This window comes from Rhodococcus sp. NPDC059969, assembly GCF_042738325.1.
Taxonomy (GTDB): domain Bacteria; phylum Actinomycetota; class Actinomycetes; order Mycobacteriales; family Mycobacteriaceae; genus Rhodococcus_F.
In genome coordinates this window covers 1-56860 of the sequence record NZ_JBHWUF010000017.1, presented here as the reverse complement: position 1 = coordinate 56860, position 56860 = coordinate 1, and the positions used below count along the sequence as shown (strand labels likewise).

General features: G+C 62.7%; 60 protein-coding genes. 26 read left to right on the top strand and 34 right to left on the bottom strand.

Features of this window, described 5'->3' with window-relative positions; translation table 11 throughout:
* Positions 1-20 precede the first annotated feature (20 nt).
* From ACFWAD_RS28970 to ACFWAD_RS28935, 8 genes are all read right to left on the bottom strand, one after another.
* Positions 21-320, bottom strand: coding sequence for a hypothetical protein (locus ACFWAD_RS28970; RefSeq protein ID WP_378550148.1), 300 nt, complete (start codon positions 318-320; stop codon positions 21-23).
* Positions 321-385: 65 nt separating this feature from the next.
* Positions 386-1303, bottom strand: a complete 918-nt coding sequence (locus ACFWAD_RS28965; RefSeq protein ID WP_083197736.1) for a ParA family protein — start codon at positions 1301-1303, stop codon at positions 386-388.
* A gap of 690 nt (positions 1304-1993) precedes the next feature.
* On the bottom strand, positions 1994-2578 hold the full coding sequence (locus ACFWAD_RS28960) for a hypothetical protein (protein ID WP_378550118.1): 585 nt from the start codon (positions 2576-2578) through the stop codon (positions 1994-1996).
* Complete coding sequence (locus ACFWAD_RS28955) at positions 2575-3729, bottom strand: replication protein (RefSeq protein WP_378550115.1); 1155 nt, start codon at positions 3727-3729, stop codon at positions 2575-2577. Before ACFWAD_RS28955 ends, ACFWAD_RS28960 begins: the two co-directional genes overlap by 4 nt.
* Positions 3730-4105: 376 nt before the next feature.
* Positions 4106-4306, bottom strand: a complete 201-nt coding sequence (locus ACFWAD_RS28950; RefSeq protein WP_128638045.1) for a hypothetical protein — start codon at positions 4304-4306, stop codon at positions 4106-4108.
* Positions 4307-4427: 121 nt separating this feature from the next.
* Positions 4428-5402, bottom strand: coding sequence for an asparagine synthase-related protein (locus tag ACFWAD_RS28945; RefSeq protein ID WP_378550111.1), 975 nt, complete (start codon positions 5400-5402; stop codon positions 4428-4430).
* Between the two features lie 57 nt (positions 5403-5459).
* A complete protein-coding gene (locus ACFWAD_RS28940) occupies positions 5460-9350 on the bottom strand; it encodes a WD40 repeat domain-containing protein (RefSeq protein ID WP_378550108.1) in 3891 nt (1296 codons plus the stop codon).
* Between the two features lie 233 nt (positions 9351-9583).
* Positions 9584-10036, bottom strand: a complete 453-nt coding sequence (locus ACFWAD_RS28935; RefSeq protein ID WP_230793453.1) for a helix-turn-helix transcriptional regulator — start codon at positions 10034-10036, stop codon at positions 9584-9586.
* 463 nt (positions 10037-10499) lie between these two features.
* Here ACFWAD_RS28935 and ACFWAD_RS28930 point away from each other — a divergent pair, with 463 nt between their 5' ends.
* The 16 genes from ACFWAD_RS28930 (at position 10500) to ACFWAD_RS28855 (ending at position 29560) form a co-directional block, all read left to right on the top strand.
* Positions 10500-11690 carry an insoluble domain protein gene (locus ACFWAD_RS28930; protein ID WP_378550104.1) on the top strand — a complete coding sequence of 397 codons (1191 nt, stop codon included), beginning with the start codon at positions 10500-10502 and terminating at the stop codon, positions 11688-11690.
* Positions 11691-11875: 185 nt separating this feature from the next.
* On the top strand, positions 11876-12415 hold the full coding sequence (locus tag ACFWAD_RS28925) for a hypothetical protein (RefSeq protein WP_141137680.1): 540 nt from the start codon (positions 11876-11878) through the stop codon (positions 12413-12415).
* Positions 12415-14502 carry a cutinase family protein gene (locus ACFWAD_RS28920; protein ID WP_378550100.1) on the top strand — a complete coding sequence of 696 codons (2088 nt, stop codon included), beginning with the start codon at positions 12415-12417 and terminating at the stop codon, positions 14500-14502. Before ACFWAD_RS28925 ends, ACFWAD_RS28920 begins: the two co-directional genes overlap by 1 nt.
* Positions 14503-14656: 154 nt before the next feature.
* Positions 14657-16300 carry a peptidoglycan DD-metalloendopeptidase family protein gene (locus ACFWAD_RS28915; RefSeq protein ID WP_378550097.1) on the top strand — a complete coding sequence of 548 codons (1644 nt, stop codon included), beginning with the start codon at positions 14657-14659 and terminating at the stop codon, positions 16298-16300.
* Positions 16301-16380: 80 nt separating this feature from the next.
* Positions 16381-17028 (top strand): hypothetical protein, encoded by a 648-nt coding sequence (locus ACFWAD_RS28910; protein WP_124568388.1) that lies wholly within the window; start codon positions 16381-16383, stop codon positions 17026-17028.
* Entirely contained in the window at positions 17025-17636 is a 612-nt protein-coding gene (locus tag ACFWAD_RS28905; protein WP_378550093.1) for a hypothetical protein, read from the top strand. Before ACFWAD_RS28910 ends, ACFWAD_RS28905 begins: the two co-directional genes overlap by 4 nt.
* A gap of 50 nt (positions 17637-17686) precedes the next feature.
* Positions 17687-19051 (top strand): MinD/ParA family protein, encoded by a 1365-nt coding sequence (locus ACFWAD_RS28900; RefSeq protein WP_378550090.1) that lies wholly within the window; start codon positions 17687-17689, stop codon positions 19049-19051.
* Between the two features lie 62 nt (positions 19052-19113).
* The gene (locus ACFWAD_RS28895; RefSeq protein ID WP_238054173.1) at positions 19114-19482 is read left to right on the top strand and encodes a hypothetical protein; all 369 of its coding nucleotides are present in this window, start codon (positions 19114-19116) and stop codon (positions 19480-19482) included.
* A gap of 61 nt (positions 19483-19543) precedes the next feature.
* On the top strand, positions 19544-20272 hold the full coding sequence (locus ACFWAD_RS28890) for a hypothetical protein (protein WP_378550086.1): 729 nt from the start codon (positions 19544-19546) through the stop codon (positions 20270-20272).
* Between the two features lie 16 nt (positions 20273-20288).
* Positions 20289-22574 carry a hypothetical protein gene (locus tag ACFWAD_RS28885; protein ID WP_378550083.1) on the top strand — a complete coding sequence of 762 codons (2286 nt, stop codon included), beginning with the start codon at positions 20289-20291 and terminating at the stop codon, positions 22572-22574.
* The gene (locus tag ACFWAD_RS28880; RefSeq protein WP_317419564.1) at positions 22574-24148 is read left to right on the top strand and encodes a hypothetical protein; all 1575 of its coding nucleotides are present in this window, start codon (positions 22574-22576) and stop codon (positions 24146-24148) included. The genes ACFWAD_RS28885 and ACFWAD_RS28880 overlap by 1 nt, the downstream gene beginning before the upstream one ends.
* A gap of 17 nt (positions 24149-24165) precedes the next feature.
* Entirely contained in the window at positions 24166-25674 is a 1509-nt protein-coding gene (locus ACFWAD_RS28875; protein ID WP_378550080.1) for an ATP/GTP-binding protein, read from the top strand.
* Positions 25671-26816, top strand: a complete 1146-nt coding sequence (locus ACFWAD_RS28870; protein WP_378550077.1) for a hypothetical protein — start codon at positions 25671-25673, stop codon at positions 26814-26816. Before ACFWAD_RS28875 ends, ACFWAD_RS28870 begins: the two co-directional genes overlap by 4 nt.
* 28 nt (positions 26817-26844) lie before the next feature.
* Positions 26845-28605, top strand: coding sequence for a type IV secretory system conjugative DNA transfer family protein (locus ACFWAD_RS28865; protein ID WP_378550074.1), 1761 nt, complete (start codon positions 26845-26847; stop codon positions 28603-28605).
* Positions 28606-28646: 41 nt separating this feature from the next.
* A complete protein-coding gene (locus ACFWAD_RS28860) occupies positions 28647-28970 on the top strand; it encodes a hypothetical protein (RefSeq protein ID WP_378550071.1) in 324 nt (107 codons plus the stop codon).
* Positions 28967-29560, top strand: coding sequence for a hypothetical protein (locus ACFWAD_RS28855; protein WP_378550068.1), 594 nt, complete (start codon positions 28967-28969; stop codon positions 29558-29560). The genes ACFWAD_RS28860 and ACFWAD_RS28855 overlap by 4 nt, the downstream gene beginning before the upstream one ends.
* 544 nt (positions 29561-30104) lie before the next feature.
* On the opposite strand, the gene ACFWAD_RS28850 is transcribed toward ACFWAD_RS28855, so the two are convergent.
* From ACFWAD_RS28850 to mobF, 3 genes are all read right to left on the bottom strand, one after another.
* On the bottom strand, positions 30105-30776 hold the full coding sequence (locus tag ACFWAD_RS28850; protein WP_378550065.1) for an RES family NAD+ phosphorylase: 672 nt from the start codon (positions 30774-30776) through the stop codon (positions 30105-30107).
* 7 nt (positions 30777-30783) lie between these two features.
* The gene (locus ACFWAD_RS28845; protein ID WP_378550062.1) at positions 30784-31392 is read right to left on the bottom strand and encodes a hypothetical protein; all 609 of its coding nucleotides are present in this window, start codon (positions 31390-31392) and stop codon (positions 30784-30786) included.
* A 1205-nt stretch (positions 31393-32597) separates the two neighbouring features.
* The gene (gene mobF / locus ACFWAD_RS28840) at positions 32598-37163 is read right to left on the bottom strand and encodes a MobF family relaxase (protein WP_378550059.1); all 4566 of its coding nucleotides are present in this window, start codon (positions 37161-37163) and stop codon (positions 32598-32600) included.
* Positions 37164-37439: 276 nt separating this feature from the next.
* On the opposite strand from mobF, the gene ACFWAD_RS28835 reads away from it, so the two are divergent.
* From ACFWAD_RS28835 to ACFWAD_RS28825, 3 genes are all read left to right on the top strand, one after another.
* Positions 37440-37886: a hypothetical protein gene (locus ACFWAD_RS28835; protein WP_378550056.1), complete on the top strand. Its 447-nt coding sequence runs from the start codon at positions 37440-37442 to the stop codon at positions 37884-37886.
* Positions 37887-38082: 196 nt separating this feature from the next.
* Positions 38083-38592: a hypothetical protein gene (locus tag ACFWAD_RS28830; RefSeq protein ID WP_064074521.1), complete on the top strand. Its 510-nt coding sequence runs from the start codon at positions 38083-38085 to the stop codon at positions 38590-38592.
* A 20-nt stretch (positions 38593-38612) separates the two neighbouring features.
* Entirely contained in the window at positions 38613-38810 is a 198-nt protein-coding gene (locus ACFWAD_RS28825) for a hypothetical protein (protein ID WP_113684355.1), read from the top strand.
* A gap of 145 nt (positions 38811-38955) precedes the next feature.
* Here the strand turns inward: ACFWAD_RS28825 and ACFWAD_RS28820 are convergent, their stop codons facing one another.
* The 4 genes from ACFWAD_RS28820 to ACFWAD_RS28805 form a co-directional block, all read right to left on the bottom strand.
* Positions 38956-39927, bottom strand: a complete 972-nt coding sequence (locus ACFWAD_RS28820; RefSeq protein WP_378550051.1) for a DUF4192 domain-containing protein — start codon at positions 39925-39927, stop codon at positions 38956-38958.
* A 317-nt stretch (positions 39928-40244) separates the two neighbouring features.
* The gene (locus tag ACFWAD_RS28815; protein WP_378550048.1) at positions 40245-40559 is read right to left on the bottom strand and encodes a hypothetical protein; all 315 of its coding nucleotides are present in this window, start codon (positions 40557-40559) and stop codon (positions 40245-40247) included.
* Complete coding sequence (locus tag ACFWAD_RS28810) at positions 40556-40894, bottom strand: hypothetical protein (RefSeq protein ID WP_378550045.1); 339 nt, start codon at positions 40892-40894, stop codon at positions 40556-40558. Before ACFWAD_RS28810 ends, ACFWAD_RS28815 begins: the two co-directional genes overlap by 4 nt.
* Positions 40895-40981: 87 nt before the next feature.
* On the bottom strand, positions 40982-41878 hold the full coding sequence (locus ACFWAD_RS28805; RefSeq protein ID WP_378550042.1) for an ArdC-like ssDNA-binding domain-containing protein: 897 nt from the start codon (positions 41876-41878) through the stop codon (positions 40982-40984).
* A gap of 779 nt (positions 41879-42657) precedes the next feature.
* On the opposite strand from ACFWAD_RS28805, the gene ACFWAD_RS28800 reads away from it, so the two are divergent.
* The 4 genes from ACFWAD_RS28800 to ACFWAD_RS28785 all read left to right on the top strand — a co-directional run bounded on the left by ACFWAD_RS28800 (position 42658) and on the right by ACFWAD_RS28785 (position 45189).
* A complete protein-coding gene (locus tag ACFWAD_RS28800; RefSeq protein WP_378550039.1) occupies positions 42658-43047 on the top strand; it encodes a hypothetical protein in 390 nt (129 codons plus the stop codon).
* Positions 43048-43716, top strand: coding sequence for a hypothetical protein (locus tag ACFWAD_RS28795; RefSeq protein WP_378550036.1), 669 nt, complete (start codon positions 43048-43050; stop codon positions 43714-43716). It abuts the gene before it with no gap.
* 204 nt (positions 43717-43920) lie between these two features.
* Positions 43921-44565 carry a hypothetical protein gene (locus ACFWAD_RS28790; protein ID WP_378550033.1) on the top strand — a complete coding sequence of 215 codons (645 nt, stop codon included), beginning with the start codon at positions 43921-43923 and terminating at the stop codon, positions 44563-44565.
* A 138-nt stretch (positions 44566-44703) separates the two neighbouring features.
* Complete coding sequence (locus ACFWAD_RS28785; protein WP_378550030.1) at positions 44704-45189, top strand: DUF6301 family protein; 486 nt, start codon at positions 44704-44706, stop codon at positions 45187-45189.
* A 138-nt stretch (positions 45190-45327) separates the two neighbouring features.
* Here ACFWAD_RS28785 and ACFWAD_RS28780 read toward each other — a convergent pair whose 3' ends face one another.
* Genes ACFWAD_RS28780 through ACFWAD_RS28770 form a run of 3 tightly spaced genes read right to left on the bottom strand, consistent with a single transcriptional unit; the run spans position 45328 to position 47014 of the window.
* Positions 45328-45891 carry a recombinase family protein gene (locus ACFWAD_RS28780; RefSeq protein WP_378550027.1) on the bottom strand — a complete coding sequence of 188 codons (564 nt, stop codon included), beginning with the start codon at positions 45889-45891 and terminating at the stop codon, positions 45328-45330.
* Positions 45888-46796: a Fic/DOC family protein gene (locus ACFWAD_RS28775; RefSeq protein WP_378550024.1), complete on the bottom strand. Its 909-nt coding sequence runs from the start codon at positions 46794-46796 to the stop codon at positions 45888-45890. The genes ACFWAD_RS28780 and ACFWAD_RS28775 overlap by 4 nt, the downstream gene beginning before the upstream one ends.
* Entirely contained in the window at positions 46793-47014 is a 222-nt protein-coding gene (locus tag ACFWAD_RS28770; RefSeq protein WP_378550021.1) for a hypothetical protein, read from the bottom strand. Before ACFWAD_RS28770 ends, ACFWAD_RS28775 begins: the two co-directional genes overlap by 4 nt.
* A gap of 391 nt (positions 47015-47405) precedes the next feature.
* Here ACFWAD_RS28770 and ACFWAD_RS28765 point away from each other — a divergent pair, with 391 nt between their 5' ends.
* Entirely contained in the window at positions 47406-48209 is an 804-nt protein-coding gene (locus tag ACFWAD_RS28765; RefSeq protein WP_378550018.1) for a hypothetical protein, read from the top strand.
* A 102-nt stretch (positions 48210-48311) separates the two neighbouring features.
* On the opposite strand, the gene ACFWAD_RS28760 is transcribed toward ACFWAD_RS28765, so the two are convergent.
* The 13 genes from ACFWAD_RS28760 to ACFWAD_RS28700 all read right to left on the bottom strand — a co-directional run bounded on the left by ACFWAD_RS28760 (position 48312) and on the right by ACFWAD_RS28700 (position 53885).
* On the bottom strand, positions 48312-48659 hold the full coding sequence (locus tag ACFWAD_RS28760) for a hypothetical protein (RefSeq protein WP_378550015.1): 348 nt from the start codon (positions 48657-48659) through the stop codon (positions 48312-48314).
* A gap of 69 nt (positions 48660-48728) precedes the next feature.
* Positions 48729-48947, bottom strand: coding sequence for a hypothetical protein (locus tag ACFWAD_RS28755; RefSeq protein ID WP_378550012.1), 219 nt, complete (start codon positions 48945-48947; stop codon positions 48729-48731).
* 69 nt (positions 48948-49016) lie between these two features.
* Complete coding sequence (locus ACFWAD_RS28750) at positions 49017-49184, bottom strand: hypothetical protein (protein ID WP_378550009.1); 168 nt, start codon at positions 49182-49184, stop codon at positions 49017-49019.
* Positions 49181-49399: a hypothetical protein gene (locus ACFWAD_RS28745; protein ID WP_317419508.1), complete on the bottom strand. Its 219-nt coding sequence runs from the start codon at positions 49397-49399 to the stop codon at positions 49181-49183. The genes ACFWAD_RS28750 and ACFWAD_RS28745 overlap by 4 nt, the downstream gene beginning before the upstream one ends.
* Entirely contained in the window at positions 49396-49590 is a 195-nt protein-coding gene (locus tag ACFWAD_RS28740; RefSeq protein ID WP_378550006.1) for a hypothetical protein, read from the bottom strand. Before ACFWAD_RS28740 ends, ACFWAD_RS28745 begins: the two co-directional genes overlap by 4 nt.
* Complete coding sequence (locus ACFWAD_RS28735) at positions 49587-50162, bottom strand: DnaB-like helicase N-terminal domain-containing protein (protein ID WP_378550003.1); 576 nt, start codon at positions 50160-50162, stop codon at positions 49587-49589. Before ACFWAD_RS28735 ends, ACFWAD_RS28740 begins: the two co-directional genes overlap by 4 nt.
* A gap of 6 nt (positions 50163-50168) precedes the next feature.
* A complete protein-coding gene (locus ACFWAD_RS28730; RefSeq protein ID WP_378550000.1) occupies positions 50169-50489 on the bottom strand; it encodes a hypothetical protein in 321 nt (106 codons plus the stop codon).
* 32 nt (positions 50490-50521) lie between these two features.
* Positions 50522-50752 (bottom strand): glutaredoxin-like protein NrdH, encoded by a 231-nt coding sequence (gene nrdH / locus ACFWAD_RS28725; RefSeq protein ID WP_317419515.1) that lies wholly within the window; start codon positions 50750-50752, stop codon positions 50522-50524.
* Positions 50753-51321: 569 nt separating this feature from the next.
* Positions 51322-52881 (bottom strand): ParB/RepB/Spo0J family partition protein, encoded by a 1560-nt coding sequence (locus ACFWAD_RS28720; protein ID WP_378549996.1) that lies wholly within the window; start codon positions 52879-52881, stop codon positions 51322-51324.
* A gap of 85 nt (positions 52882-52966) precedes the next feature.
* Complete coding sequence (locus ACFWAD_RS28715; protein ID WP_021334482.1) at positions 52967-53221, bottom strand: hypothetical protein; 255 nt, start codon at positions 53219-53221, stop codon at positions 52967-52969.
* 33 nt (positions 53222-53254) lie between these two features.
* Positions 53255-53461: a hypothetical protein gene (locus ACFWAD_RS28710; protein WP_042925381.1), complete on the bottom strand. Its 207-nt coding sequence runs from the start codon at positions 53459-53461 to the stop codon at positions 53255-53257.
* Positions 53462-53493: 32 nt separating this feature from the next.
* Positions 53494-53703: a hypothetical protein gene (locus tag ACFWAD_RS28705; RefSeq protein ID WP_378549992.1), complete on the bottom strand. Its 210-nt coding sequence runs from the start codon at positions 53701-53703 to the stop codon at positions 53494-53496.
* A 41-nt stretch (positions 53704-53744) separates the two neighbouring features.
* The gene (locus tag ACFWAD_RS28700; RefSeq protein ID WP_378549989.1) at positions 53745-53885 is read right to left on the bottom strand and encodes a hypothetical protein; all 141 of its coding nucleotides are present in this window, start codon (positions 53883-53885) and stop codon (positions 53745-53747) included.
* Positions 53886-54489: 604 nt separating this feature from the next.
* On the opposite strand from ACFWAD_RS28700, the gene ACFWAD_RS28695 reads away from it, so the two are divergent.
* Entirely contained in the window at positions 54490-54864 is a 375-nt protein-coding gene (locus tag ACFWAD_RS28695) for a hypothetical protein (RefSeq protein WP_378549986.1), read from the top strand.
* 61 nt (positions 54865-54925) lie between these two features.
* Here the strand turns inward: ACFWAD_RS28695 and ACFWAD_RS28690 are convergent, their stop codons facing one another.
* Entirely contained in the window at positions 54926-55264 is a 339-nt protein-coding gene (locus ACFWAD_RS28690) for a hypothetical protein (RefSeq protein ID WP_378549983.1), read from the bottom strand.
* Positions 55261-56064, bottom strand: a complete 804-nt coding sequence (locus ACFWAD_RS28685) for a hypothetical protein (protein ID WP_378549980.1) — start codon at positions 56062-56064, stop codon at positions 55261-55263. Before ACFWAD_RS28685 ends, ACFWAD_RS28690 begins: the two co-directional genes overlap by 4 nt.
* Here ACFWAD_RS28685 and ACFWAD_RS28680 point away from each other — a divergent pair.
* Positions 56031-56237, top strand: a complete 207-nt coding sequence (locus tag ACFWAD_RS28680) for a hypothetical protein (protein ID WP_378550145.1) — start codon at positions 56031-56033, stop codon at positions 56235-56237. The two genes, ACFWAD_RS28685 and ACFWAD_RS28680, sit on opposite strands and share 34 nt — an antisense overlap.
* On the opposite strand, the gene ACFWAD_RS28675 is transcribed toward ACFWAD_RS28680, so the two are convergent.
* On the bottom strand, positions 56162-56860 hold a 699-nt coding region (locus ACFWAD_RS28675; RefSeq protein ID WP_378549977.1), incomplete at its 5' end, for an SOS response-associated peptidase. The genes ACFWAD_RS28680 and ACFWAD_RS28675 overlap by 76 nt on opposite strands.

The window sequence follows — 56860 nt, the reverse complement described above, 5'->3', positions numbered from 1 at the left end:
GGGCTCCTTCGTTGTGTATGTCAGTCGTCTGAGATGGGGCGTCCACTGGGAAGTGCGCCGGTCTCTGCTTCGTATTGGTTGCCACTGTTGTGCACTGTCTCCCGGCGTTCCGCCTCTGCCGCCAGCGCTTTCTCCACGAATTGCGACCAGGATTTGTCGTCCTCGAGGTGGCTTGTGTTTCGGTAAGCACCTCGGGCGCGACTGAATACCTCTTGGTCGACGTAAACCGTAATACGTTTGGGCTTAGGCTTTTCCACAACTGCCGGCGTGGGCTGTGGAAGCGGGGGAACTTGCGCGGGAGTGCGGTTGGATCTCTGCATTCGAGACAGGTCACCAGTCACGTTCCGCGGAGGTAGCGCCGTGAGCTTTCGGTCGGGCCGGTCATTCATACCCGTGCTTCCTCTCTTTCCGCTGTTGCAACGCGGGTGACAACTTCTTGCGCCACTGCAAAGAGGTCGTCTGCAACGGATTTGGACGATTTCGGCGCGAGAGCCTGAGGCTCGGCGTTGCCTTTGATGACGTCGTACCATTTCGGACCGCTCCGGACGACTGCATCGAGTTCGGCTGCGAGCATGCCCCGCTCTCGTGTTGCCTGGGCGGTCGCCTCGGAGTGACGAACGGTGGCCGTGAAAACGACGTCGTCGTTGCCGAACGCCTCTGCAATCGCAGACCTTGCTTGTTTGAGCACGGTCTTCGCTGATGTACCCACGGCTACGAGAACGACGCCCAGTAGATCCAGGTCGGGGTTGATAGCAGCGACGGCGTCGATTCGGTGCGCCACGGCTGCCATTCCTTTTCGGCTGGATGCATCGGATTTGACGGGCACGAATGCCCATTTTGCGGCTGCCAACGCTGCTGTCTGCAAGGTTTCGTCGCCGGGCGGGCAATCGATGAGGACCATGTCGTAGGTGGCCGCCATTGGAGCAAGGACCCTTGCAAGGGCGAGCTTTGCTCCATCTGGATCTTTGGACGCCATAGCGGTTAGAGCGGCTGTCGCTTGTTCGAGGTGCACTCCCCCGGGAAGGACGTCGAGATTTGCACGGACATTTTCGATGGGTTTTGCGTCGCCGCCGAATGCGATTGCGCTGGCAAGCGATCTCCCCTGATCATCACCGGTTTCACTGGTGTACCCGAGGTCTTCGGCAAGGTTTCCCTGAGGGTCGAGGTCGACGAGCAGGACCTTCTGACCGGAGGCTGCCAATTCTCCGCCGACGTTGGCTGTCAGGGTCGTCTTCAAGACGCCGCCCTTGCCGTTGATGACGGCGATCACCCTTTTACGTGTTTCGCGAAAGTCGGTCTGCATTGCTCTCCTTCGACAGCATTGGCGCGTTTGACGGTATTGACAGCATTCCACGCGATAGCCAGTAATGCAAGCAATAGCAGTAATACCAGCATTATTGCGAACCGTTGGAAATCTCTCATATACGGCCGCGGTGGGACGGACCTAATGACAGCATTGCTGGCATTACTGGCATTGCTGGCACGTTTGCAAAATGTCACGAAAACCTCACTGAAGTGCATGTTGCTAATAGCAGCATTAACAGCATTAGAGCCGAGAGGGTCCTCGCCGCCGGCAAAACCCACCCAGGCGGGCCATCGAAAGCGGGGAATACTGTCATTCCTGCCATTACGGGCCTCACGGGGCTCAACCCTCACTCAAATACGATTTGCTGCTATTGACAGTAATGCTGGCATTTTGCGCTAGGGGTGGCGCAACTTCCGTTTCAGGCCGCCGTCATCGCGCAAAATTGCAGGTTGCGCGGCCGAGCCGTGGCGCCGCACGGTGGGTGCATGTCCCGCTCTACCCTCAAAGTGGATAGGGGAGTGGAGGGCTGTTGCGGTTGCTCGCCGGGCTTGGGTCCTCAACTTCGGATCGCGTTTGCCAGTTTTGCATGCGCCACCAGCCGCGCCAGCCAGGCTTTGCGTCCTTCCGCAGAGCCATCTCATTGCTCCGGACGTACGGCGCCAGATGCAAAATGACCAATCCTTCGGCTCACGTTTCCTTCGCCCGGAGCCGGATGTTGTTTCGTGCTGGGCCAAAGACTGTCACTCCGTGTTCGACCTCGGCCGGCGTCGAGCTGTGGTGAACGAGAGAAACTCGGTCTGTTGCGTGCACTGCGGCTTGGTCGTGGGAGTGGACGGTGGCGTTGTCGTAGGCATAGGTGGTGGTGTCTTCTCCGACGTCGCCGAATGAGTCGTCGACGAGGTTGCTTGTGGCGCGGTTGGTGGCGCGGACGCGTGTGGTGTCGAAGGCGTCGGTATGGGCGTTCCCGTAGGCGAAGAGAGTTGTGTGCCCGAAGATTTGGGATCGTGCGGCGTCGGTGGCCACGATCTGGGCACTGCGCTTCGTTTCGGGTGTCAGGCGGGTGATGATGACCCGTGAGACGCCGACGATGCGGATCGTGATGCCGTCGGGCAGCTCGGCGTCGGTGAGTTCTAGGGGTTCGTCGTTGCGGTGGTCGATGACGACCGTCTTTGCGCCGGTGCGCAATCGTTCGTGGATCTGGGGGACGGTCTGGCAGGGGGAGAGCGGCCGGCGTCTGACGGGCGGCTTTGCGGACAGTCGTTTTCCGTTCATCGCTTTCCTCGATCGGACAGATGGGTGATCCACACGGGCGAGGTTTCATTCTCGCGCGCGGATGCCTGGGTCTTTCGGATGCGGGCGCTGTCGGCTGCTCGGCGGGCGACGAAACGTGCCGCTTGGCGGCCGGGGGAGTCCTCGGACGCGGCTGATGCGTACCGTCCGCGTTCAGCTTCGAACGCTGCTGCCTGCCGTTCGCGTTCGGCTTTTGCCTGGTCGGTGGCGATCTGAGCGAGAACGTGTGGCGCGAAGGCGAGATCCTGTTGCTTCATGAGCCACCGGATGAACGCGATGGGGTGCTTCGGGTTTGGTGCCATCCGTGTGGCCTTGCTCCAGGCGTCGATCGTGTCGTTGAGATCCGCGGCCGTCCAACCGTGTGCAGCTGGGTCGGTCAGCGCGGGTGCCCACCCTCGGGGGGTGTGCCGCCGCGCCCAGACTGGAGTTCGTGAGTTGCTGAGCCATCTGGATGCGAGCAACAGGCCTTTCCTGGTCGCTTCGGCCTTCTCGACCCCAGCCTTGGACTCCTTGCGCCGCGAAGCGGCTCGTTTATCCACAGATCGTTTTGTATTAAGAACCTCTCTACGAGAGGTAAAGCTTGTTAAGTGACCCCTGCGGTGGTGGGGTGCCATTTGTATGGATCCGGCGACCACGATGCGGGTTTTATCCACAGGCTTGCTCGGGTGCAATGCCCAAACGGAGGCCCAACCGCGGGCTTTGTCGTTGAACCTCCATGAGGCATATCGCTCATCCTTGGTGCGGAGTCGGCCGCGAAGCACTTCCGTGGCCACACGCAGCAGCTTGAGGGCTTGTCGTGCTCGCTGGACTGTGCGCTCCCCGCCCTTGATGCGTTCGGCGATGGTCTCTACCGCCAGGCGTGAGTTGCGGCCGGTCTCGAAATCGGCGGCTTCGGCCATGACGGTGGCAACTGCTAGCAAGGACTTAAGGCTGATGCCGCCGCCAGACGACCGGACTAGTGCCGGTCGAATCCGTGTGTATTCCGCGGTGAACGCGCAACGAACGACGATCTCGACCCAATGTTGGGCGCCTTGCCATCGAGCGATGCCGCCGTATGCGCCGTCTTCGAGTTCGAGTGCGACCTTGCAATAACGCCGGCAAGCGGCTTCCTTGCCGAGCGTTTTGAGCAGCATCGGCGTCAGGGCATGGCATTGGTGCCCGTACAGGTGCCCCTGCATTCTGCGGGGTGTGCGAGCTGTTCCGTAGCGGCGCCGCATAGGGCTGCTACCGCAATACGGGCGCTGTATGGGTGCGGGCGTGTGCTCCATCGCTGAGACACGCGAGTCAATTATTGAAACTTCATCAGAGCGCGATGTACCCTGAGACCTGTCCAGCAAGACAGTCCCTTCGGGGAAAGCAGCAAGACCCTAAGAACCGAGCGTCAACTCGTTTCTTACGACATCCGAATCCCCCGGCCCGTCAACCGGGGGATATCGTCGTTTTAAGGGCGATCAACTGCGCATATGAGGCCGAAGCGGGGTTTCCGCGGCTTCGGCGTTGTGGTCATCATTAGGCGGTCATCGTCAGCCTCTCTGTGTGGACCGCGGCCGGGTCGAATCGGGTTACCGCAGCACTGAGGATGTCGGCGACGAGTTCGCTCTCAGTCAGTCCCCGAGCTTCGCGCATCAGGGTGAGGCGGTCTTTGACATCCACGGGCACTCGCGTCTCGACACGACGCCGCTCGCCTTTACTCGGACGACCTCTCGCCATGACAAGCCCCTTCCAGTTCGTCCGCGCGGTGGCGCGGGCATTGTGTTGCCTGCAAATACTCCCGCAGAAATGTCGAGATACGCAGCCGACACGCCGGTTCAATTCGTTCGCTCTATAGGGGTCAGTGTAAATCGGCTAGAAAAAGCCTGACCGCGACGGACTCCATCGGTTCCGTGAGCGGATTGCTGTAGGTCGTTGCTCCTGGAAGCTGCGCGGCGCGGGCACGCGCTGCATCGGCGAGCGCATCGAACAGGCCACTGGACCGTTGAATAGGGGATTTACGTGTCCAGGCCAGGTGCTGCGCAGTTTCCGGAAGCAGGCGCTCACAAGCCAGCCGGACTGCGAGTTTGTCGTGCGCTACGCCAGTGACGTGGCCGAAGAGAGCGGGTGGCGCTAGTTGTTCAGCGAGTTGCCAGAACCGTTCTGTCTGGAATACGTGGATGAGTGCTTGGGCGTCGTCGCCGAGCAGTCGTTCGTAGAAATCCGGGACCAAGCGATCGCGAACGAAATTCGTTCCCGTTTCGGTGCGAACCACTTCATCTAAAGCCTGGTTCGCTGCGGCGGATTCGATCGGATGCTCGATCACCCGTCCTCCTGCAAAAATTGCATCTGCGCCGCTGCCGGTGAGAACAGCTGCCGGCGCCGGGGATGCTGCGCTGAATCGGCGGATCAATTCAGAGGCGGCGAGGATCGGGATCGCTGCTGCGACCTCCCACAGTTCGTTGACCCCCAGGGCGGCGACTGCCGATTTAGCGAGGCTGACGACGTCTGATGAGCTCAGGACAACAACTTCATGCCGCAGTCCGAGTGCTTCGGCAGCGGCTATCGCTGGTGCTCGATCGACGGTTTCCCCGTCGACGACGATCGTGATCGCTCGCGGTGTGGTGCCGAGGGCGACTGCGGTCGCGGCGACGAGGATCGAATCAACGCCACCGGAAAGCAACACGATCGGATCGGCGGGGTAGCTGTCGAGCACCACGCGTATTCGATCGAGGGTTTCGGCGGCTATTGCCTTCGCCGCGATGTCGGAGTCTGTGGTGGTGCGGAGGCTGGAACCATCGACGTCGAGTGCGTGATCGTCTGCGACGAACTGCATTGGCTTTGCGGTCTGGAGTGCAGTCGGTGAGCGCACAGTGCCCTTTCCAAGGATGAGTTAGCAGGTGGTTCGGTAGGGGAGTTCAGGGAATAGTTGGTCCCACGTCGCGTCGGTAAGAACATTGTTCGTGTTCTTGCACACTCGGGTTTCTGCCGCGCGCTGGGTGAGATTCCATAGCCGGACAGCGCCGCCCTCTCCACCTGCCGCGAGGTGATTGGAAGTGGGGCTGAATGCGATGTACCAGCGGGTGGCTCCGATGGATGCGATGGAACCGCCGAGTTTGATGGGAGCTGCGATGTTTGTGGTGTCCCAGAGCTGGACGGTTCCCTCGTCACTGCCCGAAGCCAGAGTCCGCCCATCGGTTGCGAAAGCGACGGACCGGATCGTGCTTGATTGGCCGATCAGTGGCTCGCCGATCCCTTGCGCCTCGCTTGGTTTCGCTACGTCCCAGAACCGAATCGTCTGATCGTCACCAGCGCTGGCCAGGGTTTTCCCGTCCGGCGAGAAGACAACGGATTCGGCCTGCTTCGTGTGCCCGGTCAGCGGTTGAAGCATTTTGGGACGGCTCGGATCTGAGCTGTCGAGGAGCGTGATGTCGTTGGTACCCGACGCCGCAATCGCGAGTGTGCGGCCGTCCGGTGAGAAGGCCGCGTTGGTGAGCAGGTCGCCGGGGACCGGCAGCGGCTGCCCCAATGGGACGGGCGCAAAGACGTCGGTGATGTCCCAGAACTGGAGCGAGTTGTCGCTGCTACCGGTGACCAGGGTTCGACCGTCTGGAGTGATCGACATCAGATACGCGTATCTGGTCTCGAGTTCGAGGCGGCCGAGAGGGCGGATTGTGTCGGGGCCTGAGGCATCCCAGAGCTGTACTGCCCGATCGTTTCCACCCGTTGTCAGCACGGTTCGGCCATCCGGTGACATTTGCAGGTTGTCGATTTGGCCGTTGGGCACTACGACTCGTCCACGTGCGATCGGGTGATCGGGATCAGAGGTGTCCCACACCTGAAGGGTGCCGTCGACAGAGCCCGTGGCCATGTGAGATCCGTCCGAGCTGAATCTGGGCGTCATGACACGGTCGGTGTGGGCGTCGATGACGGATGTAGGACGGTTCCACATCCTGAGGACGCCGTCCTGACTTCCTGTTGCCATAGTCGCGCCGTCGGGAGCGAAGGCAACTGTGATCATGCCCCCGTTACTGCCGGCGAGAGGCTGTCCTAGGGAGCGCGGGCGGGAAGGGTCTCGGAGGTTCCACAGGCGGGCGGTGCCGTCCCAGCTTGCGGTTGCGAGCGTTTGACTGTCCGGCCCGAATGCGATGGACCACAGCGCACCGGTGTGACCGGTGAGAGGCGGCCCTTCCAAGGTCGGCCGCGAGGGGTTTCCGATGTTCCAGACTCGAGCAGTGCGATCGTCGCTGCCGGCGGCGAGAAGTTGGCCGTTTGGACTGAATGCCACCGAGTGCGCCGCTCGGGCAAACCCTGTGAGCGGGGCTGTTGCGATTACGGGGTTGGACGGGTCGCTGACGTTCCACAGCCACACCGTTTTGTCGTCACTGCCGACGGCGAGTAGTTTCCCGTCCGGACTGAACGCGCTTGTTCTGACGGGGCCTGCTGGTCCAGCAAGCGGGGCAGTGAGGAGAAACGCTGCTTCCGGGTTGCTTACGTCCCACAGCCCTGTGGTTCCGTCGTCGTTCGGTGCCGCGAGGGTGCGTCCGTCTGGGCTGAACGACACCACGTACACGGTGCCGCCGGCGGATTGCAGAGGGCTTCCGATTACCTCGGGCGAGAGCGGATCGCGTACGTCCCAAAGTCGCACTGTGCCGTCGCCGCTCGCAGTGGCTAGCATCGCGCCGTCAGGGGACCACGCGGCCGCAGTGACGAAGCTCGTGTGCCCTTCCAGCGGCGATCCGATCGGTGTCGGGGCTTGCGGATCGCTGACATCCCACAGACGCGTTGTGTGGTCTCCACTCGCTGTCGCGAGAACCTTGCCGTCAGGCCTGTATGCGGCGGTGTAGATCGCATTTTCATGCCCCACCGCCGGTGTTGCCATTGGTGCATCCTGTGTGGCCAGGACTCGGGACGTTGTCGCTGTCTCGGCAGGTTGCATGTTGCGGGCTGCGAGAACTAGCTGCGCCGACAGCGAAGGGTTGGATTGCTGCAGCCGGTCAGCGGTGGACAGCACTTCTCGGAATTGAGCACTCGAGGCGAGGACATCGGACCGCGCACTCGCTCGGAAGGCAAAGACGGAGACGACCATCAAGACAGCAATGAAAGCTGCAATCGCCGTCACCGCGCCCCGCTGTTGCAGCTTCCGTCGTTCTTGCTTCCTTATTGCATCGCGCCGGAAGCTGTATGCCATCGGTGTCAGCGGGTGGTCGTCGAGTTGTGCGATGACATCGTGCAACCTGTCACCGGCCCACAGGTCGGCTGACTGCCTTCCTCGGCGGTCCCATTCGGCCGCGTCACGTTCGAACGTCTGCCGAAGCATGTTGCTCGCTCGGTTGGCGCTGATCATGTTGTGCAGCCGGATCCAGGAGTCGATGACAACTTCATGGGCAAAGGCCACGAGGCCTGCGTCGTCGACGGTCAGTAGTCGAGCGGTGGTGAGCGCTTCGATGACCCGGCCGTTCCGGGCATCCGCGCCGCCCACACGTAGCAGCTCGGTGCGGGGGACAGCTCTTCTGGTGTCGCGGGCACCGTCTCCGATCTGGACCAATCGCAGCAGCAAGGCCGGTGCCACTGCGCGATCGTCGTCGTCGAGAACTTTCCAGGCGTTTTCGGCAGCGCGATTGACGGAACCTTCGATTCCTCCGGCTGCCTCATACGCTCGAAGGGTGAGGTTTCCGGCTTGGTCCCGATGCATCCACATGCTTTCGAGCACGTGCGACATCAGGGGGAGAACGCTCTGGTTGTGTCCTACCCGTGTGGCATCGAGGTCGCGGATGATTCGTTCGGAGAGCCCTGGTTCGAGCTCAGCGTTCGCGGCGGCCGCCGGCAGTTTGATCGCTTCTGCCAGTTCCTCGGAGCTCATAGGCGCAAGCACGATCTGCCTGTGCTGTAGGGCGTCGGCCAGGGGAGCGTGTTGCAAGCATTCGGGTACGAAGTCCGCACGTACGCCGATCACGACTCGTATGGTGCTCGATGGGCTGACCACGCGAGAGAGACGGTCAAGCCGATCTATGAACTCGTCCCGGGTCGCGTCGTGAGCACCGGCGGTGAGTACCTGTTCGAACTGGTCGACGATGAGTAGCAGTGCATCGTTCTCGGTATCCGCGAGGTAGTCATCGAGGACCGTCCGGTAGTCGTCGCTCGACTCGGCTTCTCGTATGCCCGGGAAAATGCGGGTAAGCGCACCGAAGGGGTCCGGGCCGGGGTCTACGGTCTCGATGCTCCACGGTTCTGTGGATCCCCATGTCAATCCGTGGGTGGCTGCTCGTCCGGCGATGCCGGCGTGAAGGAGCGAAGATTTACCCGTTCCGGAGGCGGCATAGAGGACGAACATCCCGGAGGTAGTGGCGCCTTGTAGGGCGGAAACCGCTTCTTCGATGCTGCGCTCGCGGCCGAAGAATCGGTCACGATCTGTGACTGTGTACGAGGCGAGACCCAGATATGGGCAAGCACTTGGCGCCGCGGACGAGGGGTCGGCCGCTTGCCGGTTACCCGTCTGCGCTTCCGCCCACCATTCCCGCCACACCGCCATGTCGTACAAACCATGTTCGGAAGGCTGTATCGCTTTCGCTCTTGCTGCCGATATAAGTACCCAGAGGACAGGCTCCAGCGATTCAAACTTTTCAGGAACGCGCGCTCCGCGCTTCCAATCGCTGATGCGCTGATAGCTCGGCCCCTCCGGGTTACGTTCTCTTGCCCTCGCTGCCACTGCCTTGAGAGTCGGATTCTCCGCGGCTGCCCAGAGTGCAGTCATTTTCCCGGCGAGCCGGTTCCGATCCGTCACTTGAAACCTCGCACCACTGATATTCCTGCCGTTCCCCTATTCCGCACCGGTCAAAGTTCCGCGTGCGGAATATTTGTCCGAAGTGCCCGGACCTGCAAACTTAGCCTGACCGAAGGTGCGGAACCGAACCGTGGTGCTGAAAATCGGGAAAAGTTCGCCGCATGACGGTAGAAGACGCGCCTATTGCAGCGCGCGATTCGAGGGGTGCATCGAGAATGCGATCCGCGCACTCTTCACACAGGGGTGTGCGGAGGTCTGCTTCTCGCACGATTGAATGCGGAACGAATATCGCTCAAGGAGTAGTCGAGTTCAGCGGCGAGCATCTCCGCGACGTCCTCACTGAGGTTGATTTCACCGCGTTCGAGGGCACCCATCATCGTCTGGGAAAGACCGATCCGTTCGGCAAGTTGAGACTGTGTGATCAGCCGCAGGGTCCGAAGGTCGCCAAGGAAGGTCTCGCCTTTAGGCACGGAGACCAAAGCAGAAATGTCGATATCGAGCACACTTGGTTCGACCAATTTGACGAGTGTCTCGATTTTGGGCGTACCTCGGCCCGCTTCCCACGCTTTCACTGCGCCGGGAGTCAATCCAAGAATGCGCGCAAGTTCGGCCTGAGTGAATCCTCGCTCCAACCGTCGATCACGGAGCACGTTGGGTTGAAAGCCGCGAACGGATCTCCTGCCCACTCATCCCCCGTCCGCTCGTGTTCGGTGCGATTCACCTAGGCGTGAAGATTAGCCATCGTGGGATTACCCCTACTGTCTAGCCGTTTTAAACTGACTGTTATAGACTGACCCTCATAGGTTGATCTTGTGTCCGGCTCAGGCCGTCACCTGGGCCGGACACATCCAACGAATCGGGGGAGCCGTGAGAACGAAAGATTGGAGTGAACTCCAAGTCCGAGGCCGTGCGGGTTCGCTGTGTCCCGGCCGGAGCCTGGGCTACACATGCATTCCGGCGCGCATTCCCGGCACCCGAATCTGCCCCGTTGGCCATTCACTTGTTCCTCACCATCAGTCCTCGCTGCCTTCGGCGCAGGACCCCTCCCCGCTTTCCGATACCAGCGCATCGGAAACCGTGGCCGCGTAAGCGCCACCTCAGTCCGCATCAATTCCCCGTATTTACAACCCAATTGGAAGGTTCCACACGATGAAGCATCACAAGTCCGGGCGCGGTAAGCATCGCGCAGTCAAGTCGTCCGCGGTTGCAGCGGGGACGTTCTCACTTCTGGTCGCTGCCACGTTCGCAAACGGCGGTCTCGCGGTCGCAGCACCGCAGCCCGGTATCACCGGTCCCGCACCGGTACAGCCCGGCGTGACCTCACCGGCGCCGTCGACGCCGTCTGTTCCCGCACCGGCGCCGTCTGTTCCTGAGGCGCCGGTAGAGGCATGGGTTCCGGTTCCGCCGCAGTACTCGCAGCCAACGAAGCCGATCCCGAACTGGGATTACGACTCGAATCAGTACGTGGCCCCGGCGACTCCGACGTACACACCGCCGATCGACTACTCGCAGATCCGTTTGCCTGCTGACCCGATCACGACGCCGACCGAGGTGTTCATCGCGCCGCGTAACACGGTGATGGTCGGAAACCTGCATTTCACTCAGCCGAACTGGATGAGTGACAACACCACCGCGCGCACGAACGCCACCACGAACGCGGCGTTGGCCGCGGTCACCGACTTCTGGATCAGCCACAACATCCCGGCCGATCAGGCGCAGCAGCTCGCAGCAGCGCAGCTCGCCGGAACCGCTGGTGGCGCAATCGCCGCGGCCGTAAGTGCAGGTGCCACCGCGGCGACCTTGGGCGCCCTGGTGGGCGGCACGATCGGCGGCACCTCCGGTGTCGTGTTGGCTGCACCTGCTCTGACCCCGTGGGGCGTGATCCCCGCGGGCGTGGTGGCCACGGCGGCAGGCGCCGCCATCGGCGCTGGTCTGGCGGGTGTTCCGGTTGCAGTGGGTGCCGGAATCGTCGGAGGCATCGCAGGTTTCGCTCTTGCCACGGCCTACGGCGACGGCACGAACGGTGTGCCCACCACGATCGACGTTCCGGATATCGACCAGCCTGCCATCACCACCGAAACGCAGGACACGCTCACCTCGTGGGAGCAGTCCGGCCCTGTCGGGACCGCTGCCGCAACGTTTGTTCGTGACACGGCCGCGAATGCTCCTGTCGTCGACGCGCAGATCCGTAGCGCCGTCTCGTCCATTCCCGGTGGCGACGGTGTTGTCGCTGCATTCGACCAGGCAGTAAGCGATTTCCAGGCCGCGACAGAGGTTCCCGGTCTTCCGCTGGGCATGATCGCCGACGCTATCGGCGCCGGTATCCCCGCTGCTGCGTAGCACTCGCCGGCCGGGGCGGGTGTGTGCTCGCCCCGGCCCACTGTCACGGCTTGCCTTGTCGACGAAGGAGTTTGGAAAAGATGTTTGGGCCGAAAGGATCTGACGCCAGGTCCGCAGTGCGTAGTGCGACAGGTGGGACCGGTAGTGCGCCGCCGCGCGGGTCTCGTCTTCCGAAGCGTCCTCGTGTGCCTCGTGCCCGAACGCCTCGACGGCAGGTCGCAGCGGTGACGGCACTGGCGATCGCGGTGCTGGTGTTGTTGGTCGGGGTCGTTGTGGGCGCTGCGTCGGTCATCGGCAGGGTTACCGACGACGAGCCGTCGAACATCAGCGAGATCGTCAATTCTGTTGCGACACCGTCGACTACGCCTTCTCCGGAACCTGCCGGATGCCCTGTCACAGCCGGTGACCAGAGCAGCGGCGAGGGCGTGATCGCAGCGTTCGAGCATGCGTACTACTCGTTGCGCTCCGCTGATGCGGTGATCGCTGTCATGGCTCCTGGGGCCGTGAGCTATTCGCCGGCCGAAGTGCAGGCAGGGATCGACTCGATTCCCGCAGGAACGACGTACTGCATGACGGTGACCGGCGTGAGCGCTGGGACGTACGCACTGGAGCTGACCGAAACCAGGCCTTCCGGCAAGGGCGCTTCGCTCTTTCAGCGCATCACGACTGCCGAGATCGACGGTCGGCATTTCATCACGTCCATCACTGATGCAGAGGGAATCTGATGAACATCTCTTCCACCGCCCGCTTCGCGTCGGCGTTCGCCATCATTTCGACGCTGGTCGCGGGCCTCGCGGCGCCGCCGCTCCTGGCCAACGCCGCACCGTCCACTGCATCGGGCTGCACCAGATACATCGGTGTCTTCGCTCCCGGAACGACCGAGACCCGCGCCGACGCCGATCCGTCGAAGCCTGCCGGAATGTTGGGCCAGGTGGGGGAGAAGCTCGAAGCGATGTACGGGCCTAACACCTTCCGTGCCATCTATCCGTCGTACCCGGCCGAAGCGTTTTTGCAGTCCGGCATGACCTACTCGGCTTCGAAGACCGCCGGTGATCAGGCAATGGCGACCGCGATGGAGCAGTGCCCGAACTCGAAGTTCGTGATCGGCGGCTATTCACAGGGCGCGCAGGTCGCCAACGATGTCGCCGTCAACATCGGGGCAGGCAGCGGTCCCGTTCCCGCTGCGTCCGTTCTCGCTGCGGTCATGCTCGCCAATCCGAAGCTCGGCACCGCCGGTTCGCAGGTCGTCGGCCCCAAGCTCGACGGACAGGGCATCGCCGGTCCGGCCGCGGAAGGCTACGGCGCTCTGTCGGGTCGGGTCTTCGACATCTGCCACCCGGAAGACAAGTACTGCAACACCAACACCGGCAAGGATTCGTTCTTGGCGTCGTTGGGACGAGTGCTTGCCAACCCGCCCGGAACAGTCGCGCCGACCACCGCGACTGCTGTCTCGGCAACAACGAGTCCGTCTGTCGCCGGTCAGACCGCGATCACCCCGACCGACACGGTCGCGAAGCCGACGTCGACTCCGGCGGCCGCCGGAACTGCGAATACCTCGGCAGGTGCCGGAACCGCGAACGCGTCGGAGTTCTTGGGCGCGGTGACCTCGAACTACGGTTACGCGGATCTCGCGGCCGCTCCGGGGGCAGCGTCCGCGTTGGCGACCTCGGTGGACAAGCTGCAAAGCGCGGGCGCTCCCACCTCGACGTCGGCGGCGGTCGATGTCGCCGCAGTTCGTCAGCAAGCGCAACTGCTGGCCGGAACCTTCAAGCCGGTCCAACAGACACAGGCGTGGATGGCGGCGAACCCGGCCGCTCGCGACGGATTGCGCAACGCCCCGGCTGATTCTCCTGAGGCCGCCACGAACTCGGTCTTGGGCGCGCTCGACAAGGTCGACGTTCCGCAGGTTCTGGGTGCCGCTGACCAGGTGGTGACGTTGGCGAACAGCATCCTCTCGGGTGGTGGCACCGGTACCGGCGGCACCTACGCGGGCCTGACCGGTCCCGCACAGAGCTTGTCGAACGGTGTGGCACCGCTGGCGGATACACCGACCGATCAACTCACCACCGCCACGTCGATCCTCTCCGCGATCCAACCGGTGACGATCATCAACCAGATCCTCGGCGTCGTCTCGGGTGTGACCTCGGTGGACTACGACGCCGTCGCGGCCAACCTGCAAGTACTTCCCGGCCATCTGTTGGCCGGCAACGTCAAAGAAGCGCACCGGGTCGCGGGAGAGCTGAACAACCAACTCTCGCCTTTGGTGAAGATGGCAGCCGGGGTCGATCTGAAATCGGTGTCACGGATCTTGGCACTGATCCCCGATCCGTCCGGCACAGCCGCCTCGGCGGCGCTGGTGGCGAACCTGCTGGGCAACGTCGACATCATCCGCCTCGCCCGCGACGTCGGGCAGCTCCAGGAAGTCGCGTGGCAAGTCGCCGAAACCGGGAACGTCCTGGCCCTCGGTCAGCTCCTCCCGATCGGTGTTGACCTGGCGAACGTCGCGCTCGGTGTCCTGACACCGGGGCAGAAGATGACCGCCGATCAGCTCCACGAACCGGCCGATTCGATGACCACGTTGATGGGTGCGCAGGCGCAGAACTCCGACTTCGTCGGTCTCGGTAACTCGGTTCTGGCGACGGTGACCTCCCAGGATGCGCAAGCACTGACCTCGGTCGTCGACGCCGGATTCACCGCCGCGAGTTTCCTCGGTTCCCGCGTTCACGAGTCCTACGGGCAGTGGTTGATCGACGGAAAGCGAACCGCTCTGGACGCGATGGTCGACATCTACCGACAAGCGATCGGCGGCTAGCGCCTGACGGTGGATGAGCCGAAAACGCTCTTGGGCGAGAGCTTTTGACGTTCACCTGCCACTACTCGCACTCGCTCGCGGCCTCGCGGCCGCGATAGGTCCCCACACGTTGCCCAGGCGGGCACGAACGCGACACAACGACAAGGACATGACGATGGGTGATTCACCCAGCTCGAACAAGACCGGCCTCAAGGCCACTGGCGGCGTTATCGCCGCAGTGGTCCTGATGCTCGGTTTCGTCATGTTCGGTACCGACAACAACCCCAAAGCAAGCGTCGACTGCCTCCCCACCTCGTCTACGACCGGTTCGGTGGCACCGTCCCCGGGGACCAAGACGCAGCCGCTCAAGGCCGGTACCTATCAACTGACGTCGGGTTTCGGTCCTCGCGGTGGTTCCATGCACCGCGGGACCGACTTCGCCGGCCCGCTCGGTACTCCGATCTATGCCGCTACCTCCGGTGTCGTCGCAGAGGCCGGCCCCGCATCGGGGTTCGGGAACTGGGTCATCATCGACACCGACGTCGACGGGAAGCGGATTTCCACCGTCTACGGCCACATGTCGGCCGGGGCGATCAAGGTCAAGTCCGGTGATCAGGTCACCGCCGGTCAGGAGATCGCCGCTGTCGGAAATGAAGGCGAATCTTCTGGCCCGCATCTGCATTTCGAGGTGTGGGAGGGTGGCCGACTTCCCGACGGCGCCGGGACGCCGACCGATCCCGCACCGTGGCTCGCCGGTGCTGCCGAGCCGTCCGGACCCGCTCCCGCTCCTGCGCCCGGTACGGGTGTTCCGTCTCCCGCGATCGTCAACGCTGCCGCGATCACTCCACTTCCGGCGGGCGCCGGGTGCGGTGGGCCGAGCCTCGGCGGCGGGGGACTCAAGCCGGGCAGTGTGCCTGCGGAGTTCGAACCGTGGATCCTCAAAGCCGCCGGTACCTGCCCCGAGATCACCGCTCCGCTGCTGGCCGGGCAGTTCAAGCAGGAAAGCGGCTTCAACGTCAACGCCCACAACGACAGCTCCGGCGCGGACGGCCCGGCACAGTTCCTTCCCTCAACTGCTGCACAGGAAGGCGTGGACGGGGACGGGGACGGAAAGCTCGACATGCGCTCACCGGCCGACGCTGCGATGTCGATGGCGTCCTACGACTGCAAGATGCTCGAGCTGACGAAAAAGGCGATGGCTGACGGCCGCCTGCACGGTGAGCTGATTCCACTGACGTTGTCCATGTACAACTGCGGCCCCGGAAACACCTTGTCGCAGGGCCAGGTCTGCCAGAACGAGGAAACACGCGGCTACGTCAGCAACATTCAGAAGTTCGCGATCGAGGAATTCACCGATACGTCCGCCCCGGCGGGTCCGATTCCGGGTGGCCCGTCCACCGGCTCCGCCGTCGTCGATGCCGCACTGCGGTGGCTCGGCACCCCGTATGCCTGGGGCGGCGGCGACGAGAACGGACCCACCAAGGGGATCAGCGACGGGGGAGTGGCAGACAGTTTCGGCGACTTCAACAAGGTCGGGTTCGACTGCTCCGGATTGGTGAAATACGCAGTGGCGCAAGCCACCGGCGGCCGAACGGTCCTCGCCCACTCAGATCAGATGCAGATAGGCGACTCTCGCGGAACCTCGATCACCAACCCCGCCGACCTGCGCCCTGGCGACATCATCCAACCCCACAGCGGCCACATCTTCATCTGGATGGGCGGCGGCAAGGTCGTCGAAGCTCCGCAGTCGGGCGATGTCGTCAAGGTCTCCGACTGGACCCCACCGTCCTCGGGATTGGCAGCGAAACGATTTGCCTGACAAGACAACCCAGACCAGAACATCGCAAGCCGATGACCACCCCGGAATGAAGTTTCACCCGAAGAAAGGTAGATCCGACAATGACGGCATCCGCAGCCACCGAATGGGAACAAGCCGCCGCCGCAGTGCGCGCCGCCGCTGACGAGTTGCGCACCAGCGACTCCTCTGCGATGCGGGCGTGGGCCAAGAGCAACAACCTGCTCTCGCGCAGCATGTGGCCGAAGGTCAAGCGCGAGTTGGTCAAGCAACTCGATCTCGACTACGACGTACTCCGCGACGCGGAAGCGACCAAGCGCAAGAACGAGATCGCCGAGGCCGCCGCCACCGCACCGTTGGTGGAACTGTTCGCCGCCGGTGACGAGCGGGGCAGCTTCGCTGTACTCGGACCGGTCGACGACGCTGCCTGGTACGGGACATTTCACAAGAACGACACGGTCTTCAAGGAAGGCAACCAGCGCTCGGCAGACGACTCCGCAGCCGGTAAGGCGATATTCCTCGCCGGCAAAGCACGTGAGGACGCGAACGTTCCCGCAGTGCGGTTGCTCCTGCACATCTCCAATCCGGAGATCGACGGCAACTCCCTCGCCGGCATGGCAGCCAAGCACGGTGTCGCTCTCGACCTCGACATCACCGACAACAACCGGGCCGTGGACTGGTGCGAAGAGCCTGGTTACCAGGCGTGGCAGGCGATTCGGTTGTCGGATCTGTTCATCGAGGACGAGTCGTGAAACGCCACCTCGCCGCTGTCGCCGCTGCATCTGCCGTCGCTATTGCCCTGGCTGGGTGCTCGTCGGGCACGGAAGGCACCGCAACCGGCCCGTCCACCACGACCGGGGCACGGGCGCAGCAGTGGTCCCCGAACGAGACGTCCGCCCTCGAGCCCACACGGCCCGCGGCCACCGTTCCGGAACACGCTCCCGAACAGGTCGCCATCGTGGACCGCAGCGATCCGGCTGCCGTCGCTGACGCCGTCGTCACCACTTGGTTCACCTGGAATACCGCTGACGATCGCGGACCCAATGACGCGGCCGCCCGCACCGGCGACCTGCTCACCGAACGCTTCCTCGGCGACGTCACCGGAACCACCCCGACCGGAAGCCCTGGCGGTCAGTGGCTCGAATGGGCTGCGAAGGACGCGCAGGTCTGGCCGACGGTCAGCTCTGTACCGAACCAGGGCGCCGTGGACACCGCGACTGCGGTGCACCGGATGTATCAGGTCGAACAGACCGCGATCGCCGCTGACGGCTCCATCGCCGGCGTCGACACCGTCATCGTCGCCGTTCTGGTCGTCAGCCGCGGCGGCCTGTGGGCCGTCGACGACCTCAAAAAGCTATGACCAGCGAGAAGAACGTCCCCGGAACCACCCCCTCCCCGAAAGGAACTCCCGTGAGCACTCCTGACCCCTACGAAACCCAGAGCAACTACGACGCCGAGATCCCGGTGAATCTGCGCAGCCAACGTCTGCGCCGCCAGCCTGCCCCCGCTCCGGAACCGATCGAGTCCACCGAAGCTGATCCTGTGCTCGACGAGACCGACACCGAAGCGTTCGACGAAGTCGACGCCGGTTACGCCGATCCGTACGCGGTGGGACAGGACGCGCTCGCCGCGAACGAAGAACCAGCCCCTCTCGCCGAGGTCGGATATGCCGGGCGAAGGTTCGAGCGCGAGGGAAACGACATCGACAACAGCCCCGCGACCTGGGGATGGCGTGGCCGCGTGAATGCTGCTGCGGGAATGAAGATGGCGCCGAAGCCGGATTCGGCGGAAGTACGGTTCCGGCAATCGGTCACCCGCATTCAGCAGACGTTGCCCGGTTGCATGGTCGTCTCGGTGATCAGCCTCAAAGGTGATGCCGGGAAGACCTCGACGACCATTGCCCTGGCGAACACCTTCGGCCGGCATCGCGGTCACGGAGTCGTCGCGTGGGATGCCAACGAATCCACCGGTTCCCTCGGAGACCGCGCCGCCCGCACCACCGATCCGGAGCTCGGTCCGTGGGACGTCCTCGAGAACGCCCACGCGCTCGCGTCTTCTGATGCCGTCTCGGGGGAGCTGGGTCGCTACCTGCGCTTGCAGCCCACACACGATGAGGTCCTGGCGGCCGACATCTCCACCACGCGAGATCGAGGGATCGGCTGGGACGAATGCGCCGCCATCATGGCGGTGCTGCGACGGCATCGGAATCTGATCTTCGTCGACACCGGCAACAACCCCGTCGCCCCGAACTGGCTGTGGGCGGTGCAGCACTCGAACCTGCTGGTCGTACCGCTGCCGCTCCGCCGGGACATGGCGAAGATGGCGTTGCAGATGCTCGAAGGAATAGCCGATCGAGGGTACGGACATCTGGTCCGCTCGGCGATCATCCTCACCGTCGTCACGCCCGGATCGGACCCGAGCCTGGAAGCGGACATCGAGGAAGAGTTCGGCCGACTCGGCGTCACGAACATCATCCGAGTGCCGTACGAGCCGTCATTCGCGACAGGGGAGCGCATCGTCTACGACCGACTCCTGCCGTCGACGACCGAGGCATACACCAACGTTGCCGCCGAGATCGCTGATTCCCTCGCCGCGAGTGTGTACGGCCGCGCAGCCGAATACGCCGACGCATACGCCCCCGAACAGATCCGTCGACCACCAGAAGCGCCGCGCCGTGCTCCTGCGCCCCGCGCCGCGGCGTACCGCGAACTCGACCCTGAGCGATACCGCGAACCAACACCCGAACCCTCCCCACCGAAAGGACGTTTGCGATGAAAACCGTTACTCCACAGGCTGGCTCAGCAACACCGGCTACCACTTCCTCGAAGGCGCCGCTAGTGCGGCGGGCATCCGCAGTGGCGATCACTCTTGCCGCAACCGCGGTCGTGCTCCTGCTCTCCGCCGGCGCCGCAAGCGCACAAATCCAGAACCCCATCGACGGAGTCAAGCCGGATCTCAGTGTCTTCGGGCCTGCATTCAACAACGTGTGGGTTCGCGTCATCGGCGGAATCTGGGCCGTTGCGCTCGGTGCGAGCGTGGTCAAGCTCATCATGGCGATCTACAAGATGCGCTCGATGAAGGCCGCCGGAATGCCGGCAGAAATGGCCGACGCCGGTCAGGACTTCAAAGTCGCCGGTATCGCATTCGGATGCCTGGCATCGGTCGGCATCATCACCGGCGCGATTCTCTTCCTGGTCGGCGGCTAGCCGACGCAACCCCCCGTACTCCTTTGCTTTCCAACGCTTTTGACGAGAAAGAGATCTGATCATGGCGAAAGATTTTTCACAGGTGGGATCGGGCAGCGGCCCGTCCTACGCGACCGGATCCCCGAGCAGCGGCCCGGCATCCGGACTCCCATTGTGGGTGAAACTGGCGATCGGGTTCAGTGTGCTCGTGCTGATCGTCGGCATCATTGCGGTCTTCACCTCGGGTGGTGATGACGACTCCGATTCCGGCGCCGATGCGATCCGCGCCGCGCACGGACCGACCACCACGATCGACGGCGTTCCGGCCGGATACACCCGCGATCAGGCCGGGGCGCAGACCGCGGCAGTGAACTTCAGCCAGGCGAACGGGCAGACATACCAGGGCCGGATCGACGCTGCGAAACTCCGGGAAGTCGCTGTTTCGTCGAAGGCTACCGACGCTCTGAACACCGTCATCGACGTCTCGAGCGGCCGCACCGACTTGGGGAAGACCGTCAACAACGTGCCGCTGATCGTCACCGTCACCGACTTCACCCAGGATTCGGCCACCGTCTCCGTGTGGGGCATGGGAGTCAGCCAGAGTCCGGTCAGTGAGGGGAGCGACAAGGTCGGCATCCTGACCGTCTACGGAACCGACACGATCACCGTGGTCTGGGAAGACGGGGACTGGAAGGTCCAGGACTGGAAGTTCGTCACCGGTCCTTCCCTCGAAGATGCGCAGTTCCCCGCTACTGATTCGCCGCTCTCGAAGCCCGGCGCGAACGGCTTCTACACGTTCTACGTCAACTAGAAAGGGGGCCTGACTGATGTGGCGCAAACTAATTCTGACCGCGGTCGTGGCATTGTTCGCGATGCTCGGACTGGCGTTGCCGGCGGCAGCGCAGCCGACGGCTGTCCCCAACACCGACCCGGCTCCCGGCGTGCAGAATGCCACTCAGTCGGGCAAGGAACTCCCCAAAGGATTTCCGGATGATCTGAAGAAATTCGTTGCCGGCACAGACGAATTCAAATCCGCCTCGTGGTTCACCGGAGTCTGCAAGGACAAAGGCGGCGACATGGGCCAGTACTCGACACAGGTCATGCACAACGAAAACCGGTTGATGTACTGGACGGCAAAGGAATCCGAGCGGATCGCCGCGTGGGCACCGCAGGTGATGATGTCGAAGAACCCGGCTCTGATCGACGCCCTGGTCGCCGCCGGCGGCGCCGGTACACAGATGTCCGGTGTCGACATGGGAGTGGAGGCCAACCAGAAGGCCGCCCTGAGCATTACCGACGAGTCGATCCTCAAGGGTGTCTACCCGAACACCTACCCCCTCAACGAGGCTGCGGACATGTACCCGCCGTCTCCGACGTGTGCGGACGATCTGGCCCGGTGGACAACGAAAACGACGACCACCTGGGGTTTCGAGTGGAGTCCGACACCGGATGCGGCCTCGCTCGCGGTGATGAAGAAGCAGCCGAACGCCGACAAGGTTCCCGATGCTGCGTGGTCTGCGCCGTGCGGCGGCGGGGACGTCCCGAGTGTTCTGTGTATGCACGCGATGTTCGTCAACTGCGAGCGCGCAACGGTTCGCGAAGACGTTGCCGCCTGCACGGAATGGAACACCAGGGTCGGAAAACTGTTCGGCGGCACCATGAACTGGATCGACCAGAACACCAGTTTCAGTGACCGCCTGGGCGAGACCCTCGGCGGGATGATGAAGGCGACGCCGGCCTATATGGGCGGCAAAATCTTCGTCGACAGTTTCACCTTCGCGTGGGACACCGTCGCCGGGCCGATCGGTGACCTCGTCTCGTTCGTCAAGGACCCGTCCGACGTGATCGACTCTTGGGCGAACAAACTCAAAAGCAGCGCCATCAGCACAACCAACTCGGTGCTGACCGGCCTGGCCGGTGTCGGTGAGTTCGACCCAGCCCGAGCCGAATTCATCGCCGTGTACGCGGTCTCGACCGGTATCGGTTTGTTGGTGTTGGTGCTGATGACGATCCTGGCGATCTACAAATCCTCCGACGGAGGTATGACCGGTGAGGAGCTGGCCAAGTCACTGTTCGGGTACATGCCGGCCGGAATCATGCTGATGATGTTCGCGCCCGCCATCGCGCAACTGCTGATCTCCCTGATGCACGAGATGTCGCTGGCACTGGTCGACTGGATCGGGACGAGCACCGATGAGGTCATCGGCAACATCTCCTCGGTCCTGGGGTCACTGACCGACTCCACCCTCGTCGGCGGCTCGATCGCGGCGATCGTCGGATTCGGGTTGATGTTCCTCGGCGCGATGGCGATGTTCTTCGGATTCTTGATGCACGCAGCGGCATTGCCGATCCTGGCAGTCGTGTGCGGTATCGCCTTCGGCATGTGGGTTCATCCCACCTGGCGCAAGAAGGCCCTGCGGCCGGTGATGATGTTCATCGGAGTAGTGCTCTCGAAACCGCTGATGTTCGTGATTCTGGCTGTGGTGTTCGCGGTCATCAACATTGCTGCGAAGGGATCGATCGCCGACGACGGCAAGCTCGAATCCCTCGGCCAGCTCTCGTTGATCGCGGTCTGCTTCGTGATCCTCGGTCTGGCTCCGTTCTCCATGCTCAAGTACTCGCCGATCCTGCCGACCTCGGCCGATTCGGCGGACTTCGGCGGCGGCGGATCTCAAACCGGACAGACCATCGGGTCGGGCGCGCAGATGTTCCAGCAACGCGCAGGCGGCGGAGCCGGAGGGGCGGGCTCGCACAACGCCGAAGCTGCTGGATCTCCCGGCCGTCAGGTCGAAGGCGGTCCGGTCCGCGGCGCCGCCGGAAACCACGGGGGATCTTCACCCGCACACGAGAGTTCGGCGTCGAGCACTCACGCTGCCGCATCCGGTGGCCACGGAAATCACCAAGGGGGAGGGGCAGCGACCGCGGCGAAGTCGGCAGGCAAGTCCGGGGGAGCGGAGTCGAAGTTGATGGCCGCAGCGGGTAGCACCGTCGGATTGGCGGCCGGAGCTGCGGTCGTGGCAGCACCGATTGCCCTCGCTGCTGCCGGTGCAGCGATGAACAAGGCCGGATCGGCTGCGCAGAGTGCGCCCGAACATGCGGATGGAGAAAACTGATGAGTGAGCAACGTACAGCGATCCTGGGACGCCAAATCGCACGTCGCGGGCTGTTGCCATTCCCCGAACCGGTGGTCGCCGCGTGGGCCGGTGCGGTGATCGTCGCGGTGTTCTTGTTGTTCGTCGTCGGACAGAACATCTGGGTACTCGGGTTCGACGTCCTGCTTCTTCTCGGGGCACTGGTCTCCACGACAGACATCAACCACCGTGAGTCGTACGCAAGCCGCAAAGCGAAAGCGATCCGCAACAAGCAGCGACGCAAACGCGGTGAGCACGTCTGGGTCTCGCCGACCGACCCGAACTACGGTGACCCGGCAGTAGACCCGGGATGGTCGAACCCGCCGCCGCTGTACCGGACGGCACCTGTGGATCTGATCGGTACCGGTCTCGACGATCTGTTCGTGTTGGAAACCCGCACCCCTGGCGACAACGACCAGTACACGGTGCTGATCGCGATGCAGGGTCTCGCCGAAGGATTGCGCGGCGACCAGGCGTGGGCGGTGACCTCGGCCGCGTTCGGGCGCACTCTGGCCGGGTTCGCGAAACGCTCCTCGTTCGTGCGCGGAATTGAACTGATGAATCGTTCGGTGCCGGCGGACATGACCCCGCACGAGACCTGGATGGAAGCCAAGATCGCCGCCGGGGATCCGGCCATGCAGATCCTTCCGGCGATCCGCTCGTACGGGCAGCTCATCGACCGGGTGGAGCCGTACTCGGAAGGGCACTACTCGTACGCCGTGTTGATCTTCCCGAAGTCGAAGGCCCTACTGATGGAAGGTGCCCGGCTCGCCCGCCGTAAGGGTGCTGAGACCATCGCCGGTGTCGCGCAGGTCATCCGCGACGAAACCGAACGCGCCGTGGCATCGCTGACCCGAGCCGGTATGGGCCGCGTACAGGTCTACGGCGAACAGCGCACCTGCGCGGTCATCCGCTCATGCCAGGACCCGAGCTTCCCGCTCGATGCCCACAAGGGTGTCCGGTGGGACAACTGCTGGCCGTCCTACGTCGGCCGGGAGGAATCGGTCGAGGTCGCCGGCAAGTGGAACACCCGAGTGGGCACCATCCCTCCGCGAGCCATCGAACCGGTCGAACTCGGTCCGTTGTGGCTGGCGGACCTGCTCACCGGTGTCGAACCTGATCCGGGTGACGACGAGATCGCCGCCGCCCCGACGATCCGGACGGTGATGGTGCGGATGGACTTCGTCGAAGCCGCCCACGCCCGCACTGCCGCCGTCAAAGACGTCACCTCCGACCGCGCACAGCAGATCCGCGAAGGCCGAAAGGGCAAGGTCACGGACGGATCGTCGGAGGTCGCATCATCAGAGTCCGCGCATCGGCGCTCCGACCTCAAACCAGGCAGCGGCCACCACGGAATGATCTACTCGCTCGCGGTGTCGGTCACCGGCCGCGGTGAAGACGACGCCCTGCGTGCGTGCACTCGCGTCGAACAAGCTGCCGCGGACTGCGGCATCGGCGAGATCGAATGGCAGGACAACCGCCACGATGTCGCCTCCTTGCTGACCCTCCCGCTGGGCCGCGGACTCGCGGCCACCAAGTGGACCCGCGTCAAGTAGCGAGCGAAGGACACCTCATGACGAACACACAACAGCGCACCGATTACCGGCGCGGTCATAAGAAAACCAACCGTTGGTCCTTCGCGCCCTCGCTCGGAAAGAAGAAGGCCCGGATCGAAAGCCCAGAAGAGACCGCCGTCCTCGACGCTGCGATCGCTTCGGACCGGATCACCGTTCGGCGCCAGCCGCCCAAGCGCCACAAATGGCTGGACCGGTGGGGTTGGTACGAGATCCGCACCGAAGGTGCCTGGACCTCCACCCGCCAAGGTGAAGCGTTGAACCTGGCCACGATGCGCCGCTCGGTCCGTCACGAGGGCCTGATGACGGGGCTGAACAAGATCAGCCAGACGATGGAGATCGTCGACCCGTTCGAGCTGTACGGAACGGAAATCGAGAACATCAACATCGCCGTCATCGGAGACATCGGCAAAGCGAAGTCCTCGCTCATCAAAACCGCGTTCTGCCTGCGCCAACTCGCTCTGCCGAACCGGCAGGTCGTGGTCATCGACAAAAAGCGCCAAGGAAACAAGGGTGGCGAATACTCCGGAATTGCCGACTCCGTCGGTGCTCGCTCGATCCGTTTCCATGCCGGCGGCGCCGACGGAATCGGGGTCCGCCTCAACCTCCTCGACCCGGCGATCGCCAGCGGAATCGAACGAACCGACGGCCTCGCCCCGGCAGGGCAGGAAGCTCTCGTCGGCGCCGTCATCGAGGACACCATCGGCCGCCCGTTGGTCGAGAAAGAAGACGCTGCACTGCGTTTGGCATTGCAGGTCGTCAACGAACGAGCTGCGAAGGAAGGACGCGAGCCGATTCTGCGCGAGCTCGCCAACGAACTACTCGAATCAACCCCCGGCAGCGGAGCGACGTTCGGGCAGCTGTGGGCGGAGGACGCCAAGCGTTGGGGTCTGACACCAGGTCTGGCGCTGCGCAAGCTGTGCGAAGGCGACCTCAAGGGCCTCGTCGACGGCGCCACCTCACCGGAGGTTCGCGAGGCACTCGAGCACCCGTTCGTGCACTTCGACGTCTCCGCACTGCCTAACAAGGGGCCCGCGTTGCGGGTGATCATGACCGTGATCAACACCTGGCTCGCCAATGTTCTCGCTTCCCGGTCCGCACAACACATGCAGACCGTGTTGATCGTCGAGGAAGGATGGCACGTCGCGGACGGATCGACCGGAAAGGTGTTCCGCGAGAACATGAAACTCTCTCGCGGCCTGGGCCTCTCGACCTGCTCGGCGTTCCACCACATCTCCGACCTGCCGACCGATTCCCCTGCCCGGGCGCTAATGAAGGAAGCCGGAATCGTCTTCCTCTACGGACAGGACCGTGTCGAAGACGCCGAAGAAACCGCCCGCATGTACCACCTGCCGCCCGGCTCGACCGAAATCATCATGTCCCTCGCCAAAGGCCACTGCCTCGTCAAATACGGCAGCGCCGATCCGATCCTGCTCCAGCACGTGCGTTCGGACATCGAAATCACACTCACCGACACCGACGAAGTGATCAAGGGAGAAGCAGCATGAACGCCAGCGACCGCGAGTGGGAGATGGACGGCGTATACGACTGGCGAAGGATCGTAGAGCCGGACAGAGACCGGGAACACTGGGCGAGGTCCTTCGATCAGAAGCTCGTCGATTTCATGGCGGCAGTGCCCGATTCGTCGGTGATGCTGGCGCACGAACTCGATCTCAGATCCGCAGAGTGGGTGCCGGAGGCGGACCCTCAGTGCCTGGAGTGGGTCACCAGCCACACGCGGGATTGGAAAACCCTCGAGGCCGCCTCGCTGCCACCGAACTTCGGCAGTCCGAGCGCAATGGTCTTGCGCGTGCAGGATCTCTCGCTGATCCATCTGGGCCGTGACGTCGATGCTGCGACAGCCCAGCAGGCACTCGCATACACGTTCTCGCACAACATGCTTCGGGCAGATGGCGGGGGCTATGAAATCTGGGCGTTGGACAAGAGCACAGCCCGCGATGTGCCGGATCTTCTCGCCGCGATCGGCAAGGAAGACATCGGCGCCACCGTGCGCGAGGCGCCGGCGCCTGTGGTCGACATCGCGCAGCGTCTCGATCTCGAACATGCCGACTGGATCGGGGTTCCCGATCCGGAAAGGGGTCCGTTTTCGTTTGTCGACGCTCCTGCCCGCGGCGAGCATTTCGCAGTGGTTCAAGAACGTATCCGTCTTGAGGCGGAACGTCAGTGCGATGTGGTGCTCACCGATCCCCAAGCGCGAGCTGTCATGCAGTACGCCCACGGGGTTCAACTGTCGGCCGCGCAGACAAGCGAGCGCCCCATCACCTCGCCGCCGTGGCAGAGGATCGGCGACTGGGCTGAGCATGAGCACGGTCGCCGGGTCGATGCGATGACCGAGACGCAGGCGATGGAACGCCGTGCCGCCCTGCTCAGTGAGATCAACGCCGCCACCCTCGCTCGTGAAGTCCGTGAGCTCACGCCGGACTACCCTCGTCCAACCCCGACCGCACTCGGCCCGCCGGCAGAGCCTGTTCGGCACGCACCGGAGACAGCGACAGCCCGCACCCACGAACTCCCCGACCTCGATGTCACGAAGTTTCATTCGCACTGGAGCGCGGAGTCCGATCACCTGAGCGCCGGACATCAGATGTGGCAACCGTCCGAGTTCCACCATCGCGGCCCGAGCTTGTGATGGCCGACCGGATCGAAGGAGAGAAGTCGTGAGTACTACGCAGCGTCCTACCAAACCGATGGTGGCACCGGGTGTGATCCCGATGGCCGCGACCGCGCTCGCCGTGGTGTTGAGTGTGGTCGGCGGCGGCTACCTTTCCGGGGTCCTCGCGGGCACTGGCGGAGCGTTGCCGTCCGGGATGTACGGAGTGCTCGACGTGTTCAAAGGGCTGTTCCTGCATCCGGCCGATCCGGCGCTGGCCTGGCCGGAAGGTTCACGGCCGGGCGGCCCGGTCCTGACGTGGGGATGCATCGCCGTCCTGGCGGCATTGTGCCTGTGGCTTGGCATGTTCATCTCGTCGAAGATGACGATCCGCCGCGCTGCACGCCGGGTTCGAGAGTCCGGTTTCGCGGACCGCACCGAACTTGCCCGCGCCGGCGTCAGCGAGAAGGCTGCGGTACGGAAAGCGAAAGCGACCCGTCTGTCCCTCGCGGATGTTCCGGTGCGCCGCATCGTCGCCGAGGCGGAAACCACGAAGATCGCCACGCTCTACAACGGCGGTGACGGCGTGTACTTGCAGTACCGCGACGGGCTGACCTGCACCGGACCGACCGGCGCCGGTAAAACATGGCGCGTGTGCTGGAAGGGCGTCACCGACGCAGTCGGCCCCGTGGTTGCCACCTCGACCCGCGGCGACCTGCTCCGCTCTACATGGGCGCAGCGCAGCGAAGTCGGCCGCGTCGAGGTCTTCGACCCGGAAGGGCTGACCGCGATCCCCAATCCGATGCGATGGTCGATCCTCGACGGATGCGATGACCCGGAAGTCGCCAAACGACGCGCCGAAGCGCTTGTCCAGGCCATGCCGATGGACGACACCAGCAACGCCGGCTACTGGAACGGCAAAGCCGCGATGCTCATGCGCGGCTACCTCTACGCCGCGGCCGTCAAGAACAAGGACTTGGTAGACCTGCGGATCTGGGCGTCCTCCCGCAACGTCAAACTGGTGCGCGACGTGCTGGAAAGGGACCTGCCGGACTGGCACGCCGAACTCGAACAAGCACTGGACTCGAAGTCCGATTCCTCCGACGACGTGGTCAGCGCATGTGCGCGGTTGCTCGAGCCGTTGGCGTCCCCGAAGTTGATGGCTGCGATGAACGTCCCTCGCAGCGAATCCGCTGATCTTCATGCGCTGATGACCGAAGGCAAGAACACCGTCTACGTGGTCTCGGAAGGTCACAGTGCGTCGGCGGCCGCGTTCACCACCGTCCTGTCCGCCGAGCTGTATCACGTGGCGAAGACACACGGTTTGACCAAGCCGGACGACAAGATCGACCCTCCGCTGCGAATGGTCCTCGACGAGATGAACAACGTCGCGGCGATTCCGAACATGCCGGACCTGATCACCGACTCGGGCGGCCGCGGAATTCAGATTTGGGCGCTCGTGCACAGTGCCTTGCAGAACGAGAAGCGCTGGGGCCGCATCGGCGGTCAGCGGCTCTCGACGGATTCGCCGGCTCGCATGTTCTTGCCGGGTCTCGGTGACGAAAGCGAGTTGGCGGCCCTGTCTCGGTTGATGGGTAGCCGTGACGAGTACATCAGTCACGATCCGCGGTCGGCTCCGCGTTCGGTGCCGGTGATGGCGCTCAACGAGATTCGTGAGATGCCCGAAGATCAAGCGCTGATGATGTTCCGCAACGCGAAGCCGATGAAAGTGCGTCTGCCCTCGGTGTGGGATGTTCCCGACCTCGCCAAGAGGGTGCGGGCGAATCAAACGGTGTTCGACGAATTCTGCGCGACAGGCACCCGATGACCAACCAATCCGGCGGGGCATCCACAGAGGGAGCTGCTTTTGTGACTGGAGACGAGACATCACTTGCAGACCAGAACATTTCGGAGACACCGTGGTTGAGTGATGATCACTGGAACGCCGGGGATCAGGCCTGGTGGATCCTCGTAACCAAAGACGGAATCAACAGGACGATGGTCGAGATCGTCTCCCCCGAAGAAGGGACCGTCCGCGACCCGAAGGTGACCTACAACGACGGAGTGTTCAGAGCTACCGGCAAGTTCGAATACATCAGACATCGCGGAGGTTCCTGCGCCCAGTGCGCAGCTTCCGTGCTTGAACTCTCGGCGCCGGCGCCCCACTCCCTCGTTGAAAAGGATCCTCGATGACCATTCCCGAGTACAACCCCGGCCCCGCCGATTGGCGACACCTCGACCAGGATTCGGCGGCGGAGTTGTGGGTCGAACTTCGCGAGTGGACGGAATGGCTGCGTCGCCGCTACGACCTAGGCAATGAGATCAAGCCCTGCTGGTTCAAACACACTCCGATGGTCGAGGAGCTGACGGCAGCGATGTTCGCTCATCGTGAGGTGTACCAGGCGGTGAAGACCCCGTATCACGGAGGCATGGCGGCCTGGCATTACCAAGTGCTGTGGCCGCTGGTCGGGCGCCTGTCGAAGATGGGCTTCAGCGAATGTCGCCGGAGCGGTGTGTGTGGGTTCGAGCCGGACGCACCCGAGATAGCCGATGACTTCGCCGAGTTCATCGCCAACGAGGTCGCCGAACGCCCCGACTTCGTACGTAACGCCGAATCAGCCACCAACGCTGCGTCCGCGCTGACGATGGATCAGGTTCTCGACATGATTGACAGTGGTCGCGCAGCCGCCGAAGATCCCTCCGACGATTTCACAGCCGTCGACATAGACGGTGTCCGTTGGGAATTCGACGACGAAACGGAAACGTATCGGCCCGTCCAGTAGCCGATCACAAGCCGAAGTGTCAACAGCTCCAAACCCTTCGAGCGGTCTCGCCCACCGTTCGTGCGTACGGGTTGCAGGTGGTTGATGCTTCTCGTGTCCGCCACGGCCGCGGCGATCGTGGGTTGTCCCGCCTGGGGCCTGCGTGTCGCGCTGTGGCGGACACACCCTTTTCTTCATAGACTGCTTTGCAACACAACTCGATTCAGATTGGTGGACTGCGATGTACGACCATGACCCTCTGGGACGAATCAATATCCCCGCGGTGCGCTTCTTTTCACGCTGGGCGTCTCGTCTGGTTGCGTCTGGTCTTTGGATCGCAGGGATCGGATGCTTAGTACTGTTCGCAATCGGCGAGCAGGACACGATGACAGCACGGGCCTGGGTCGTATTGCCTGCCGTCGCGCTGCTACTGGTCGGCGCGGCATTCCTCGTGCTCTCCAAGTCGAAACTGATGCTCGCTCGGTCCTGACAAGTCACGGACTGGCAAGGACGCGAATGGTGTGGCCCCCAACGAAAGTTGGGGGCCACACCATTTTGCCTGGGGTTAAGGGGTTTTACCGCTGTACTTGAGGTTGAACTCCGAATCCAAAATTTCGAGGACCTTCTTTCGCCCGGCGTCGTCGTAGAAGATGTCGACCTCGTCCAGAATCGTCAACTCAGCCGGTCCGTGACGGGAAATGAACATCAGCGACTTCAGGTCGTCGTGATTCGCACAGCGGTACTTGAGTCCGTTGGCTGACACGGTGTTCGCGAGCACCTTCGTTCCTGTTTCTCTGGTCCGGTTGTAGTCCTCGCCGAGCAACAGGCTCGCGTTGAGGTTGAGCCGTGAACTGTGTGCCCCGTAGAGAGATGCCACCGCCACGTCTTCCTCGAGCCTCATTGTCACCAAGGATTTTCCGAGTCTTTTGCCTGGCATATTCCTGCGTATCCCTACCAGCGCGTGACGCGGAATCAGGCCTGCTGTGATCTTTTCTCCTCGCAGCACGCCTTCAGCGAGCGCACCTTCCACGCTTTGTGCGAGATAGATGTAGTGCCCCAGACCTGCGTCGAGGGGTTCGAATCGTCCCTGTCCGGGAGTCCCCAGGGGACTTGGCGGGCAGGGGTTGTACGAATTTGCCTTCCACGGCGCATGGGTAGGGTTAATTCGGTACAGCTCCGTACCTGCGGGAATGATCTCAAGGTCGGCTTCCAGCCCGTTGTACTCGTTGGTTGGCAACGTATCCTCAGCTCATCCCGTGAGAGCCGAAAGCGAGGGTGTTGTCTACCGCCTCTTCCGTCAGTTCTCCCGCGATGACGAGGTCGACGGGCCGGCCACCGAGTATCCGGTCAGGCGTGTACCACCAGTCGAGGGTTCCCCACGGATCTTCGCTGCTCTCCATCTCCGAGTTTGCGTAAGCGACGACGGGGTGAATGCAACGCTTCAACGCGTCGATCTGGAACCGGGGGTAGCGGTAGTGACCTGAGATTTCTACGCCTAGCAGTTCGTTGCTCTGTCGACGCCGCTTGGCCAGCGTTCGGTTCGGGTTCCCGGAAGGTGACAGCAACTCTCCGACCTCACTGGAACTGAGGGTTTCGTCGAGCGAGACCGGGAGAACATAGTCCAGTGTCCCTGTAGCTGTTTCGAGTTCCACGGACACCGGCGGCGCTTGATCCGATTGCGCGACATGCGCTTTCAGCTCGCGACTCTCCTGGTCGACCGCTTCGGCAATCGGCTTCAATGCTTGCAACCACTCGTTATAGGCAGCCAAATGTTTGTCATCGGCAGCCAAACCGTCGACACTGACGTCCAACACGGCACGACTCAATACCGCCGAATCGTCGATCAGTTTCACGATTCGGGCGAACCCTCTGACCTTGTCCCATCCACCGCTCGGGACTCCACTAACCAGGGGCAAGAAGAGTGCATAGATGTCAGCGAATTCGGAAAGCGCCGTTGGGGACACTGCCTCGCGGGCCGATGTCCGATTCTGACTCGCTCGCTTCCTTAGTGAGCGGTGTGGTTGCACGGCATCTGGCGACGTGTGGCCGCGCTTCAACATGTGTTGCCAGTGGCCTATCTCATGGCGCGAGAGGTCCCGAGCTGCGGGTTCAGCCTTATCCTCCTGGGGATTCCTGTACAGACCGCCATCGCGAGCGAGCTTAAAAACGGGCGACCTCCTGTTGCCGCCCGGGTGATCAACAACAGTAAATGCGGTGGCCCCCGCATTTCGACGCACTTCGGCGGCGGCGGCGTGTACCGAGTCCTTGACCATACGTTTCACCTCACAGTTACGGTAGATACACCCAACTATACCGCGTATCTATCGTAACTGCCCGTGTTTGGTCTAGCGGGCCAAGCTGCGTGCACCAGCTAGCGTGCGCGACGGCCGACACAAGAGTGGCCGCTTCTAGTCGGTGCTTACCAGTAAGATGGTCATAGGTAACTAGCGGCAACATTCTCGAACATATGACGGTGATTCGGCCGGCCGATCACCGCTCTGCTGTCGGTCATGCCCCTCGTAGAGGGACATGTGGATATGACCTTCGGGTCATCGAGAAAGGCTGGTTCCTCATGACGCAATGTCATGGTTGTTGTGGCAAGACAAGACCCACCCTGGTGTGGGTGCAGCTCATCACTGCACTCATGTCTGTAGCCAAGGTGGGTCTCGAATATTTAACTGTGTTACCGCTCTAACAGGACACTCAGATCGCGACGGCGGTCTAGTGACCGAAGCCGGTTCCCATTCCCGTGGGGCCGGCTTCGCCTGTTTCTGCGCTACGAAAGTGCAGCTCAGGTCTTGCTTACGCTATTGATTCTACATCCTTGCGCTAGCGGCGGGCAGATCCGGCGACGATGCGCTGCCTGTACGAAGTTCATTCGGCACTGTCGCACACAGGTATCAAACGGATTCATACCCTGTACAAGTTCTGTACGAGCATCATGTCCTAGGCCACCGACAGACTCACAGGGCCGCGCACGTCGTCTCAATCGACGAGTAGAGCGGATGGAGACTCCCGAGCTCGGTCCGAATACATCGCCAGCGCGGCAGCCTGCCCCTCATAGTCTTGGACTGCGCCGCCGCTGTTCCTGCTCGACGTGTTGAGCGATGGTGTGGTGGTGCTCGATCGCCGCTTGTTCGTGTTCCGCACTGCGTTGTTCTTCGCGATGCTCCGCGATGCGATCACCAAGGTCGACGATGTCGCGGTGAACGGTGTTGAAGGGTGCGATGTCGGCTTTGTTCTCGGGGCGGTCGCCGGCGACTGATGTGGTGTCGGTGATGTTGTAGCGGTCGCGGTATGCCTGGATTTCGGCGGCGGTGCGATCCCACTGCGCTGCCATCTCTGGGTCTTCGGGTCGGCTTTCGAGGTGCTCGATGAAACGCAGTTCGGGGTCGTTGCTGCGCTGCTCGTCGGTACTGATGCGGCGGGTGTTCGCGGTGTGTTCTTCGGCGATGTCGGTGTAGGTGGCGTCGAGTTGCTCGGCGAGTGTGGGGTCGACGAGGTGGGCGTCGAGGTCGGGGGAGGGTACCCAGTGCGGTGCAGCTGGGTCGGCAGGCGCTGATGCCTGCGGCGCGATGGCGTCGAGGGCATCGGTGATGCCGGTGACGTGGGCGGTGGAGTGGGCGACGGTCTGGATCTTCCGGAACAGGTCGTCGACGTCGAAGCCTGCGTGGGTGACGAGTTCGCGGATACGGCCTACTGCTGCGTTCCACCGCGGGTCTTCGGTGCGTTCGGCGGCCGCGATCGCGGCGGGGAAGTGTTCGCGCAGGATCTCGTCGTGTTCGGTGGCCCAGCGGGTGTTCGTCTTCTCGGTTGCGCTGGTGATGGCCGGTGCCATGTCTTTGATCATGTTCGCTACGGTGACGTCTTCGCCTCGCGCTGCGAGTTGCTGCGCGTGCCAGGCAAGAACCGCCTCGGGTGCGAGGCCCGCGAGCGCCGCTTTGCGCAGGTGGCGCCCCAGTCGCTGCGAACTGGCTTCGGCGAGAATTCGGTCTGCCATGTCGGGTTCGAAAGCTTCCCGCACGGGGCGGTGGACGCGGGTGGTGTCGAGCTGCGCCCGCGTCTCGTCGTAGCGGCGGATGGTCGCGCCGATGCCGTCGATGCGCTCATGTTCGGGGCGGGCGGCCGCGTAGCGGTCGGCGAGGATGCGGGCGTAGTCGTCGAGTTCTTTGTCGGTGCTGGTAGTGCGCGGGGGCAGCGGCGGGAGCGCGGTGTCGGCGCGCTCTGCTGCCGCTTCCGCTGCGGCCTGGGTTGCTTCGACGATGCGGGAGTTCAGGACTCGGGCCACATCGCGGGCGGTGTGAAGTTCCCCTGTTGCGAGTGCGTCGTTGAGGATGCGCCGGGCGCTGTCACCTCGGTCGTGTGCCTGTCCGAGTGTGGTGCGGAGCGCGGCGAGGCTGCCGGGGTTTTCGGCGGCGATCGTCGCGAGTAGTGCGGCGGGCAGCGCCCGGTCGAGGACGTCGTCGAGCCAGCGATCGCGCAACCTGCTGTGCGCGGCGTCGTACGCCTCGCGGAGGCGTTCGGGGCTGCGGGCGTGCTCGAGTGCGTCGCGGATCTCGGTGATGGCGGCTTTGTGGCCGTTGTCGTTGGCGAGGATGCGGGTGAGGACTTCGCGGGAGTTCGGAGTCTGGATTTCGGAGAGGTGCATCCCTTCGGTGTCTTGGGTGACGCCGGGTTCGACGGGGACGTACAGGTGGTTTTCGGTACGGCCGCGGGTGGTGGCGACGTAGAGGCCGGGCCGGTTGGTGGTGTGTCCGACTGTGGTGTGGGAGGTGTCGACGGTGATGCCTTGGCTGCGGTGCACGGTGGCGGCGTAGCCGAGTTCGGTGTTTCGCTTCACGTACCGGGCGGGCAGGGTGATCGTGCCCTCGTGGGTTTTGCTGCGCAGGTTCAGTGAGCCGTTCTCGTTGACGGCGGTGACGGTCCACAGGTCGCCGTTGCGGACGAACATGTTGCGGCGTTTGCCGCCCTTGGTGCGTAGCCCGCGCTTGTTCTTGCGGGTCAGGACGATGTCACCGACTCCGGCGTCGAGTTCGTCGGACAGGGTCACGGTGTGTTCGGCTTTGGCTGTGCCGGCGGCGCGGTAGTGCGCTTGGATCGCGAGGTTCACTTCGCGGACGTCGTCGCGGGTGGAGAGCATGACGATCGAGGATTTTCCGGCGTCGATGTCGGCGAGGTAGGCGGTGGCGGCGGCGTCTTTCATCTCGGCGGCGGTGCCGTCGTGGACCCATCCGCGGGAGTAGAACAGCTCCAGGCTGCTCTCGTCGCCGTGCCGCAGGGCGAGGGAGTTCTCGGCTTGTTCGGTGTCTTCGCCGAAGCGCACGACGACGGTGAGTTCGGGTGCGTTGGTTTCTTCGGCGAGCAGTCGCAGCGCTCCACCGGTTTCGACGGCGTCGAGCTGGTTCGGGTCACCGAGTAGACGGACAACGGCGCCCTTGGCTGCGGCGATTTCGGTGATGGCGGCGAGGTCTTTGGTCGATGCCAGGGATGCTTCGTCGACGAGCAGCATCGCCCCAGCGGGGATCTCGATGTGCTCGGGGAGGCTGCGTGGTTCGTAGTTTTCGAGGCCGCGCCACGGGTACGTCAGGGTCGCGAGGGTGTGGGCGGTGGTGCCGATTTCTTCGCCCAGGGTTTCGGCCGCGACGGCGGATGGTGCGAGGGCGATGACCTCGTATCCGGCGGCGGTCCAGGTGTCGGTGACCGCTTTCATCGACGTCGTCTTGCCGGTGCCGGCCGGGCCGATACCGACGGCGAGGAGTGTTCCGGCGCCGACGAAATGCTCGGCAAGCTCGCGCTGTCCGGCGTTGAGTGGGTGATCGCTCGTGCGGGCGATCTTCTCGACGGCCTTGTCGAGTCCGGCTTGCGTCGCGATGTAGGCGGTCGGTGTTCCGGTGGCGTCGAGCATGGATTGCTCGGCGGCGATGACACCTTCGGAGGTGTGCAGTGCGGCGCCGTGGCGTTCCAGGATGAACTCGCCGTTGCGGCGGCGCAGTACCTCGGGTGCGGGCGGAAGATCGGCGGCCGGCATGTGCACGGACTCGGTCAGAACGTGGGCGGTGACGGCGTCGATTGCCTCTCGGCGGGCGCTGTCGTCGTGGAAGGTGACGGCCGCGAAATTCGCTTCGACGGCGCTGTGAATGTGGGTGATCGCCCAGCTTGCGCGGACGTTCTCGAGGCGGTCGAGCACGCGGGCGGCTTCGACGTCGACGCTGTCGGCGGAGCGCATGGTGGTCGGGATGAGAGTTCCTGTGGCGTGGGTGTCTTGGATGTTGCGCCAGTGTTGTGCGAGGCCGTCGACGTGTTCGGGTGTGCCGAGGATTTGGGCGGATCGGGTGACCCAGTTGTGCTGCATTTCTCGCAATGTTTCGGGTTCTTGCTTGCCGGCGCGGGTGTCGAGGTTGGCTTGCTGGTAGAGCGCGTACATCGCTTTGGGGGAGGGCATCCGGCCGTGTGAGGCGCGGTAGTCAGCGACGAGTTGATCGCGGCGGGCTTCGATCTGGGTGCGGCGTGAGGAGAACATTTCGCATAGTTCTTGGGGGACTGCGGCCAGCTCGACGATGTCCTGGCGGCCGCGTCCGGTGGATCGAGTGGTGAGGTCGAATCCGAGTTCGGTGTGCAGCTTCGCCATGATCTCAGCGTTGTAGCGCTGCGACGCTGCGACGGCGTAGCGGTGCAGGGTGGAGCCGTCGAGAGCGCGCCATTTTCCGTCGTGCTCGGTGCAGACCTTGATGGAGACGACGGCGTGGGTGTGCAGGTTCGGATCCCCGGCGCGGGAGTCGTAGTGGTTGTAGAGGGTGGCGACCATGCCGGTGGTGTCGTGCACTTCTTGGCTGGTGGCGCCAGTACGGGTGAAGCAGGCTTCCTTTTCGATCCAACTGAGCGTGCTTGTGACGGTTTCGTGCTGGATACGTTCGATCTCGTGACGGGTGGCATCGTCGGCGAGTGCCCACATTGTCGACACACTCTTGGGCGGTGTGAACACCAGATCCTGTCCTGCGACGGGTTGGCGGACGCGGGATTTCTGGGCACTGATCCACGACCACAACTCGCGATTGTCTTCGGCTGATCGTCCGTGGGTCTGCTCGAACAGCCGGGTGCCGACGCTCTCCATGAGCGCAGCCGATTCGGCTTTCGACGGTCGACGTCCGTTGTCGGTGGCGAACTGTTCGAGGGCGGCGCGGTGCTCGGTCAGGAGCGGGATGTCGTTGGTGAACTTGGGGAACTTGCGTCCGAGCCGGGCGGCTTTGACGGCGGCGTCGGGCTTGGCACCGGCGGCGATGAAGTCCTCGATCATCGCGTCGGCATTGGGGTGCATTCCCTCGCCGAACAGTGCCTTCATCTGCGGTTCGGAGACGGTCTCCCCGGTACCGATTCGGTCCGCGGGATCGACTGCTGCGTCGGCGTCCATGCGCGCCAGGTCGTTCAGTCCTGCGCCGAACCAGGTACCCGGTGGGGTGCCGTGGGCGGTGTAGTAGTCGGTGAGTTCTTGCCCGTGCTCCAGCTCGCGGTCAGCGGTGGCGACCTGCTTTGTCAGGTACTCGTAGCCATCGCCCGCGTGCAGTACGTGGAGCGTCATCACAAGGCCACCATAGTCGCCGCAGGCGGCCTGGCGGAGGGCAGACACCCCCAAAGTCTGAAATTCAGCAAGAGGTGTGTCTGAATTTGGGGGTCGGGCTGAGTGAAACGAAGTGCATTTGGTGAGGAACGAACTGCTGGTGCTGAGGGAAGCGAAGTGTTTGAAAATATGGATGAGCTGGATGGATAGATGGTTTGACATGGTGATGTGTGAAAAGGTTCAGTGGAGTTGTGATGGGTGGCCCGAGTTTTTGAGCCGGGAACCGTTAGGTGGGTGGGGAACAATTGATGGCCGATCGCCGCTGCCGGCGGTAAGGTTTGCGGCATGGCGTCCTCAAACACATCCACGATCAGCGCGAGGGAACGGGCACGCGCAGCGAATGCCGCCCGTCTCGCGGAAGAGCAAGAGCGATTGAAGAAGGTCGAGGACGATCTCGTCCGATTCTTCAAGGCGCAGGAGTCGCGAGAGAAGATCGCGGACGATGCGCGAGTGCGTATCGAGCGTATCCGCGAAGAAACCGACACCAAGCTCGCCGATGCGGATCGTTCCGGTGCGGCTGCGATTGCGGATCTCAAATCTCGCGGCGAAACGGTGGCGAGCATCGCGCAGCTGACCGGCCTGACGACAACTGAGGTCAACAAATTGCTGCGGTCGACCAAACCGAAACAGAAATCGGAAAAGGCTCCCGCTGACAAGACTGCGTCGAAGGAAGATTCGTCACCGGCACCGGCACCGGCTTCGTCGACTGATCCGGCCGCGCTGGCGTCGTAGAAGCGACCAGCGAATCAATGTCGGCCTTCGCGGTTTTCCCCGGTTGGGTGTCAGCGACCGATTGTGCGTTGCCTGAGATCGAGCGGAGCGGGAACAGAAATCTCGGGCATCCACATGAGGGATATCGCTGTCCCCGGTTGGGGGAAACCGCGGCCGATTCGTCGGCAACTCTCACAAGCGTTAGGGGCGTGTGCTGATGCCAGACGTCCTAACGCTTCCGGCGCTCGGCGATCCGGAACGGGAACGATTCGAGCGGTTCATCGTGCGCGGACCGGGCGAGCGGGATTGCCATTTTTGGACCGGCAGCATTTCCGATGACGGGTACGGAAGATTTTGGCTGATGCGCGATGGTCGGCAGCGAGTCGTGCGCCCGCATCGGTACGCGTTGATGCTCGAACTCGGTCGGCCGTTGACCGATTCCGAGTTCGCGATCCACGAAGTGTGCGACAACCCGATCTGTGTCCGGGCCACGACGAGCATCGCCGGACGTCCACATGTGGTTGCGGGGACGCAATCGCAGAATCTTGCAGGGATGAGCGCGAAGGGTCGCGGCGGCGGCCGGGGGCAGAGCTGGCATTGGTACGGCCCGGATCGCGCCGCCCGTGCGGCGCGATCGAAGGCTCTGCGGGATGCGTTGCGCAACGGATGGGACGCAGACGCGGTGGAATCGGCGTTGCTTCGCACGGACACACCGACACTCTTTTGACGAGCGAAAGGCACGAGAAAATGAGCGAGAACTTCACTCCGCGGGAGCGGTCCGCAGTGGAAGCGGCGGCATACCAGGCAACGAAGCACACGCAAAAGATCACCGACGCGGATCTCGTTGCGGTCGTCGAAGGTTTGACCGGAACGTCGGTTGCGCAGACTCCGCGTATCGACATCGCGTTTCCGGCGGCGGGCGATCCGGACGAGCTTTTCCACTGACCGCCGCACGACGCGGCTCGGTTCGCCGGTCCGCGCAGTGCGGCGCAGTGGTTGTAAGGGCTCGATGCCCGAGCAACCACCACCACGTACGGGGGCGGCCCCGACTCTCTCGAGTTGAGTCGGGGCCGCGTTTTTGTCCGTTCGGCTATTCGGTGTCGAGGTCGATTCCCATCGACCGCGCTACCTCGACGCCGATGGTGGCAAGTTCGGCGATCGCCTCCGGCTTGATTCCGGCCGTGCGGGACGCGTCGAGCAGCTTGAGCAACGTCGTGAGGCTGGGGTCGACGCCGATGGCGCTAGCAGCGTCGAGCGCGATTCCGGCGGCGGCTCCGTCGCCGTCGACGTATGCGGCCAACCCGGCAAGGGTGAGGATCTGGACTCGGTAGTTTCCGCGTAGGTGCGTGGCGATGGTTCCGAAGGCGTCCGCTGCGGCTTGCGGGCTGATCGTGACGATTCCGATCATGGCATCGCGGTGGTGCGGGTCCGCTGCCGCGCACAATCCGGCGCGGGCGGCGAGGTCTAGACTGGGAACCTCGAAATTTCGTACGACTGCGGCGATTTCCGTGATCGTGTTTCGTGCGAAGTCCTCGCCCTGCTCGGCTGCGGCGGCGCGGGCTGCGTCCATGTCGGCGGCCGTGTCCTCGCGGTAACGGGCTTCGATCTCGGCGCGGCTGCTCGATGTCCGACGTCCGCTCATGATTCGGTTCATGCTGACCTCCGAGAGGATCGGGTCGGCGGTGCGGCCGCTCTCCTCGCCGTTGGTGTCGAACCACTCCGCTCCGATTTCGAGAGACTCGGCGACAAGGGTGCGGGCATTGCGGATTCCCCTGCTGTCGAGCTCGCGCTGCGCCGCCTCGATCTGATCGAGTCCGGCGGCGGCTACCGGACCGGCGCCGACGACAACCCAGATAACGGACGTGACTGCGGCTTGCTCGAGTGCGGTGCTGTAGTCGGCTGCCGCATCGGCACCGATGACATCGGTGCGCGCAACGAACGCGAGCGTGGCCGGTGATCCGGTGAGAGCGATCATCACGACGGAATTGACGGGGACGAATCCGAGCAATGCCGGGATTGCGGCCAAGACGTCGGTGGCGGTCCTCAAACGGATGTTCTGCATGTCGTTCCCCTTGTTGTGAAAGTGACCGGGCCTCGTGCCCCGCCAATTTTTTTCGCCTTCTGGCAAAGGAGAATCGCGTCGGCATGAGGGGGCCGGAGTGCCACCCCTGGGCCGAGAAAATTTTGACGGGAGCTTGCGAGTGGCGAAAATTTCTCGGAGCCATCGGCCGGCGCTTGCGCCGCCAGGGGTTGCGCGCAGGTCACCGCCGACGAGAATCGGAAGGCCAGAAGTGAAAACAAATCAATGCTTTTCACAGAACGGAGCGCAGCGGAGTTCATTTCGGGGGACACCGAAGGTGGCCGGCCGCCGGGCAGGCGTCACCTTTCCGCCGGCAGCGCGGCGTCGCGGCACTCCCACTGACCACCGACTCGGGTACAGGTGCGGCGTTGCTCGCACAACCAGCACCGTTGATTGCGTCGGGTCAACAACCGCGCTGCGGTCGCGGCGGGCCGTGGGTGTTCGGTGGTCTCGGCGCGCTCTCGCTCGGATACGGGCCTGATCATGTCGCCGAAGATGCGGCGGCACTGCGAGCAGATTTCTCCGTCCTCGGCCACGATGTTCGAGCATCCCGCGAGAACGCATCCGGTGAACATCTGCGGATCCACCATCGTCTCTGCCTTCGGGACGCTCACCACCGGAACCGGATTCCATGCGCCGCGGCGGCGCGCTCGACTCGGCCGTAGACACGATTCACGCGTGAGGGGGCGATCTGTCCGGCGTCGTAGGCGCGGCGGGTCGCGACGGCGAGCAGGGCGACAGCTTCGCGGGCGCTCACTTCGTGCGCGAGGGTGAGCCACCCGATTTCCGCTTGCATCCCTGTCGCGCTCGTGGCTGCGGTGATCTTTGCGGTCAGCGTCTCGAGGATCTCGGCGACCGCCATTCCTGAGGGTGTGATCGCGGGATACGCGGCGTCGATGGTGTTGCTGTACATCGTGTCGGCGCGCAGCTCGTCGGTCGTGGTGCTCATGTCATAGCCCTTTCGTAGACTTTCGGGTGCGACACCGGGCGGGCTCCTTCCGCCCGGTGTCGCACTGCGTGTGCGGGGTGCTGCCGTCTATGCGGCTGCGGTGTCCTCGGCGTCGTCGGAGTCGGGTTCGAGTGCCTCGGCGAGGGTGTGGACGGTCGCCAGGACTGCGCGGGCGGTGTCGGTGATGACCTCGAGGTCTCCGTTTCCCCATCCGGCGATGTAGCCGATGCTGTATTCGGTGGTGTCGAGTCCGAGTAGTCCGGCCAGGACGTAGGCGACGGATTCGGCTTCCACTTCGGCGCGGCCTCGGTGCAGCTCGGCGGGGTTAATGTCGCCGTTGGCGTGCATGAGCGCGTGGGCGGCTTCGTGAATCATCGTTTTCGCGGCTTGGGCGTCGCTGATCGTGTCGTCGACGATGATGCGGCGTGATCCGTCGAGGCTGGTTCGGCCGTTCGATTCTCCGGCGATGTGCTCGCGGGTGACGGTCCATCCCTGCTCGGTCATCACGTCCGCAATGCGGGTGCAGATGGCGGCGGGGTCTTCGCCTTCAAGTCGGGTGGTGATGGTTTCGGCTGCTTGGGCGGGGTGCCCTTCGATCGGATCGGTTTGGGCGATGTCGAACACGGACAGGATCGGGAACCGTGCTGCGCGGCGGGTGGTTTCCTCGCCGGTCTCGGTGTCGGTTTCGGTGATCTTCTTGGTCGAGTAGCCGAAAATCTTGATCGACTTTTCGCCCTTGCGGACCTGGCGTCCGAGTTCCTGCCACTTGCGGAATCCGGCGACCTGGCTCGCGTCCGGGGCCTGCGAGAAAATCAACATGACGTTGTTGAAGCTGTAGGAGTGGAACGCTGCTGCTGAGGTCAGGTAGGCGGCCCATGCATCGGTGTCGGTGAGCTGGGCGACCTTCGCGGTGATGCTCTCGTGCAGTGCGGCGGCCTGCTCGCGTCGCGCTGCGCTCTTGTCTGCCGTGGTCTTCGCGCCCATAACTTTCAACCTCCGCTGATCCTGTGGCGCCCCCTGCTCGGTGGCCGCCAATTTTTTTGCCCTGCTGGCAAAGGAGAATCGCGTCGGCATGAGGGGGCCGGAGTGCCACCCCTGGGCCGGGAAAATTTCTCTGCGAGCGTGCGAGTGCGGGTTGAGAAAATTTCTCGGAGCCTCGGGCCGGCATCGCCGCCAGGGGTTGCGTGCAGGTCACCGCCGACGAGAATCGGAAGGCCAGAAGGACAAACAAATCAACGCTTTTCGCTGGTGCGGAGCGCAGCGGAGCTCATTTCGGGGGACACCGGTAGGTGGTCGGCCGCCGGGCAGGCGCCAACACACTGCCGGCAACGGGCCAGGCGTTCGCACCTCCCGCTCGGGTGGCTGGCGGGGTGATTGTGCGGGAGCGACGGAGCTGGCCCACGGGTGTTGTCGCGGTAGCTCTGATCAATCTTGGATTGAGCTTTTTCGCCACAGTATCGAAGTTAGTTCGATGATGTTTCTTCAATTTTAACTTATCCGATTACATTCTTTTTTACTTATCCAGACACATTCTATCCAGTAAGAAGTTAAATAACTTTTTATGCGAGTTCCCATTCCTCCTAACGTCGCGGGAATGCTCGGCATGTAGTACTGTAATCACACCAACCGGAGCTTTGACCAGCTGGTTCGGTGCCCACACTGGGGGCTACCGGAATTGGCTTGGCGCTGTTATGGTTGGTTTCCGTTCACGAGCCTCGTGATCGGTTCATAACCAGATTGATTGGAAGGAACGCCACACATGTGTGCTTTTTCTGTCGATAGACAATTCAACTGGATCATTAGAAGGAGAGAAAAGTATGGGCGGAGATTATGAAGAAGGTATTAGTCAGGGTGCGGCTGGTCGTTGGGGTTGGCTCCGCTGGCGGTACGCGTCCGAGCGGGCCAAAGTAGTTCCTGGCGGCAAGAAGACGATTGCGGCGATTTACGTGCTGGCGAAGGTGCTCGTGTGGTGGTTTCGTCCGGTAGTGGAAATGCTGCTGTCTGCGGGTCCTGAGTGGATTACCGCCTGTGGCGGAGTTGGGCTGGTCCATGCAGGCTTGCCGTGGGTCCTGGCGCTAGTTATTTTCGCGTTGTTGATGCTCGTTTTTCGGTTGGTCGGAAAGTTCCGTACAGCTCGGCAGCAACATCTGTAGGTGCAGATCGAAGGGCGTGGCCAGGTCTATTACCTGGTCCACGCCCTTTTTCTCTCTCGGTTTTTCGTGCGGCGTGGTGTCGGTGTCCGCCTTTATGCTGCGTGGATGGACAGTCTTGACGACGCAATTGGACGTGAGCGGGCTCGTTTGGCGCGTTTGGATCAGTGGGCTACTGCGGAGCGGACGCGCGAGGCTGCGGCCGAGACTGCTTTAGTGGCGGCGATGGCCGAAGGTGTTCAGCGTCTGAGTAGTGGTGGAAGTTCGGTGTTACGGCTGGTGGGGCCTTGTGTTCGATGGTGGCATCGCCGGGATCGGACTATCGCGGTTACCACTGCGAGAGGGGCGAATTATCGGATGGTGTCCGAGCAGCGGTGTTGGAAGTTGAAGATTTCGGGCGATGCTCGTGGGTCGGGTAGGGCTGTGTTTCTTCTCGATGACGGGTCTGTGGTGGACGTTGCGCACGATATCGAGGTTGTTTCTTCGGATCGGGATGTTGTTGCAGTGACGCGTTTTCCGGATTCTAAGAAGTTGTTGCCGATTTTCGGTAGCACCGATCCTGTGTATATCGGCGACAGTTGGGACATCGAGGAGCCTGCGGTGGCTGCGGTGAAGAATGCGTACGCGTGCATCGCGTCTGCGGTGGCGGCGTATGAGCGTGGGGAGCGGTGACGTTTGGTCGCGAACAGTTCGGCAGTGTCTGGTCAGTCAGTCGCTGCTGGCAGTTTTCGAATGTAGTACTCGTCGCCGTGATTTGAGCGGTTTGTTCGCTGAACAGGGGGTTTCATGAGTCGAGTTGTTCCTGATCCTGCACCGTGGATCGACGGTTTGCCGCGGGATAGGCGGGGTTTCGTTGTTCCGGCGGAGTCTGCGTGGGTGGATGGTGTGCCGGTGTTGAGTAGCACGTCTCCTTTTCGGAATGTTGCTTTGGTGATGCGCCGCGGGTGCGCGGTGTGTGGTTTCGAGATGCCCCGCGGCCGGCCTGTGTATCGGGCTTTCGCGCAGGGAGATGCCGCGACGATTCGGATGTATCAGCGTCCCCTTGCCAATGATCGGGATGTGCCGATGCATTTGTCGTGTGTTCTGTATTCGGCGATGGTATGTCCGTACCTGCGCGAGAAAACCTCTCGTTTGGGAGGGGAGAACACGATCAATCCTGGCCGCCGACGTGGTGGTATGGCGGCGGTGTTGGGCTTCGAGGACTTCGGGTTGATGGTGTACGCGGGTCCGCACCACTTTTTGGATAGTGCTTTTCCCGCGCCGAATGTTCCGTATGTCGGCTTGGTGGAGGACATTCCGTATCGGGATGGGGGCGAGCTTGCTGATCGGTATGCGGCAGCGGTTGTGTCGGATTCCGAGGTGATCGACACTTCGGTGGAGCGGTGTTTCTGGTCGGACAGTGTGCATGATCAGCGCCAGTTGGATCGTGCGGTCCAGTCGGCTGCGAGGGTGATCAGGGATAGCCTGCCGGTGAGAGAGCTCAAGTTCGAGGGTTCACAATTCAATCTCTATCGTTTCTGAGCCGTCGTTGTAAGCACTGCTTGGTCGGTGCGAATGTTCGCAGGCCGCCAGGCTACGCGAATCCTTTGCGATGCATACACACTCAGTCTCGTGGTGCGAGTGCAGGAACGACGATCACGAAGGAAGTAGCATCCGCACATGCACGTCGACATCGAAGGCGCCACCCGGATCGCCCGCCTCGCCGCAGAATTCGACTGGACCTGGGCCGTCGACGACCTGGATCCCTTCTGCGCACAAGCTGGATGGGAGCTCGTCGAACTCATGCAAGGTGGCGCCTCGATACGGACGAACTTTCATGTCAGCCGGCCGGAGGCGCACATGTTCGGGCGGCAACACAGAATGAATTGGATCTCGATCTTCGTCACGGACCTGGCAGATGACGCCACGCCCATGACAGTGGTGCGCCCGCTGCTGGACGAAGGGTTCACGAACCTCGATGTGGCATTTACCGCACTCCTGGGGACAGCCACGAGCGCCGAGCCCGGACCACCGGCAGCTCTCCGGTGGGACCTGCCCAAAGTGGTCGTCGAACTCAGTATGAGCCCCAGCGCGATCCACCTGCGTCTGACGAGTCCGGGATTTCAGGCATGGGTGGATGAGCCCGAACCGGAGGACGAGGACTAGCGATCGAGGTCGGCGAGATCGCATCCGGTGTGGGAACAGGTTTGCGCGCTCCTCACGCGAATCGGACCACTCGCATCGAATGGTGGCTGGTTACTCGGTGATTCGGGCGAGTGGGAGGGTAGAGAGGTCCCAATCGATCTATTGAGCGTCCGTCAGGAGTGCGCGGCTGACCGAGGATCTGCCGACGCCGAGCGTCGAGGCGATGGCGTCGAGACTTTTGCCTTGTTCGCGGAGGGTGCGGGCAAGTTCGATGCGCTCGGGTGTCATGACAGTCGGCCGACCGCCGTGTCGACCTTGCCGGCGGGCGGCTTCGAGGCCAGCGTGGGTGCGTTCGACGATCATGCGGCGTTCCATTTGGGCGAGGGCGGCCATGATGTGGAAGAGGAATTCGCCGCCTGCGGTGGTGGTGTCGAATCCTTCTGTGAGGGAACGGAATGCGATGCCGCGTTCGCCAAGAGTGTGGACGGTGTCGATGACGTGGCGGACGGATCGGCCGAGGCGGTCGAGTTTCCAGACGACGAGGACGTCGCCGTCGTTCTCGCGAAGGTAGTTCAGGCATTCGGTGAGTTGGGGGCGCTGAGTTTTGGAGCCTGATTCGTAGTCGGTGAAGATGCGGATTGCTCCGGCTTGTCGGAGTGCGTGTTCTTGCAGTTCGGGGTTTTGCTCGAGGGTGGAGACGCGGGCGTATCCGATGATGCTCACAGTCTCGGTCCTTCTGGTCTGTTGCTGTGTTGTGGGATGGTGCGGCTGTTCATGAGTTGGTGGTCGACCTCGGGGCTCCAGTGGGTGTGGAACTTGGTGGTGTCGAGGTCGGCTAGTTCTCGTTCCGGAGCGGCTGGCTTGGGCGTTGGTCGGATCTCGGTCGACTGCGGGTCATGTTGTGGTGCTTCGGGTTTGATCTGGCTCGCCCAGGTGTAGGCCTGTTCGGGCATGGTGTCGTAGTGCTCGATCATGGCCTGCCAGTGCTCGGGGAAGGTCATGGTGGTGCCGCGGGCTGCGGTGGCAATCGAGTCCGCGGGCACTTCGGTGACGGGTTTGATCGCGGGGCGCAATACGTCGGCGAGGATGGTTCCGCCATCGATGTATGCGAAGTTGCGAGCAGCCTGGACGGCGTCAACGCTGAGTTGGCGCCACTCGATCGCCCATCCGACGTCGCGGGTGAGTTGGTCGAAGAAAACCCTTTGGGTGCGGGAGTTTCCGTCGACGAACGGATGGACACTGGTCAGGTCTCCCCAGTGGCCGGCGAGATCCTGGACGAACGCTTCGTGGCTGTGGTGGTTGACGTAGACGCCGCTGTTGATGTCGGCGAACACTCGATCGAGTTCGCCGGGGATGGCAGCGGGCGGGTCGTGGAGGATTCCGAGATCGCCTGGCGCGGTGTCGATCGTGCGGATTTCACCGGCCCATTCGTAGAGGTCACCGAGTAGGCGACGGTGGATTGCTTGCAGGTGGGCGAAGTCGAAGTGCCCGTCGATCGGGTTCGCTGCCAGCTCCGCCATTCGTGTTGCGGCGATGAGTGCTTCGGCCTGTGCGAGCGTGTGAGGGTCGGTGTATCCGAGCCGGTTTCGTAGGACCGTGGTGCCCGGATAGTGATAGTCGTTGCTCACTGAGCGGTGCGGGAGTTCAGTTCGGCGAGCCCGCGGGCGATCGCTTCGTCTCCGGTGATCTCGCCGTTGAGGACAGCTCGGGCTGCCGCTTCCGCTTCCGCGGTGAAGGGGACTCCACCCATTTCGAGGCCGGCGCGGATGCCTGCTATTTCCCGTTCGATCTCACCCGCGGTCAGAATGCGAGTGGGTTTACGCGGAATCTCGTCTGGATTCGTCATGGTCTGGTCCCCCGGTCGTAGTTTTGCGGCTGTACGCGTTTCTGCGGTTTCGACGCCGCCGACCCGCTGTCGGAGGTCGCTGGCGGCGTGTTCGTCGTTCTGCGTTGAGAGTGATGCTATCGAACCGACCGAAAACGGTCTACCCGCTAATTTCGGTCGAAGCAGTTTCGGTCATGAGTTTCGGTCGACGGTTTCGCATGGTCGCTCGATCACGCCGATTCGGGTCGATTCGTGGGCCGAATACGATCGTTTGTGGTCGGACCTCGGAATCGCTGCCGATGATCGGCATGGCGATTGGGCACGCAGCCGGTGCCTAGCTCCACGAAGAAATTCTGCGTGGCGCAGCGATGAGCGAGAGCGGCAGAACTCGAAGTATCTGCAAAGATGAACCATGCCCAACAGCCAGCGCCTACTGACCGAGATCGAGCGGGACCTACTGGACGGCAAACCACTTGCCGACCTTCTTCGAAAATGCGTCCTGCTCGGAGGCCGCTCCGGGTCGGTGGAATTGCGCGATTGGGCAACTAAAGAATTGAAGGGGTACGAAGGAGTTAAGGATGACGAGATACCTTCCTACCGGACCATATATGCGGCAATCCAGCTGGACGGAGTGACCCCTGGATCGCATGTAAAAGGACAACGAATCTCTGCAACTGCATTGCCTGATTTCGTACAAAAAACCGTTTCTGAAAAAATAACCATGCACCAGTCCGTCGGCGAACTGGAGGCGATGGTACAGAGCGTCTCCACAGGTGAAGCCTTACATCTCTCACTTCCGATGGCGGCAGAGATATGCAGGGTGATGAACACGGACAACCCCGGACAGACGATTATCTCGCTCTACTGGGCCGTTTCTACAATTTCCATCCATGGAATCCTCGACAATCTACGCACAACTTTGACCGAGCTTATTAGTGAACTTGTGGGAATCATGCCAGAGAATCAAGAAACCCCGACCCCCGACCAGGCCAGCCAGGCAATACAGGTAGCGTTCCACGGAAAAGCTTCAAACGTCAGTATCAATACTTCCCAAGCTTCCGGCGGAAGTATTAGCTCGGCAACCCATTCTCCGACAGAGAATACCGCTGATCTCGATCCTGCTTGGTGGACACTCGGAACGAAGATTGGAGCCTTTGTGGTTGGAGTAGCTGTTATCTTGGGCGCAATATTTGCATATATGGCACTTTATCGGTGATGATTCACCAAACTGTACGCGGGCACATCCGCAAGTTATAACGCGCGTTTAAGCCGATCACAGTTTTCAGTGATCACGGTTGCGTTGTTCGGGTCTGCTCACTCATCGGTTCATCTCTGTGTGATTGTTCGGCCACACGGCGGTGCGCGGTGCCTGTTTGGTGGTGTGGTTGGTGGGGATGGGTGCGAGGTGGTGGAGTCCGGGGAGGCTGTAGGCGGTCAGTGCGAGTCGGGTGCGCCAGGCTTTGTGTTTGAACGCCCAGATCCAGTGTCCGGTCATCCAGATTGCGAGGCCGGCGGCGAGGATGGCGTAGGCGGTGGGTGTGCTGCCGGTGAAGCCGATGCGGAGCAGTCCTTCGAAGACTGCGATCGCTCCTGCGAGTCGGGCGATGATTGATCCGAATCCCCAGATCAAGAGTGCTGCTACGGCGATGATCGCGGCGATAGCCATGCGGTTGTCCTCCTTCTCGTGGGTGATTCGGGTGCGGTTCGTCGTGGTCGAGCGCCGAAGAGTGCGCTGCTAGCTTTGTCCGCTGTACCGGCGCCATACGTAGGGGGCGGCGGCGAGGAGAACCAGCAACAGCGTGACCAGGGCGAAGATGATGCCGAATTGCCACGGTTTCATTGCGTCAGATAGGAACAGCCAGCCGATCAGTGTTCCGAGTACGAATCCGGCTACTGCTCCCACGGCCCCTGCTTTTGCGGCGGGGGCAAGAATGTTGGTGATCTCGTTGTTCATGAGCGTTCCCTCCTGTGTTTTCCGGTGAGTGTGCCGTGTAGGTCCGACAGGGATTGCAGTCTCGACCGGTCAGAACAGGGCGTTTTGGGTTTGTGCGGCTGCTGTGTCGGTGCGTTTCTCGTAGGCGGTTGCGAGGGTTCGTGCGGTGGTGGGGCTGCATCCCATTTCGGTGCCGATGTCGTCCCAGCTGGCCCCGTGGTGGTGCAGTTGCCAGGCGTCGTGTTCGTCGTCGCTCATGGCCGCTCTTTCTCTTCGGCGGGTGTGTTGAGTTCCCGGCGGAGGCGTAGGGCTAGGACGTAGTGGTAGACCGCGAGTCCGAGGAGGCTTGTTCCGGCGATGAGGGAAATGGTTGTTCCGCCGGTGAGGAAGATGATGCCTACGGCGAGGCTGATCAGCGCGACGACGGTGTGCGCTTTCCAACCCGGTCTGCTGGTGTCTTTTTCGGTCGTCATGGTCGATTCTCTCTGTCGCTTGGAGCTTTTCGGAGTCTGGCGGCTTTGGTGAAGCTGTAGACGGAGGCGGTGAGGGCGATGATTCCGGCGGTGATCACGTGTTTGGTGCCGATGGTGAAGTCCAGGGCCGCAACGGCGAGCGCGAGGACTCCGAAGATGCTGTGTTTCACCACACCTGGCTTGTTGGTCATGGGCGGCCTTCGCGGATGGCGGCGAGGCGTTGGGAGGCGGCTCGGCGTTCGCGGCCGATGCTGAGCAGGTGCTCGAACAGTTGGTCTTCGGGGAGTTCTTCGGCGGCTTGGGCGAGGGAGCGTGCTGCTTCGCGGAATCCGCGCCGGTAGGCCTGGGTGAGGACTGCGGCGATGTTGTGCTCGAGTTCGGCGGACGGGACGCCGATGGTGGTGATGTCGGTGAGTGCTTTGGTGAGCTGTTTCCCGAGGTGCCCGCTGGTGCGGCCTTCCTGCTGCAAGGTAGTGAAGACGTGGGCACTGTTGTGCGGCTTGCCGGCCTCGACGAGTTCGGAGATGGCGGCGAACAGTGCCGCGTTCACGGGCCGGTAGAAGTCTGCGCTGGTCAGAGCTGCGACGGCACGCTTCGCGCTCTCGGCCGGCGCCCAGAGCAGCGAGCACAGGAGCTGAGCCTCGACGTCGAGGGCGGTGCTGTACTCGTCGATCTCGCCTTCGTTGTCGGTGAGGTCGTCGAAGTCTTCGGCGGTGGCCAGTGAGAGTGTCACGTCGGGGTCCTTGCTGTCGCCGGTGGGCATGGGAGGTCAGGGTCGCGGTGAGGTGAGTTGCCGGTGACTGCGCAGGATCTCGGCGGCCGCGCGGAGGTTGCGGGCAGCCTCGGCGAGATGAGTGGCGACGTCCTGGTCATGGGCGACAACGTCTTCGCCGGTGTCCGTGCCGGGGGCGGTGTAGAGGGTGTGCAGCTCTTCGCGTGCATCACTGATTCCGGCGAGGGAGTCATCGAGGGCGGCGAGCATGGTGCGGAGTTTGCGGTCGACGGATTCGCTGTCGCGGCGGAGCTCGGCGTCGAGTGCGCGGTCGACGAAGTCTGCATCGGGAGTGAAGGTGAATGCTGCTGCGGTCATGGTGTCCTCGCTTCGCTGGTGAAAGTGTGTGGTCAGGCGGCCGGGGTGAGCTTGGAGATTTCGTCGGGACGGAATCCACTCCAGTGGTCTTCTCCTGCGACGACGACGGGGGCTTGCAGGTATCCGAGACTCATGACGTAATCGCGGGCCTGTGCGTTTTCGGTGATGTCGATGACGTCGTAGTCGATTCCCGCTTTGTCGAGTGCGCGGTAAGTGGCATTGCATTGCACACATGCGGGCTTGGTGTATACGGTGATCGCCATTTTCATTCCCCCTTGTCGGTGATTCTTTATTGATTTCATTCTATCGAATAATGCGATATAGAACAATACTTTCGCGGCATTTCTTCGGTCAGTTTCCGATTTAGTTAATGACATATTCAATCATTTTCACATTCTTTCCCTAATGCCGAACCGTGACATACACAGCTACTTGCACGCGTTCTACCTGCAATTTATCCACCTCCCCCGGTATGTGCCGATATTCTGGTCTCGGCGGGAGCGGGTCAAGGTGAGTGTAGGAAAAAATATCGTAGCGCCTTTGTTCGAGCGCGCGAGTGGCGCGTGTGGATATTATTTCTGGAGCGGCCTTGATGCGCGAGCGTCGGGATAGAAGAATGTTCACACCGGGGCGGGTCGGTTCCTTTTCCTTGCGCTTTTGTCGTGGTTAGGGGCCGGCGGCCGGGCGCTTTCTTGCGTGTCTGTGGTGGTGTCCGCATTCCGCCCTTCCGGTCCGCCGGTGGCTCTGACCGCCGGCCGGAGGTGGAAGGTGCGGGGCGGAAGGGCGGACGGTCCCCAGCCCTTTCGTGGCTGGGGATCGCCGCTTCATCGGGTCAGTCGATCGCGACCTCGTCAAATGTGAGCTGTCCGGTGATGATTTCCTCGACGGCGGCGAGGGTGTAGCCCTGTTCCATCAGGAAACTGAGGTACTGGTCGGCATTCTTGGGCTTGGATCGCCATGCGTCTTTGACCATGCGGGACTCTTGCGCGGCGATCACCAGCGCGAGGAGCAGCACCTGAGCGCGAGCCTCGGACACCTTCGCCACTTGCTCGGCCAACTCTCGGCCGGGGTAGTAGCCCTTGAACCCGAGCAGCTCACCGAGTGATTCCGCTGCCTTGTATTCCGAGATCAGTCCGGGATCGCGGGCGAGGGTGGTCGCGACGTAGGTCGCTGCCGTCTTCGGCGGGGTCTTGCGGGCGAGCAAGGTTGTGCGCAGAAACTCGCGGCGGACGGTGGTCGCGGCCTCGGCCTGCTTGTTCAGCTCGCGGACTCGTCGGCGTTCCTGCTTGTCCTTCGCTTCCTGCTCGCGCACTGCCCGAGCTGCCTCGGCGCGGTCATTTCCGCTGCCACCTGCGGCGGCGGGAACCGCGCCGATGATCGGGCGCGGTTCAACTCCTGCGCCTTCCTGGTCGATGCACCAGTATTCCGGGAGGTATTCGGGCCGGTAGTCGACGGTATTGGCGTGCCGTAGCCCTTCATCGGGTACGGCGGAATCGTCGTCTTCGGTGTCCCAATCGACGTCGTCGTAATCGACGCGCTCGCCGGTGGCTTTGTCGAAAAAGGCGTCGTTCAATCCCATGAACACTGCCCAGAACTGCGGGGCTGCGTCGATCATGTCCGGGGTGACCTCGTCGCCGTCTGTGGTGACCAGGTCGGACGGGGACGGCACCTCATCCCCGAAACTGACGTGATCGTGCGGAAGGATCGTAAATCCCTTCTCCTCGAACGGGGCTGCGGCGAGGGCGTATGCCTCCCGTTCTTCACGCAACCCGCGTAGTCGCTCCGCTACGTGGTCGAAGTCGTAGTACCTCGTGGTCAGGAGCTTTTCGACGGCTTCGGTGTCTCCGGCTTCCTCGAACTCGGCCACTACTGCCGCATGTGCAAGGTCGAGCTGTCCGGCGTCGAGGGCGGCGCGGGCTGCCTCCGCTTTCCCTACCGCTGCCTGGGCTTTCACATCCTTTTTGTCCATCGCAAGGGTCTTCGACACCTTCGTGATGGATGCGCCAAATTCGAGCATCTGCGCAACTCCTCGGGTGTGCTGAGCTGCGGTCAGCCCTTCGCGGTGCCGGTTGGCGGTGATCTGCTTGCCGATCCGGTCGACGGCGCGGGCCTTGTCGCTGCCTTCGGTGTCGGGGTAGATCACGACGGGGATGGTGGCCAGGCCGGTTTCGCGGGCGGCGAGGGTGCGACGCTGGCCGTCGCGGACGACGATCGTTCCGTCTGCGGTTCGGACGGCGCTGATCGCTTCGAGTACTCCGTTTTCACGGATGGATTCGACGAAGTCGGGGGTCTGCGCCAGATCGACGCTGTCGCGGACGTTCTCGCCGATGTCGAGGGCGTCGGGGTGCAGCTGCGCGACCTCGAGTGCGGCGGCGGTGTGTGTTGCGGTCATCGCGATTCCTCTCGTAGACTTCGGACACGACACCGGGCAGGTAACAGCTGCCCGGTGTTGTGTTGTTTCCGTAGGGTTTTCAATCTCAAGCGGTGGCCGGTTCCAAGATCACTTGATCGGCCGTGGGGTGGCGCTCTCGGCAGCTATCGGCCTCGATGTGTGCGTCCATCAGGTCGGAGGCGTGGCCGTGGTAGTCGAGCGCGATGAGCAGCTCCACGAACACGTCGATTTCGGAGCAGCAGTTGTGCTCGACGACGCTGGCGAGATATTCGGCTGTCTCGAACAACTTCGCCCACGCATCCGCTTTCTCGCAGATGTTGTGTAAGTCGTAGCCGTACATGGGTTTCCCTTTCTGTCGGGTTGGCGTTGCCGGTCATGCGGCGAGCAGTTCGGAGGCGACTGCGAGGGCGTTCTCGGCGTTGGTGAGGTGGCCGCTTCGGACGCGGCCGTGCGGGAGCCTGTTCGCGTGCGCGAGTTCCGCTGCGGCCCAGGTCGCCAGACTGCGAACCTGCTCGTTGCGCTCTTCCTCGCTCAACGGGCGGGGGGCGGTTTCCTCGAGGTTGATGATTGCGGTGCTCATGTCGGTGTCCTTTGCTGGTAACTGGTGGTCGATTAGTTGGTGGGGGTGGCGGCGGCGTCGATGTCCTCCTCGGGGTGTCCGGCGTCGCGGGCTGCGGCGCGGGCTGCGGCGAAGGCGTCGACCAGGGCGGTGATGTCGGTGAACCCTTCGCGGTTGGGGTCGAACATCGCTGCATCGAGGGCTGCGGTTGCCGAGGTAACTGCGGCCAGTGCGGGTGCGAGGGTGGGGGTCTCGGTGCTCATCGGTTGGTTTTCCTTTGCTCGAGGTTGGTGGGTGATTGTCGTTACTCGGCGTTGACGCACTGTGCGGCGTCGTTGTGCATGCGAGGGCAGGAGTAGTCACCGCACCCGCAACCGAGTCCGGCGTAATGGATGGTTGCCGCGCTGTAGTCGCCGCCTTCGGTGTAGTCGTCGCCGTCGCTCATCGGTGACCTTTCGTTCGTGGCTGGGGACCAATCCCGTGCCCCGCCAATTTTTTTCGCCTTCTGGCATAGGAGAGTTGGACCGGCATGAGGGGGCCGGAGTGCAACTGGTGAGCGGAAGAGTTTTTCTGCGAGCGTGCGAGTGTGGGTTGAAAAAGTCTTTCGAGCCGAAGGCCGGAGCGAAGCGGAGTCAGCGGTTGCGCGCAGGTCACCGCCGGTCAAAATCGGAAGGCCAGAAGGAGAAACAAATAGAACTGCTTTTCCGGACGGAGCGAAGCGGAGTTCTCTTCGGGGGACACCGCAGGTGGCCGGGCCGCCGGGCAGGCGGATGCAGTAGGTGATCCGACCGACCGGGTTGAGTGCCAGGCATTTACTCATCTGGAACTGAAAGCGGCAAGCGGACCGTTTCCGCATCCGCACTTAAGGGCAATCAGCCGTGTTTCGCCTAGTCGTAAAGTATGAATGCCCAGATTGCGAGCCTTTCGGCTACCGCTGACGTGACCGACGTCATGCTGTCGCAAATGTTCGGTTACCAACTTTTGCGATACCGTCAGTTACATCAAAGTGGGTTGCGGCCGATGCAGCCTTCGCGTCACAGGAGGTTTCCATGTCCCGTTCACGTGTGGCCGTAGCTGCGCTGCTGGTCCCGGTCGCAGCCGGCGCTGTCGCCCTCCTCGGCGCGGGTGCAGCCTCTGCCGCAACCCCGTACTCCGGCAACGGGTATGTCGGCATTCGATTCGATCCGAACGAAACTCAATTCATTGCCGACACCAATGCCGCGGATTTCCTCGAGGTTGTTCCGAACGACTACTGGAGCATCGCCCTCGGCGAAGGCTCGATCTACAAGGGCGACGGTCAGTACGTCTACGCCAGCATCGATCAGTTGGTCGAGGAAACGGCGTCCCACCGAGGTGAGATCTCCTTCTCGCTCACCGATCCTGCGATCTGGGACAACAACATCTACATCCTCCAGCACTGGTGACATAGATCGAGTCGTACGCGTAGGGCCGGTGAGCGCATTGCTCACCGGCCCTTTGGTGCGTTCAGGAGGTGGCCGGCACTTCGGTGATGGCGTCGGCGGTCACGAGCATGTCGATCTCGACGAGGTTGGTTCCGCCGGCATCGGTGACACGGACGGTGATTCCGGCCAGCCATTGGCCGTCGTGCATTTTCGCCCAGAATTTCAAGGCTCCGTCCAGGTATCCGGACATGTAGAGCGCGGATGTTTTTACGCGCATGCTCACGTGATCGGCGCGTGAGGCTCCTCCGCGTCCGAGTGGAAGTGCCCGCCCGATGTCGACTTTCACTGCCCGGGGCGGGTCGAATGTCCTGATCACGGGGTGATCGGGCCAGCGTTCGGTCCAGTGGTCGGTGTTGATCACTGTGCTGCCCTCAACGGCGGTGTCGATGCGAGAGTGGTGTCGTCGACGGTGGCCCAGCGGAGTTGTCCGGTGTTGTCGCAGATTTCCATGCGGCCTGTGCGTTGTTGGAATCCTTTGCCGGCGGCCGCGACGTCGAGCCGAATGCCTGTCACACGCCCTCTCCCCGCTGTCAGTCCTGTGTATCCGGCGACTCGGGATGAGATTCGCAGATCCGGGCCGTCCCATTGCCCTTCTGTCACGATGAGCAGCGATCCCTTACTCCTCGCACGCGCGGCCACCGCTCGCCCGCGGGAGGGCGTTACCGCGCCACCAGAGAGTCCCAGGACAACCACGTCGAATCCCTCCAGCAGAATTGCGGCGCAGTCGATTGCGGCGTCCTTGGGCTGGGGCACGAGGGCTACCTTCGCCAAGTCGCCGCCCTGCTCGTGGAAGGCGAGGAGTCCGAGTCCAGGCATTCCGATCACCGCCACGTGCCCACCGGCAGCGGTGACGGTGGCGAGGAGTCCGATCAGGACCGATGCTGCGCCGTCGACACTGACGACGGTTCCGCGTGCCAGTCCCCCACGTGGGAGTAGATCGCCGATCGGAGTAGGGACGGGAAGCATCCGGAGGGTCGATTGCGCGGTGGCCACGATCGGGGTCGGCTCGCGCTCGCCTACGGGTTTGAGCATCACCGACGGCGTAGCGGGTTCGGTGCCGTCGGAGCGGGCAGGGATCGAGGCCATCTTGCGGCGTAGCTGTTCGAGCTTTTCCGCCTTGGTCAGCACTGTTGTTGCTGATGAGTGGGGCTGTTGGTTCATCGTCGCCCCCGCTTTCCTGGATCCGCGCGCACGTCCCGCACACCAGGATACTCGAACACAAGTTCGATCAGAACCGTATCGAAAGAGGTCCGGATCGCTACGGTCGGGCCACCGGTTCGAGCAAGCTCGGATCGTTGTTCCTCGGAGAGTTCACAGCGGTCGAGACTTCGTAGGGTTCGAGGTGCGGCTCCGGAACGGAGTTGATCATGGCCTGGACTTCACCTTTATCGGTGAGTGTCGGGTCGAGCCAGTGCTCCCAGAATGATTCGGGCAGAATCAGCGGGGATCTGTCGTGTATGTGTCCCGTGGCATCGCTGGCTGGCCGAGTCAAGACCGTGCAGGTCCATACCCACCTGTTCGGATCATCTTCGGGCAGTTCAGGATCGGGCCACAACTCGTACAGTCCGGCCATTGCAAGGATGTCGTCCTCGCCGTGAAGGAAGTATGGAATCTTCGACCCTGCTTCACTTTTCATCCATTCGTAGTATCCTGCGGCGGGGATGATGGCACGCCGTTTGGATGCACTACTTCTGAATGATGGCTTCTCCGTGACGGTTTCACTGCGGGCGTTGATGAGTTTGGACGCCATCTTCCGATCTTTTGCCCAGGCAGGGAGCAGGCCCCATTTGACGGTCCGGAGCTGGCGCTGTGGCTCGGCGTCGGGTTCCTCGTGTGGGGTTCGTTCGAGGATCACCCGGACAGGTTGGGTGGGTGCGACGTTGTAGGACGGGGGAAGTTCGTCGCCGACGGTCTGCATCGTGTCGAAAAACGACTGCAATTCCTTGCTTGAGCTTGT

Coding starts and splice junctions, on each gene's coding strand:
- ACFWAD_RS28970 (WP_378550148.1), bottom strand. CDS start 320: ATGCAGAGATCCAACCGCACTCCCGCGCAAGTTCCCCCGCTTCCACAG.
- ACFWAD_RS28965 (WP_083197736.1), bottom strand. CDS start 1,303: ATGCAGACCGACTTTCGCGAAACACGTAAAAGGGTGATCGCCGTCATC.
- ACFWAD_RS28960 (WP_378550118.1), bottom strand. CDS start 2,578: ATGAACGGAAAACGACTGTCCGCAAAGCCGCCCGTCAGACGCCGGCCG.
- ACFWAD_RS28955 (WP_378550115.1), bottom strand. CDS start 3,729: ATGCTGCTCAAAACGCTCGGCAAGGAAGCCGCTTGCCGGCGTTATTGC.
- ACFWAD_RS28950 (WP_128638045.1), bottom strand. CDS start 4,306: ATGGCGAGAGGTCGTCCGAGTAAAGGCGAGCGGCGTCGTGTCGAGACG.
- ACFWAD_RS28945 (WP_378550111.1), bottom strand. CDS start 5,402: ATGCAGTTCGTCGCAGACGATCACGCACTCGACGTCGATGGTTCCAGC.
- ACFWAD_RS28930 (WP_378550104.1), top strand. CDS start 10,500: ATGAAGCATCACAAGTCCGGGCGCGGTAAGCATCGCGCAGTCAAGTCG.
- ACFWAD_RS28920 (WP_378550100.1), top strand. CDS start 12,415: ATGAACATCTCTTCCACCGCCCGCTTCGCGTCGGCGTTCGCCATCATT.
- ACFWAD_RS28915 (WP_378550097.1), top strand. CDS start 14,657: ATGGGTGATTCACCCAGCTCGAACAAGACCGGCCTCAAGGCCACTGGC.
- ACFWAD_RS28910 (WP_124568388.1), top strand. CDS start 16,381: ATGACGGCATCCGCAGCCACCGAATGGGAACAAGCCGCCGCCGCAGTG.
- ACFWAD_RS28890 (WP_378550086.1), top strand. CDS start 19,544: ATGGCGAAAGATTTTTCACAGGTGGGATCGGGCAGCGGCCCGTCCTAC.
- ACFWAD_RS28885 (WP_378550083.1), top strand. CDS start 20,289: ATGTGGCGCAAACTAATTCTGACCGCGGTCGTGGCATTGTTCGCGATG.
- ACFWAD_RS28880 (WP_317419564.1), top strand. CDS start 22,574: ATGAGTGAGCAACGTACAGCGATCCTGGGACGCCAAATCGCACGTCGC.
- ACFWAD_RS28875 (WP_378550080.1), top strand. CDS start 24,166: ATGACGAACACACAACAGCGCACCGATTACCGGCGCGGTCATAAGAAA.
- ACFWAD_RS28870 (WP_378550077.1), top strand. CDS start 25,671: ATGAACGCCAGCGACCGCGAGTGGGAGATGGACGGCGTATACGACTGG.
- ACFWAD_RS28855 (WP_378550068.1), top strand. CDS start 28,967: ATGACCATTCCCGAGTACAACCCCGGCCCCGCCGATTGGCGACACCTC.
- ACFWAD_RS28835 (WP_378550056.1), top strand. CDS start 37,440: ATGGCGTCCTCAAACACATCCACGATCAGCGCGAGGGAACGGGCACGC.
- ACFWAD_RS28830 (WP_064074521.1), top strand. CDS start 38,083: ATGCCAGACGTCCTAACGCTTCCGGCGCTCGGCGATCCGGAACGGGAA.
- ACFWAD_RS28825 (WP_113684355.1), top strand. CDS start 38,613: ATGAGCGAGAACTTCACTCCGCGGGAGCGGTCCGCAGTGGAAGCGGCG.
- ACFWAD_RS28820 (WP_378550051.1), bottom strand. CDS start 39,927: ATGCAGAACATCCGTTTGAGGACCGCCACCGACGTCTTGGCCGCAATC.
- ACFWAD_RS28810 (WP_378550045.1), bottom strand. CDS start 40,894: ATGAGCACCACGACCGACGAGCTGCGCGCCGACACGATGTACAGCAAC.
- ACFWAD_RS28805 (WP_378550042.1), bottom strand. CDS start 41,878: ATGGGCGCGAAGACCACGGCAGACAAGAGCGCAGCGCGACGCGAGCAG.
- ACFWAD_RS28785 (WP_378550030.1), top strand. CDS start 44,704: ATGCACGTCGACATCGAAGGCGCCACCCGGATCGCCCGCCTCGCCGCA.
- ACFWAD_RS28770 (WP_378550021.1), bottom strand. CDS start 47,014: ATGACGAATCCAGACGAGATTCCGCGTAAACCCACTCGCATTCTGACC.
- ACFWAD_RS28765 (WP_378550018.1), top strand. CDS start 47,406: ATGCCCAACAGCCAGCGCCTACTGACCGAGATCGAGCGGGACCTACTG.
- ACFWAD_RS28760 (WP_378550015.1), bottom strand. CDS start 48,659: ATGGCTATCGCCGCGATCATCGCCGTAGCAGCACTCTTGATCTGGGGA.
- ACFWAD_RS28755 (WP_378550012.1), bottom strand. CDS start 48,947: ATGAACAACGAGATCACCAACATTCTTGCCCCCGCCGCAAAAGCAGGG.
- ACFWAD_RS28750 (WP_378550009.1), bottom strand. CDS start 49,184: ATGAGCGACGACGAACACGACGCCTGGCAACTGCACCACCACGGGGCC.
- ACFWAD_RS28745 (WP_317419508.1), bottom strand. CDS start 49,399: ATGACGACCGAAAAAGACACCAGCAGACCGGGTTGGAAAGCGCACACC.
- ACFWAD_RS28740 (WP_378550006.1), bottom strand. CDS start 49,590: ATGACCAACAAGCCAGGTGTGGTGAAACACAGCATCTTCGGAGTCCTC.
- ACFWAD_RS28735 (WP_378550003.1), bottom strand. CDS start 50,162: ATGCCCACCGGCGACAGCAAGGACCCCGACGTGACACTCTCACTGGCC.
- ACFWAD_RS28730 (WP_378550000.1), bottom strand. CDS start 50,489: ATGACCGCAGCAGCATTCACCTTCACTCCCGATGCAGACTTCGTCGAC.
- nrdH (WP_317419515.1), bottom strand. CDS start 50,752: ATGGCGATCACCGTATACACCAAGCCCGCATGTGTGCAATGCAATGCC.
- ACFWAD_RS28720 (WP_378549996.1), bottom strand. CDS start 52,881: ATGACCGCAACACACACCGCCGCCGCACTCGAGGTCGCGCAGCTGCAC.
- ACFWAD_RS28715 (WP_021334482.1), bottom strand. CDS start 53,221: ATGTACGGCTACGACTTACACAACATCTGCGAGAAAGCGGATGCGTGG.
- ACFWAD_RS28710 (WP_042925381.1), bottom strand. CDS start 53,461: ATGAGCACCGCAATCATCAACCTCGAGGAAACCGCCCCCCGCCCGTTG.
- ACFWAD_RS28705 (WP_378549992.1), bottom strand. CDS start 53,703: ATGAGCACCGAGACCCCCACCCTCGCACCCGCACTGGCCGCAGTTACC.
- ACFWAD_RS28700 (WP_378549989.1), bottom strand. CDS start 53,885: ATGAGCGACGGCGACGACTACACCGAAGGCGGCGACTACAGCGCGGCA.
- ACFWAD_RS28695 (WP_378549986.1), top strand. CDS start 54,490: ATGTCCCGTTCACGTGTGGCCGTAGCTGCGCTGCTGGTCCCGGTCGCA.
- ACFWAD_RS28685 (WP_378549980.1), bottom strand. CDS start 56,064: ATGAACCAACAGCCCCACTCATCAGCAACAACAGTGCTGACCAAGGCG.